Source organism: Maribacter luteocoastalis, assembly GCF_048890225.1.
GTDB classification, from domain to species: domain Bacteria; phylum Bacteroidota; class Bacteroidia; order Flavobacteriales; family Flavobacteriaceae; genus Maribacter; species Maribacter luteocoastalis.
In genome coordinates this window covers 115,343-173,013 of sequence record NZ_JBMFZG010000010.1, presented here as the reverse complement: position 1 = coordinate 173,013, position 57,671 = coordinate 115,343, and the positions used below count along the sequence as shown (strand labels likewise).

Annotated in this window: 46 protein-coding genes (1 of these 46 cut by a window edge); 25 read left to right on the top strand and 21 right to left on the bottom strand. The window is 34.5% G+C overall.

Annotated features, from left to right (window positions below; genetic code table 11):
• From ACOCEA_RS16640 to ACOCEA_RS16590, 11 genes are all read left to right on the top strand, one after another.
• A protein-coding gene (locus ACOCEA_RS16640; protein ID WP_420757402.1) for an NAD-dependent epimerase crosses the window boundary here: on the top strand, positions 1-672 show its 3' portion. Its footprint begins 342 nt before the window's first position; the window shows 672 of its 1,014 coding nt (coding positions 343-1,014); its start codon lies off the left edge, out of view; the stop codon is at positions 670-672.
• Between the two features lie 107 nt (positions 673-779).
• On the top strand, positions 780-1,775 hold the full coding sequence (locus ACOCEA_RS16635) for an SDR family oxidoreductase (protein WP_420757401.1): 996 nt from the start codon (positions 780-782) through the stop codon (positions 1,773-1,775).
• A 6-nt stretch (positions 1,776-1,781) separates the two neighbouring features.
• The gene (locus ACOCEA_RS16630) at positions 1,782-3,122 is read left to right on the top strand and encodes a UDP-glucose dehydrogenase family protein (RefSeq protein ID WP_420757400.1); all 1,341 of its coding nucleotides are present in this window, start codon (positions 1,782-1,784) and stop codon (positions 3,120-3,122) included.
• Between the two features lie 18 nt (positions 3,123-3,140).
• Positions 3,141-4,421: a nucleotide sugar dehydrogenase gene (locus tag ACOCEA_RS16625; RefSeq protein WP_420757399.1), complete on the top strand. Its 1,281-nt coding sequence runs from the start codon at positions 3,141-3,143 to the stop codon at positions 4,419-4,421.
• Positions 4,422-4,462: 41 nt separating this feature from the next.
• On the top strand, positions 4,463-5,779 hold the full coding sequence (murJ, locus tag ACOCEA_RS16620) for a murein biosynthesis integral membrane protein MurJ (protein WP_420757398.1): 1,317 nt from the start codon (positions 4,463-4,465) through the stop codon (positions 5,777-5,779).
• 14 nt (positions 5,780-5,793) lie between these two features.
• Positions 5,794-6,903, top strand: a complete 1,110-nt coding sequence (locus tag ACOCEA_RS16615; protein WP_420757397.1) for a glycosyltransferase family 4 protein — start codon at positions 5,794-5,796, stop codon at positions 6,901-6,903.
• A gap of 7 nt (positions 6,904-6,910) precedes the next feature.
• On the top strand, positions 6,911-8,002 hold the full coding sequence (locus ACOCEA_RS16610; RefSeq protein WP_420757396.1) for an O-antigen ligase family protein: 1,092 nt from the start codon (positions 6,911-6,913) through the stop codon (positions 8,000-8,002).
• Positions 7,999-8,970, top strand: coding sequence for an ATP-grasp fold amidoligase family protein (locus ACOCEA_RS16605; RefSeq protein ID WP_420757395.1), 972 nt, complete (start codon positions 7,999-8,001; stop codon positions 8,968-8,970). Before ACOCEA_RS16610 ends, ACOCEA_RS16605 begins: the two co-directional genes overlap by 4 nt.
• Before the next feature lie 13 nt (positions 8,971-8,983).
• Complete coding sequence (locus ACOCEA_RS16600; RefSeq protein WP_420757394.1) at positions 8,984-9,541, top strand: acyltransferase; 558 nt, start codon at positions 8,984-8,986, stop codon at positions 9,539-9,541.
• A gap of 9 nt (positions 9,542-9,550) precedes the next feature.
• Positions 9,551-10,624, top strand: a complete 1,074-nt coding sequence (locus ACOCEA_RS16595; RefSeq protein WP_420757393.1) for a glycosyltransferase — start codon at positions 9,551-9,553, stop codon at positions 10,622-10,624.
• Positions 10,621-11,682, top strand: a complete 1,062-nt coding sequence (locus ACOCEA_RS16590) for a glycosyltransferase family 4 protein (protein ID WP_420757392.1) — start codon at positions 10,621-10,623, stop codon at positions 11,680-11,682. The genes ACOCEA_RS16595 and ACOCEA_RS16590 overlap by 4 nt, the downstream gene beginning before the upstream one ends.
• Here the strand turns inward: ACOCEA_RS16590 and ACOCEA_RS16585 are convergent.
• Complete coding sequence (locus tag ACOCEA_RS16585) at positions 11,675-12,592, bottom strand: hypothetical protein (protein ID WP_420757391.1); 918 nt, start codon at positions 12,590-12,592, stop codon at positions 11,675-11,677. The two genes, ACOCEA_RS16590 and ACOCEA_RS16585, sit on opposite strands and share 8 nt — an antisense overlap.
• A 12-nt stretch (positions 12,593-12,604) precedes the next feature.
• Positions 12,605-14,056: an MBOAT family O-acyltransferase gene (locus ACOCEA_RS16580; RefSeq protein WP_420757390.1), complete on the bottom strand. Its 1,452-nt coding sequence runs from the start codon at positions 14,054-14,056 to the stop codon at positions 12,605-12,607.
• A gap of 127 nt (positions 14,057-14,183) precedes the next feature.
• Here ACOCEA_RS16580 and ACOCEA_RS16575 point away from each other — a divergent pair, with 127 nt between their 5' ends.
• The 6 genes from ACOCEA_RS16575 (at position 14,184) to ACOCEA_RS16550 (ending at position 20,993) form a co-directional block, all read left to right on the top strand.
• The gene (locus ACOCEA_RS16575; RefSeq protein ID WP_420757389.1) at positions 14,184-15,341 is read left to right on the top strand and encodes a glycosyltransferase family 4 protein; all 1,158 of its coding nucleotides are present in this window, start codon (positions 14,184-14,186) and stop codon (positions 15,339-15,341) included.
• Positions 15,342-15,471: 130 nt separating this feature from the next.
• The gene (locus tag ACOCEA_RS16570; protein WP_420757388.1) at positions 15,472-16,608 is read left to right on the top strand and encodes a glycosyltransferase family 4 protein; all 1,137 of its coding nucleotides are present in this window, start codon (positions 15,472-15,474) and stop codon (positions 16,606-16,608) included.
• Between the two features lie 8 nt (positions 16,609-16,616).
• Entirely contained in the window at positions 16,617-17,228 is a 612-nt protein-coding gene (locus ACOCEA_RS16565) for a sugar transferase (RefSeq protein ID WP_420757387.1), read from the top strand.
• 6 nt (positions 17,229-17,234) lie between these two features.
• A complete protein-coding gene (locus ACOCEA_RS16560; RefSeq protein ID WP_420757386.1) occupies positions 17,235-18,248 on the top strand; it encodes a peptidoglycan bridge formation glycyltransferase FemA/FemB family protein in 1,014 nt (337 codons plus the stop codon).
• A 10-nt stretch (positions 18,249-18,258) separates the two neighbouring features.
• Entirely contained in the window at positions 18,259-19,977 is a 1,719-nt protein-coding gene (locus tag ACOCEA_RS16555; RefSeq protein WP_420757385.1) for a N,N-dimethylformamidase beta subunit family domain-containing protein, read from the top strand.
• 44 nt (positions 19,978-20,021) lie between these two features.
• Positions 20,022-20,993 carry a glycosyltransferase family 2 protein gene (locus tag ACOCEA_RS16550; RefSeq protein WP_420757384.1) on the top strand — a complete coding sequence of 324 codons (972 nt, stop codon included), beginning with the start codon at positions 20,022-20,024 and terminating at the stop codon, positions 20,991-20,993.
• A gap of 73 nt (positions 20,994-21,066) precedes the next feature.
• Here ACOCEA_RS16550 and ACOCEA_RS16545 read toward each other — a convergent pair whose 3' ends face one another.
• The 7 genes from ACOCEA_RS16545 to ACOCEA_RS16515 form a co-directional block, all read right to left on the bottom strand.
• On the bottom strand, positions 21,067-22,155 hold the full coding sequence (locus tag ACOCEA_RS16545; RefSeq protein ID WP_420757383.1) for a glycosyltransferase: 1,089 nt from the start codon (positions 22,153-22,155) through the stop codon (positions 21,067-21,069).
• On the bottom strand, positions 22,145-23,404 hold the full coding sequence (locus tag ACOCEA_RS16540) for an O-antigen ligase family protein (RefSeq protein ID WP_420757382.1): 1,260 nt from the start codon (positions 23,402-23,404) through the stop codon (positions 22,145-22,147). Before ACOCEA_RS16540 ends, ACOCEA_RS16545 begins: the two co-directional genes overlap by 11 nt.
• 166 nt (positions 23,405-23,570) lie before the next feature.
• Positions 23,571-25,079, bottom strand: coding sequence for a right-handed parallel beta-helix repeat-containing protein (locus ACOCEA_RS16535; protein ID WP_420757381.1), 1,509 nt, complete (start codon positions 25,077-25,079; stop codon positions 23,571-23,573).
• Positions 25,080-25,336: 257 nt separating this feature from the next.
• Entirely contained in the window at positions 25,337-26,395 is a 1,059-nt protein-coding gene (locus tag ACOCEA_RS16530) for an NAD-dependent epimerase/dehydratase family protein (RefSeq protein WP_420757380.1), read from the bottom strand.
• 276 nt (positions 26,396-26,671) lie between these two features.
• Positions 26,672-27,817 (bottom strand): polysaccharide pyruvyl transferase family protein, encoded by a 1,146-nt coding sequence (locus ACOCEA_RS16525; protein ID WP_420757379.1) that lies wholly within the window; start codon positions 27,815-27,817, stop codon positions 26,672-26,674.
• Positions 27,818-27,839: 22 nt separating this feature from the next.
• The gene (locus tag ACOCEA_RS16520) at positions 27,840-28,871 is read right to left on the bottom strand and encodes a nitroreductase family protein (RefSeq protein WP_420757378.1); all 1,032 of its coding nucleotides are present in this window, start codon (positions 28,869-28,871) and stop codon (positions 27,840-27,842) included.
• A 97-nt stretch (positions 28,872-28,968) separates the two neighbouring features.
• Positions 28,969-30,501 (bottom strand): oligosaccharide flippase family protein, encoded by a 1,533-nt coding sequence (locus ACOCEA_RS16515; RefSeq protein ID WP_420757377.1) that lies wholly within the window; start codon positions 30,499-30,501, stop codon positions 28,969-28,971.
• A 393-nt stretch (positions 30,502-30,894) separates the two neighbouring features.
• Between ACOCEA_RS16515 and ACOCEA_RS16510 the strand changes: the two genes are divergently transcribed.
• The 6 genes from ACOCEA_RS16510 to ACOCEA_RS16485 all read left to right on the top strand — a co-directional run bounded on the left by ACOCEA_RS16510 (position 30,895) and on the right by ACOCEA_RS16485 (position 40,324).
• Positions 30,895-32,061: a glycosyltransferase gene (locus tag ACOCEA_RS16510; RefSeq protein WP_420757376.1), complete on the top strand. Its 1,167-nt coding sequence runs from the start codon at positions 30,895-30,897 to the stop codon at positions 32,059-32,061.
• A gap of 77 nt (positions 32,062-32,138) precedes the next feature.
• Positions 32,139-33,347, top strand: coding sequence for a glycosyltransferase (locus tag ACOCEA_RS16505; protein WP_420757375.1), 1,209 nt, complete (start codon positions 32,139-32,141; stop codon positions 33,345-33,347).
• 16 nt (positions 33,348-33,363) lie between these two features.
• Positions 33,364-34,116: a glycosyltransferase family 2 protein gene (locus tag ACOCEA_RS16500; protein ID WP_420757374.1), complete on the top strand. Its 753-nt coding sequence runs from the start codon at positions 33,364-33,366 to the stop codon at positions 34,114-34,116.
• 251 nt (positions 34,117-34,367) lie between these two features.
• Positions 34,368-35,744, top strand: coding sequence for a sugar transferase (locus ACOCEA_RS16495; RefSeq protein ID WP_420757373.1), 1,377 nt, complete (start codon positions 34,368-34,370; stop codon positions 35,742-35,744).
• Positions 35,745-35,864: 120 nt separating this feature from the next.
• On the top strand, positions 35,865-39,641 hold the full coding sequence (locus ACOCEA_RS16490) for a PQQ-dependent sugar dehydrogenase (RefSeq protein WP_420757372.1): 3,777 nt from the start codon (positions 35,865-35,867) through the stop codon (positions 39,639-39,641).
• The gene (locus ACOCEA_RS16485; protein ID WP_420757371.1) at positions 39,638-40,324 is read left to right on the top strand and encodes a fibronectin type III domain-containing protein; all 687 of its coding nucleotides are present in this window, start codon (positions 39,638-39,640) and stop codon (positions 40,322-40,324) included. The genes ACOCEA_RS16490 and ACOCEA_RS16485 overlap by 4 nt, the downstream gene beginning before the upstream one ends.
• Before the next feature lie 149 nt (positions 40,325-40,473).
• Here the strand turns inward: ACOCEA_RS16485 and ACOCEA_RS16480 are convergent, their stop codons facing one another.
• The 9 genes from ACOCEA_RS16480 to ACOCEA_RS16440 all read right to left on the bottom strand — a co-directional run bounded on the left by ACOCEA_RS16480 (position 40,474) and on the right by ACOCEA_RS16440 (position 51,376).
• Positions 40,474-41,655, bottom strand: coding sequence for an OmpA family protein (locus ACOCEA_RS16480; RefSeq protein WP_420757370.1), 1,182 nt, complete (start codon positions 41,653-41,655; stop codon positions 40,474-40,476).
• 125 nt (positions 41,656-41,780) lie between these two features.
• Entirely contained in the window at positions 41,781-42,227 is a 447-nt protein-coding gene (locus tag ACOCEA_RS16475) for a hypothetical protein (RefSeq protein ID WP_420757369.1), read from the bottom strand.
• The gene (gene bshA / locus ACOCEA_RS16470; protein WP_420757368.1) at positions 42,220-43,359 is read right to left on the bottom strand and encodes an N-acetyl-alpha-D-glucosaminyl L-malate synthase BshA; all 1,140 of its coding nucleotides are present in this window, start codon (positions 43,357-43,359) and stop codon (positions 42,220-42,222) included. Before bshA ends, ACOCEA_RS16475 begins: the two co-directional genes overlap by 8 nt.
• Positions 43,360-43,376: 17 nt before the next feature.
• A complete protein-coding gene (locus ACOCEA_RS16465; protein WP_420757367.1) occupies positions 43,377-46,277 on the bottom strand; it encodes a serine hydrolase domain-containing protein in 2,901 nt (966 codons plus the stop codon).
• A gap of 95 nt (positions 46,278-46,372) precedes the next feature.
• Positions 46,373-46,855, bottom strand: coding sequence for an ABC transporter ATPase (locus tag ACOCEA_RS16460; protein WP_420757366.1), 483 nt, complete (start codon positions 46,853-46,855; stop codon positions 46,373-46,375).
• Positions 46,856-46,906: 51 nt separating this feature from the next.
• On the bottom strand, positions 46,907-47,698 hold the full coding sequence (locus ACOCEA_RS16455) for a (Fe-S)-binding protein (RefSeq protein ID WP_420757365.1): 792 nt from the start codon (positions 47,696-47,698) through the stop codon (positions 46,907-46,909).
• A 10-nt stretch (positions 47,699-47,708) separates the two neighbouring features.
• Complete coding sequence (locus ACOCEA_RS16450; protein WP_420757364.1) at positions 47,709-49,037, bottom strand: 4Fe-4S dicluster domain-containing protein; 1,329 nt, start codon at positions 49,035-49,037, stop codon at positions 47,709-47,711.
• 3 nt (positions 49,038-49,040) lie between these two features.
• On the bottom strand, positions 49,041-50,003 hold the full coding sequence (locus ACOCEA_RS16445) for an MlaD family protein (protein WP_420757363.1): 963 nt from the start codon (positions 50,001-50,003) through the stop codon (positions 49,041-49,043).
• Positions 50,004-50,059: 56 nt separating this feature from the next.
• Positions 50,060-51,376 (bottom strand): N-acetylmuramoyl-L-alanine amidase family protein, encoded by a 1,317-nt coding sequence (locus tag ACOCEA_RS16440; protein WP_420757362.1) that lies wholly within the window; start codon positions 51,374-51,376, stop codon positions 50,060-50,062.
• An 80-nt stretch (positions 51,377-51,456) separates the two neighbouring features.
• Here ACOCEA_RS16440 and ACOCEA_RS16435 point away from each other — a divergent pair, with 80 nt between their 5' ends.
• Positions 51,457-54,246: a putative LPS assembly protein LptD gene (locus tag ACOCEA_RS16435; RefSeq protein WP_420757361.1), complete on the top strand. Its 2,790-nt coding sequence runs from the start codon at positions 51,457-51,459 to the stop codon at positions 54,244-54,246.
• Between the two features lie 13 nt (positions 54,247-54,259).
• Positions 54,260-54,640, top strand: coding sequence for a RidA family protein (locus tag ACOCEA_RS16430; RefSeq protein WP_420757360.1), 381 nt, complete (start codon positions 54,260-54,262; stop codon positions 54,638-54,640).
• 8 nt (positions 54,641-54,648) lie between these two features.
• On the opposite strand, the gene ACOCEA_RS16425 is transcribed toward ACOCEA_RS16430, so the two are convergent.
• The 3 genes from ACOCEA_RS16425 to pfkA all read right to left on the bottom strand — a co-directional run bounded on the left by ACOCEA_RS16425 (position 54,649) and on the right by pfkA (position 57,599).
• Positions 54,649-55,500, bottom strand: a complete 852-nt coding sequence (locus tag ACOCEA_RS16425; protein ID WP_420757359.1) for an N-acetylglucosamine kinase — start codon at positions 55,498-55,500, stop codon at positions 54,649-54,651.
• An 86-nt stretch (positions 55,501-55,586) separates the two neighbouring features.
• Positions 55,587-56,588: a type I glyceraldehyde-3-phosphate dehydrogenase gene (gene gap, locus ACOCEA_RS16420; RefSeq protein WP_420757358.1), complete on the bottom strand. Its 1,002-nt coding sequence runs from the start codon at positions 56,586-56,588 to the stop codon at positions 55,587-55,589.
• A gap of 24 nt (positions 56,589-56,612) precedes the next feature.
• Positions 56,613-57,599, bottom strand: a complete 987-nt coding sequence (gene pfkA / locus ACOCEA_RS16415; protein ID WP_420757357.1) for a 6-phosphofructokinase — start codon at positions 57,597-57,599, stop codon at positions 56,613-56,615.
• Positions 57,600-57,671: the final 72 nt, after the last annotated feature.

Sequence of the window (57,671 nt, the reverse complement as noted above, 5' to 3'; positions counted from 1 at the left end):
TATGTGGATAGTAATATTGTGGGGTTTTTAAATATCTTGGAATGTTGCCGACATAATCACATCCAACATCTGGTTTACGCAAGCAGTTCTAGTGTTTATGGTGCCAATACCAAAATGCCCTTTGCCACTGACCAACGTACAGATCATCCCATTAGTTTATACGCCGCCACCAAAAAGAGTAATGAACTTATGGCCTATACCTATAGCCATTTATATGGTTTGCGTACAACGGGCTTACGCTTTTTTACGGTATATGGCCCATGGGGCCGTCCAGATATGGCCATATATCTGTTCACAAAGGCCATTGCTGAAGGTAAACCAATCAAGGTATTCAATAACGGTGAAATGGAACGGGATTTTACCTACATAGACGATATTGTGGAAGGCATTACTAGGGTGATGCTGACTGACACACCTACAAAACATACCTATAAGCTGTATAATATTGGAAATGGCAAAGCGGTGAAACTCCAGGATTTCATTTCCCAGATAGAAGTGGCCCTTAACAAAAAGGCCATTAAAAAATTACTCCCCATGCAACCTGGGGATGTAAAAAAAACTTGGGCAGATACCACTGCCTTACAAAAAGACTATCATTATAAACCTAATACCAGTATAGAACAAGGGATTACCGCATTTGTACAATGGTACAAAAACTATCATAACCAATAGGCAACTATACTAAATTGGTCATTTAACTGTTATTTAAAAAGTTCATCTAAATTCGTAAAGGAAATTACCTACAAAACGCCATCTTTGCAGCAAATTTTAGCCTAACCATGAATATAAAACATTTAGCATTAGCACCATCATTTCATATCCTAGTAACAGGGGGAGCCGGTTTTATAGGCTCCAATCTTTGTGAGGCCCTGCTGCAAAATGGCAATAAGGTAACCTGTTTGGATAATTTTGCCACAGGTAAAAAGGAAAACATCGCCCAGCTGCATGCAGACCAAAATTTCACCCTAATTGAAGGGGATATCCGCGATTTGGAAACTTGCAACAAAGCCTGTACCGGTGTAGATTATGTATTGCACCAAGCGGCCTTGGGCTCTGTACCACGCTCTATCAATGATCCTATTACCAGTAATGCCGTAAATGTCTCCGGATTTTTGAACATGTTGGTTGCGGCTAGGGATAGTGGTGTTAAACGATTGGTGTATGCCGCTAGCTCATCTACCTACGGGGATTCCAAAAGCCTGCCCAAGGTAGAGGATGTGATTGGCAAACCCTTGTCACCCTACGCCATTACCAAATATGTGAACGAGCTGTATGCAGATATCTTTAATAGTACCTATGGATTGGAAACCATTGGGTTACGCTATTTTAATGTATTTGGTAGAAAACAAGACCCTAATGGCGCCTATGCTGCGGTAATCCCAAAATTTGTCCTAAAATTAATGGCGCATGAGAGCCCCGTTATTAATGGGGATGGTAGTTATTCCAGGGATTTCACCTATATTGATAATGTTGTGGAAATGAACATTCGTGCGATTTTGGGTGATTCCGATGCTGCAAATACGGTCTATAACGTAGCCTATGGTGAACGTACCAATTTAAATGAATTGGTAGGCTTATTAAAAACCTATTTAGGAGCTTTTGACCCTGAAATAAAAAATATACCCATTAGCTATGGCCCTAATAGACAAGGGGATGTTCCCCACTCCTTGGCAGATATTAGCAAGGCAAAACACTTGTTAGGTTATGCCCCTCAATTTAATATAGAGCAAGGATTAAAACAGGCAGTACAATGGTACTGGGAAAATTTAAAATAAACAAACATGAGATTAACGGTTATAGGTACGGGCTATGTGGGCTTGGTTACTGGAACGTGTTTTGCGGAAATGGGCAACAAGGTTACCTGTGTAGATATTGACGAACAAAAAATAAGCAACCTTAACAACGGCATCATCCCCATTTATGAACCGGGTTTGGAAGCCATGGTACAAGGTAATGTAGCCAATGGCACACTTAGGTTTGACACCGAGTTGGCCCACAGTATTGGAAATTGCGATATGGCATTTATCGCGGTAGGCACCCCTATGGGTGAAGATGGATCCGCAGACCTTAAGTATGTGTTGCAGGTGGCCCAAAGTATTGGGGAACACATGCAACGACCTTTAATAGTTGTTGATAAATCTACGGTTCCCGTGGGTACCGCAGATAAGGTAAAGGCCGTGATCAACCAAGAGTTGGACAAAAGAAAGGTGCATATGGACTTTCATGTGGTCTCCAACCCGGAATTTTTAAAGGAAGGGGACGCTATAAGTGATTTTATGAAGCCAGATCGTGTAGTGGTCGGAACGGATAACAAGGAAACCGCTGAAAAAATGCGACAGCTATACGCCCCCTTCTTTAGGAGCAGTATGGACCGTTTGATCACCATGGATGTGCGTTCGGCAGAAATGACCAAATATGTGGCCAATGCCATGTTGGCCACCAAGATCTCATTTATGAACGAGGTGGCCAATATTTGTGAGCTGGTAGGTGCCGATGTAAACAAGGTACGCATAGGTATCGGTTCCGACAGTCGTATTGGGTACAGCTTTATCTATCCCGGAAGTGGCTATGGCGGCTCGTGTTTTCCTAAAGATGTAAAGGCCCTAAAAAAAGCGGCCGAGCAAAATGGGTATGAGGCCAAACTTATTGGTGCCGTGGAGGCTGTAAATGATGCCCAGAAATTAGTGATCGCTGAAAAGGTAATAGCAAAATATGGACATGACCTCTCTGGAAAGACCTTTGCCGTTTGGGGCTTGGCCTTTAAACCAGGTACAGATGATATGCGGGAGGCCCCAGCCATCTACATCATTAAAAAATTAGTGTCCTTGGGCGCCAAAGTAATTGCCTATGACCCTAAGGCCATTCCGGAGGCACAACATTTTTACTTAAAAGATGTACCTAATTTGGTGTTTGCCGATTCAAAATATGAGGCTTTGACAGAAGCCGATGCCTTATTGCTCTTAACAGAATGGAAAGAGTTTAGAGCGCCAGATTTTATGGAAATACAATCCAAACTGAAAGAAGCCGTAATTTTTGACGGTAGAAACCAGTATAACGATGAACGTATGTTGGCCTTGGGCTTTGAATACCATCAGATTGGTAAAAGTTTAAAGAATAGTTAATTGGAAAATACTCAAAATATGAAAGATATAAAAATAGCGATAATAGGTTTGGGCTATGTAGGATTGCCCTTGGCACGTTTGTTTGCCACCAAATACCCGGTCATAGGCTTTGACATTAACCAAAAACGTGTCAACGAATTGAAATCTGGTACCGATAGTACTTTGGAAGTAGCCGATGAGGTTTTACAAAATGTATTAACGGATTCCCCTAAAATGGAAACAGGACTCTATTGTTCCTTTGACTTAGAGGATATAGCAGATTGCAATTATTTTGTGGTAACGGTGCCCACCCCAGTGGATAGTACCAACCGACCCATTTTAACCCCGTTATACAAATCTAGTGAAACCGTTGGTAAGGTGCTAAAAAAAGGAGATATCGTTATTTATGAATCTACGGTTTATCCTGGGGTAACCGAAGAGGAGTGTGTTCCCGTGCTAGAACGTATAAGTGGTTTAAGGTTCAATGAGGATTTTTACGTAGGCTACTCCCCAGAACGTATTAATCCTGGTGACAAAGAACATACGGTAGAAAAGATATTAAAGGTCACTTCGGGATCAACACCTGAAATAGGTAAGCAAGTAGATGCCCTTTACGCCTCGGTCATAACCGCAGGGACGCATTTAGCGCCTACGATTAAAGTTGCCGAAGCGGCCAAGGTTATTGAAAATTCGCAACGGGATATCAATATTGCCTTTGTAAACGAGTTGGCCAAAATTTTTAATTTAATGGATATTGACACCCATAGTGTATTGGAAGCAGCGGGTACCAAATGGAACTTTTTACCCTTTAAACCAGGCCTGGTAGGTGGACATTGTATTGGTGTAGATCCATATTATTTGGCACAGCGCGCACAGGAATTTGGCTACCACCCAGAAATCATTTTGGCCGGTAGGCGTTTGAACGACGGAATGGGAAAATATGTGGCCAGTGAGGTCATAAAGCTCATGGTACAAAAAGACATTAAGGTGAAGGGAGCCCATATTTTGGTGTTAGGGATTACCTTTAAAGAAAATTGCCCCGATGTACGTAATACCAAGGCTGTAGATGTGATTAAAAACCTGCAGGAGTACAATACCCAAGTCACCATCTATGACCCCTGGGCCTCCCCGGCAGAAGTTGCCCACGAATATAATATGCTGACCACCAAAACCTTGCCCGACCAAAAATTTGATGCCATAATCTTAACGGTAGCACATAAAGAGTTCTTAGGGTTAAATTTAAGGGCTATGTTAAAGGATACTGGGGTATTATATGATGTAAAAGGGATTTTAACAGAAAAGTTAGAAGGTAGACTTTAAATTATTCTTTAAAATTAAGCTTATATCATCCTAATTTGATTTTGGAAAAACTAAAAAATAGGCTAACACTCTTACGAAATAACCATCTTTTAAAAAATATGGTTACCGTTGGAGTGATTACTTTTTTGGTTAAACTAATTGCCTTTTTAAAAGAATCGATAATTGCTTCAAATTATGGTCTCTCATTTTATTTGGATACTTATTTGATTGCGATTCTAGTTCCGTCGTTTATACAAAATGTTTTTATTGGCGCTCTAAAAAATCTATTTATTCCTAATTATATAAGAGAATTAAAGTCTACCAAGGATTTAGGAAGTATACAAAGCTTTACACTTTTATTAATTACTGCATTAGCGTTTGTTTTGGGCCTTTGTTCATTCTTTTTCGTGTATTACATTGCCGAAATTTACCCAGGACATGACCCGGTATTTTACAACTTAATCAAAACTCAACTTTATATTATATTACCCTGCATATTTATTTGGGGTTATTCCAGTATGTTAAGTGGTTTATTGGATGTTCAGAAAAAATTCTTTGCTTCATCTTTCTCAAGCTTTTTCCTGCCTATCACAACTATTCTATTTATTCTTTTTTTTAAGGATAAATTAGGAGAAATGACTTTGGCTTATAGTATGACAATTGGAAGTATTATCTCATTGTTTTATCTAATTTTTGTATGTTACAAGCATAAATTGATACATATAACATATCCAAGTATTAATGAGAATACTAGATTAATGCTGAAACAATATCCTCCAAAGTTAGCGGCAGGTTTGTTAATAGGAGTAAATCCTTTTGTAGACCAATTTTTTGCGGCTAAACTAGCAGTGGGATCAATAGCTGCTTTAAACTACGGCACAAAAATACCTGCCTTCTTAATTAGTATTTTATTGGTGGCATTAGGCAATGTATTATTACCCCATTTTTCAAGCTTAATTGTAACGGACATAAAAAAAGCAAGAAGCCAATTGTATAAAATAATTAAAATCACTTTTTTGTTTAGCGCTTTAGCATCTGTTGTTGGCATAGCGTTTTCTCAAGAAATTGTAAAGGTATTGTTTGAACGCAATGCATTTACCACTGATCATACCTTGATTACCTATAAAATACAGCAGATAGCCATAATATATGTTCCCTTTTATTTAATGTCTATTATAATTATAAAATACTTGACCGCATTGAATAAAAATGTATTTATGGCATGGGTATCATTTGCTAATCTTATTTTTAATGTTCTTTTGAATTTTATCTTTATAAAATATTATGATGTATATGGAGTTGTGTTAAGTACCACTATTTTAAAAATATTATCCTTTTGCATATTCATAGCGTATATAAAAAAAACAGAAAAAACGTAAACAAATATTTTAAAGTGGATAGCGAGAAAAAAAATATTGCTTTTTTAATTAATGGCTTACAAGCTGGAGGAGCTGAACGGGTTGTAGTTACGTTAGCTAATTTTTTCGTTAACACCTATAATGTAAATATAATTAAAAAGAATAGTGGTAGATCCTTTTATGAAATTCATCCGGATATTAAAGTTCACACTTTAACCAATACTATTCAAAATAGCACCAATTTAATCTCTGCAATTTATGGTAATTTTAAATTAATTATTGGGATTAAACGTATTTGTAAACTACAAAATATAGATATTCTAATCGGGTTCACAACTACTTCAAGTGTACTTGCCATTTTAGTAGCAAAAAGCCTTAACATACCTAGTATTATTAGTGAACGTAATAATCCCATCGTGGTACCACCCAATTTATTTTGGCAATTTTTAAGAAATAGGACTTACAAAACTGCAGATTTTTTGGTAGTACAAACCAATGCTAATAAATCTTTTTTTTCACAATATATTGATAACGAAAAAATAAGAGTAATTTTAAATCCTATTTCAGAAGATATTATATCGCATAAAAATAGGCCAACTAGTAACAAAGAAAAAATAATACTAAATGTTGGTAGGTTAAATAATAATAAAGCCCAAGACGTTCTTATTAAGGCATTTGCTAATATTCCTAACAATGATTGGAAACTTATTTTGGTAGGAGATGGTCCTAAGATAGAGGAATACAAAAAATTAGCTTTTGAGTTAGGGGTCTCATCTAATGTTATTTTTACTGGAAATATTGCTAATGTACAAGATTACTATAGTAGAGCCTCTATATTTGCATTTACTTCGCAATCTGAAGGTTTACCCAATGCATTAATGGAAGCTATGTATTATGGTTTACCTTGTATCTCTACTAATTGTCCAAACGGACCTTCTGACTTAATAACAACTAATGAAAACGGCATCCTAATACCGGTTGGAAATCATTATGAACTATCAGAACAATTAAAACTACTTATAAACAAACCGAAATTGAGATCAAAACTTGGCAAAAACGCATTAAAAACTTCCAAAGCCTTTGAATTGGAACAGATTACCAATCAATGGAATAATTTGATATTAAGTTCTTTAAAAGAAAATTAATACTATTTTGAAAATCTTAAAATATATCATTTTAGGTCTTTTTATCCTGAATTTACCTGGGGTTGTCTTGGTTGGGATAGGTTCAACATTAGGAAGTGTTTTGAGTTATTTATCTTTTTTTCTATTAATATTTTATTATTTAAATACTGGACAAGGCAAACCCAATGCATGGTTATTTTACATAGGTATCCTATATTTTGGAATCTCTGGTTTCCAAGTCTACACTGGAGATTTTAGAGGTGTTTTAATACTCTTGGTAAAATATTTAATTATGGTAATATGCGCCAATGAGTTTTATAAAAAAGTTACGGTAAAGGAAATGTTATATTGCTTAATGGTCGGCGCAATATCAATTGTTTTTCAAGCGGTTTTCTTATCAAATTTATATGGCAGATATAGTGGTTTTTACTTAAATCCAAATGCAGCTGGTCAAATATGTTTATTTGGTTTAGCGCTCACCTATGCCATTAATGATAAAAAATCACGCCAAATTTTGCAAGTTCTATTTACAATAGCGGGATTGGTAACATTCTCAAGAACTTTTATAATACTATGGTTACTTATAAATGTAATATCCATAAAAATAAATATTAAGAACGCAAAAACTTTAGTAATAGGGTTTTTAATGTTTCTTGGTATATTAACATATGGTGAACTTTTTAATTTAAAAGGGCTTCGTTTTAAACAATTTCAAGCCTTTTTAAATTCTGATGCCAACGTGTCACAAGTTGGTGGTGAATCTAGATCTGAGACTTGGTCTAGGTTTTATGAGCATATATATGAATTTCCCTTTTTTGGCGGTGGGTTTGGAAAATTTCAAGGTGGTGGTGTAGAACTAATTGGCCCACACAACACCTATCTGTTGATTATAGGGGAAGCCGGAATTTTCCCTTTATTGCTTACCTTAATTTTCTTTGGTTTATTACTCTATGAGGCCTACAAAGTTTTTCCTACCAAACCATATTTGTTAATGATAGTTTTAATTAGTGTGATTTACTTGTTTACCAGTCACACGCTTTTTACCTCTTACATTAAGTTATCTATTATAATATTTGCTTATCAGCACATAAAAGCTGAACGTAAACATTCGTTATTATGAACACTGAAAAAATTCTAAAAAAAGTATATCATTCTGTTAGACCTGTAAAATATATCTTCAGAAAAATAAACAGATTTAAATGGTGGTGTTTTGAAAATTTTTTATCGGACAAAGCATTTGCTCAAAAAAAATTTAAGACAGGAATGGGTTATAAACTAAATTTAGAAAGTCCAACTTCTTTAAACGAAAAAATAAATTGGCTTATGTTGCATGACCGTACGCCATTACATACAATTTGCGCAGATAAATATGCTGTACGAGCTCATGTGACAAAAAAAATTGGTGATGAATATTTAGTGCCCTTGCTATTCCATACGGACGACCCATCTAGGTTAACACCAGAAAACCTTCCTGAAATACCATTTATTATTAAAACCAACCATAATAGTGCAGGATTAGAAATAGTTTATGATAAACAAAAAACAAATTGGTCTAAAGTAAGAGATAAATTTACTCAATTATTAAAGCAAAATTACTTTACCGCAAGTAGACAATGGCAATATAAAAACATTCCTCCAAGAATTGTGGTTGAAAAGCTTTTAAGTGATAACCATGGAAATTTACCCGAAGATTATAAGTTTCATTGTTTTAACGGTAAAGTAAGAATGATATCTGTTGATAAAGACCGAAATACCAATATCCATAGTCGTACTTGGCATGATATTAATTGGATTCGACAACCTTTTTCTTGGTCTAACAAAAGAAAAAATAATGCTGGTTATACTGATCCTTTAGACCATGATTTACCAAAACCAAAATCATTAGAAAAAATGATTACTTTATCGGAAAAATTGGCTGAAGATTTCGATTATGTTAGGGTAGATTGGTATAATATTGAAGGCAAAATATATTTTGGTGAAATTACTTTTCATCATTCTGGCGGAAGATGTCCAATTCTCCCCAAAGAATGGGATATTAATTTAGGGCAAGAATTGAAATTCATAAAATCTTCGCAAAGTAAGATATAGATAATTTATAATCATGAATAGAATTTTATACCTCATTAAATTACTAAAGGACCAGTTTTTAAAAATTACAATGGCCGGTGAAAAATATGCTAGACATGTTGGTGTTGAAGTTGGTGAGAACTGTCGAATTTTAACGACCACATTTGGGTCTGAGCCTTGGTTAATTAAAATTGGAAATAAAGTTACAATAACCTCAGGGGTAAGGATTGTAACTCATGATGGTAGTACTTGGTTGTTTGAAGATGAAAAAGGGAGAAGAGAACTATTTAGACGCGTAGAAATTGGAAATAATGTTTTTATAGGCTTTAACTCTATAATATTACCTGGAGTAAAAATTGAAGATAATGTTGTAATTGCTGCAGGCAGTGTAGTTACTAAATCGGTTCCTAAAGGAAGCATAATAGGTGGTAACCCCGCAAGAATCATAGGCAGTTATGAATCATATAAGAATAAAGTACTTTCTACATATATATCCAGAGAGGAAATGGATTTTTCAGAACCATATAGAGATAGAGTTTTAAAAGCACTAACAAAGGATTTTAAACCATTTATGGTGAAAAATGACAGCTAATAAACATAAATGACCCCAATAACCATTAGTTTCATATTACCATCTCTAAGAGCCGGCGGTGCTGAAAGAGTGGTTTCTACATTGGCACAAAAACTAGATGCCGAAAAATTTAGCGTTAGTATTATTGTTTTAGGGTTTGAAAAGGATGCCAAATACAAAATTAACAATGTTAACATCATTTATCTAGACAAACATAGATTAGTTGACAGCATTGGTATCTTGTTTAAAACTATTTATAAACTAAAACCTAATATAGTAATGTCATCTATTGGTCATGTCAACCAAGTGATGGCTTTGTTTTCGTTTTTTTTTCCAAAAATAAGTTTTGTTGCTAGAGAGGCAAGTGTAATTTCTCAAATTAGTCGTTTTTCTAATTCTAAATTCAAAATACCAAGATTTATAACAGCTATTTTATATAGAAGGTTTAATCAAGTGATTTGTCAGTCAGAGGATATGTTACAAGACTTAAGATTTATATATAAAATAAAGGAGGAACGTATAACAATTGTAAACAACCCTGTTAATTTAAATTATAAATTAAAACAAAAAATACTTAATTCATCAAATATTCCAAAATTCATTACCATTGGTCGACTTAGCCAAGAAAAAGGCCAGGAAAGAATAATAAATGCCTTATCCAAATTAGAAGTAGATTTTGAGTTAACTGTAATTGGTACGGGTCATTTACGAAGTTCTTTAAAACAACTAAGTTCTACATTGGGGTTAACTAATAAAATTAGATTTATTGATTTTAGTGATGAAATTAATAACATGTTAACAGAAAGTGATGTATATCTTCAAGGTTCTTTCGTAGAAGGTTTTCCTAACGCTTTATTGGAAGCCTGCACAAGTGGTATACCTGTATTGGCTTTTAATGCACCTGGTGGCACTAAAGAAATTATTGAACAAGGTATTAATGGTTATATCGTAAATGATGAAACCGAATTTATAGAAAAATTAAACTTAATTAATTCAACAAAATGGAATTCTGAAATTATTCGAAATACGGTGGTTAAAAAATTTCATCCAGATAGTATTGTTGAGCGCTATGAGCAAATTTTTGAAAAAATAACTCAACATTGAAAAGTAAAAATCATATACATTTAATTACCGGTCTTTCTGGAGGGGGAGCGGAACATTTGGTATTAGAATTAGCAAAACAGGCTGCGGAGCATAGCGTTTCTGTTTTAGTAATTTCTGTATCTAGTTTAAATGAAATAGAACATAAATTTAATAGTCACCATATAGACTATCTCTTTTTAGATATCAATGGTTTTAACTCTTTATTTAAAGGATTATCAAAACTTAAAATAGCACTACAAAAAAATAGCGATAAGTCCGTCGTTCATTGTCATATGTTTCATGCGCTATTAGTCGCTTTGTTATATAAGTTAATCAACCTTAAAAAATGTAACATAGTATTTACATTACATAATAATATGGTTGGTAGTTTTTTTAGAAGATACATTTTATTTATTTCTAAGCCATTTAGAAAAATTGATATAATTTTTTCCAAAAACTCCAAAAAATGGTATTTAAAAAACAACGCTATCATTCCAAATGGCATTGATTTTAAAAAATTTGAATATAATCTAAGTGAACCAAGGAAAATTAATAGTAAAATCGATTTTATATTCTTAGGTAGTTTAACAGAACAGAAAAACCCATTAATACTACCAAAACTTGCAGATCAACTAAGGAAAGAAAAAATTAATAATTTTATAATTCATGTTGTTGGTGAAGGACCTTTAAGAAATGAATTAGAACAACAAATTACTAATTTAAAATTGCAGAAATTTATTATTCTTCATGGTTTTAAAAACAATATCCCCGAATTATTAAGAACATATAATTGTCAAATAATGCCATCTTTATGGGAAGGTATGCCAATTTCTTTATTAGAATCTGGTGCAGCTGGTTTACCAATAATAACCACACCTGTGGGTAGTATTCCTGATTTTCTCAATAACAAAAATGCTTATTTGAGCTCACCAGAAAACTTTACCAACGCTATGAAAATGGTTATCTATGATTATAATACTGCCCTTAAAAAAGCAAGTGTCTTTAAAGATTTTGTAATTAAAAATTATAGCATTGAAAACATTTATAAGAAACACCAGATGATTTATGACGCTATTTAAAATACTTTACCAGTAAACTGTCTTCAAGTTTATTTTCATTAAAAGAATTAAACGCTTTTGAAAATTTATTGGATCCTTTGTAATTTAAGTGCCCGAAATCACCAAATTCATCATCATTAATTGGAAAATTATTAAAATCCATAAATTTCACATTACTAAAAAGAGAGTCTTTAACTCTTAAAAATTGAGATTCATTAGTTGCATATGAAAAATATTTATGTTGAGGGCTTCTTACCAAAATAACCTCAACGCCTTTATCCTTGCAATATTCAATGCATTTCATCAAGTATTTCAAACTATATACAGACATTTTAAAGTTGTCGGTTTTTACTGTATCATTTACCTTCCTAGCCATAATTAAAGAATCTATCTTATTCCTTTCCAATCTTCTGTAACCACCAATCTCATCAGAAAAGTTAAAATCCAACATTCCAATTCTAATTAGATTACGCCTAAAAGATTTAGATAAAGCGGCCACAAATCCTCCTTGATTATTGTTCCTAAGAATCTTCAAATCCTCTATATCTAGAAATGGTAAATATGTAGGTAATCTTTTCATCATATAACGACCTTCCCAAATCCAACTGTTCATTACAATATCTATTTGGTTATTAGAAAATTCTATAAACACAGTATCTATATGATTGTTTTGTTCTAAAAGATATTTCAACTTTGAATACGTATAAAAATAAGACTCGCCAGATTGAGATACATTTTTCATTCTTGTGATAATGGAATCATTAAAAGCACATTCTGAATGCGAATGCCCCATTAATAACTGATTTTGCTCATGGTTAATCTTTAATTGAGCCTTATGATTTATAAACTTTAAAGAAGCAATAAAAACAAATAAAACAAGAATAGACGTAATACAAATAAAGACTATTGCTTTTTTTAAAAATTTATTCATTTTAATTTAGATTTAGAATTGAAAATAGATAAATGTTTGATCCGATCCTAAGTATAATGTAATTACAAAAACTAAGAAGAAATAAAAACCACGACGATAGTATTTGCCCCAAGTAAAACCGATTTTCTCAATAGCATATTTATTGTCTCTACCAAACCATTCAATTATAATGAAAATTAAAATCAACACTATTACTTGTAATGCATAAAACCTTGATAGGTCAAAAGTAGGCACTTGAAATAGTGTATTATCAAAAATACCTTTTATATATGTAATTGCTTGTTTAACGCTTGCCGATCTAAAGAAAATCCACGCAAATACGGTTAGTGAAAAAGTGAGAGTAATTTGCATTGTCTCTCTGATGTTTGGTGCTAATTTACCTTGGGCAACCACATCTAAATTTTTTCTATTATTATTAGAGAGCATAATTGGCAGAAAATATAATGCATTTAATCCACCCCAAACTATAAATGTCCAATTTGCTCCATGCCAAAAACCACTTACTAGAAAAATAATAAATGTATTTCTTATTTTCATCCAGGTACCTCCTCTACTACCTCCTAGAGGAATATATAGGTAATCTCTAAACCACGTTGACAATGAAATATGCCACCTACGCCAAAATTCAGCGATATCCCTAGAAAAATAAGGAAATGCAAAGTTTTGTTTTAAATCAAACCCAAAAAGCCTAGAAGTACCTATTGCAATATCAGAATAACCAGAAAAATCACCATAAATTTGAAATGTAAAAAATATTGCCCCTAATAATAATGAGCTACCACTCATGTGTTCATGATTTCCAAATACTTCATTTGCAAAAACTGCACAATTATCAGCTATTACGATTTTTTTGAACAAGCCCCATAATATCTGCCGCATGCCATCAACAGCATGCTGGTAATTAAATATTCGTTTTTTATAAAATTGTGGTAAAAGATTACTAGCTCTTTCTATAGGACCTGCAACTAATTGAGGAAAAAAACTAACAAATGCTGCAAACGCAATTAAATCCTTAGTAGGCTCTAATTTTCTTTTATATACATCAATAGTGTAACTTAAAGTTTGAAAAGTGTAAAAACTAATACCTACTGGTAAAATTATTTGAAGGGAAGTCTCGTGTAAGGTGATGCCCAATCCCGCAAAAGCAGCTATTAGATTTTCCATGAAAAAATTATAGTACTTAAATACTCCTAGAAAACCTAGATTCACTAATAAACTTGTCCATAATAAAAATTTTTTTTTCTTTTCCTTGATATCATTAGTTAATAGCACCCCAATTAAAAAGTCAAGAACTGTACTAAAAATTATCAAAGCTAAAAACCTATAATCCCACCAACCATAGAAAACATAACTTGCTATTACAATTAGAAGGTTTTGTAACTTTAAGTTTTTTTGAAACAAAAACCAGTAAGTAGGAAAAACTAATAATAAAAAAACAACAAATTCAATTGAATTGAATAACATAATTTGGTTTAGTTTGCGTTTAATATTTCAAATGTATTTTATTAACAGCTTTTAATACATATTTTTCGACAGAATATTATCATAATTGGTTGAATACAAACTATTATGAAGAAAATTGATTGTTTACATGTCCCAAAAACATAAACTTATCCGAATAACCACTGTACCAGGTTCATTAGGAGGTCTTTTGAAAGGGCAACTTCACTTTATGAAACAACATTATAAAGTAATAGGTGTATCCTCTTTTAATAAAGGACAACTTGATCAGGTGGCAAAAATTGAAGCGGTGCCCGTGGTTGCCATAGAAATGACCCGGAAAATAACACCTTTGAAAGATTTAAAAAGTGTTTGGCAGTTATATACCTTATTCAAAAAAGAAAAACCCTTTATAGTTCATACGCATACACCAAAAGCTGGCACTTTGGGCATGTTTGCAGCTTATTTGGCAAAAGTTCCCAACAGACTGCATACCATTGCGGGATTGCCGCTATTGGAAGCGGTTGGGCCAAAAAGAAAATTGCTAGATTATGTGGAGAAGCTTACGTATGCTTGTGCCACAAAAATTTATCCTAACTCATTTGGTTTAAAAGATATTATACTAAAAAATGGCTATACCAATGAGGCTAAATTAAAAGTGATAGGCAACGGTAGTTCCAACGGGATAGATACCGAACATTTCAACTGTATCAATTTTACAAAAGTTGAAATACAAAATTTAAAAGATTCCTTAGGTATTAAAGCGGATGACTTTGTTTTTCTATTTGTAGGCAGACTGGTGAAAGATAAGGGTATTAATGAGTTGATTAGTGCCTTTGTTGAATTGAATGCATCCCAAAGCAATACAAAACTAATATTGGTGGGGGCATATGAACGTAATTTGGATCCTTTAGCCCCTGAAATTGAAAGACAAATTGAAGAGCATACTTGCATTCTTCCCCTAGGTACTATGTCTGATGTTCGTCCTTATTTTTGCTTAGCGGATACACTCGTATTTCCAAGTTATAGGGAGGGTTTTCCAAACGTTGTTATGGAAGCAGGTGCTATGGGCATACCAAGTATTGTAACAGACATTAATGGTTGTAATGAAATTGTTTCCAATACTATAAACGGCCTTATTATACCCGTAAAAAGTCAGCAGCATATATTAGAAGCTATGTTGAAAATGATGCAGGATGTTGGTAATGGTGCTTATGACCCAAACATAATTAGAAACAAAATAGTAAGTACTTATGACCGCCCAACCATCTGGAATGAAATTTTAAAAGAGTACAAATCCCTTGAGTAATACGGTTTGGTTTTTGTTTCGTAAACACATTTTAACTTCAATTAGCTAAACTTAATCCAAATTTTTAGTATTTACTTTTAACACGTTGTACCTTTCCCCCTGATTAGTTTAAAACTAATAGCATACGACAATGACCAATAAACCATTGAAAATTGTTTTTCTTCTTAGCAGAATAGAAACCACAGGGGTTACCACACATACTTTGGATTTAGCAAAAGGACTAACCGATCTAGGCCATGAGTTAATGTTGATCACAGGGGGGATAAGTAGGGAGAAAAATGAACGTGTGGAATTGTTTTATGGGCAATTTAAAGAGATGGGGGTTACTATAAAAGAATTTAAAACCCCAAGTGGAAACCTTTTAAAAAAAGGAGTACAAACCGTTGGTTCTATTCTTAATATGCTTAAATGGATTAAAGGGTACAACCCACAGGTAATACATGCACAGTCTCCTTATATGACCTTTGTGCCTTGGTTATTAGGTAAGAAATTCACGACCACCATACACCAAATGGGACTTAGGCCCAATCTTAAATTTAAGACGCCAACACATGTCATTGCCATTAGCGAGGAATCTAAAAAGGATAGTATTTTAAACTATGGCATAACAGAAGACCAAGTTAGTATTATACACCATGGAGTATCTGACCGGTATGCACAACCCATCACGGAAGACGAAAAGAAAAGCTTAAAAAAACAGTTAGGGATACAGGACAACAAACGTATTATTGGTGCTGTGGGCAGTTTATCCTTAAGAAAGGGAACCGATATTATGGTTAAGGCCCTAGAAGGACTAGATGATGGGATAAAACAGCAAATACACTTTATTTTTTTAGGTGGGGAACTCAACTCAAAAGAATTTGGGTGGTTACATGCTATGATTTCTGAAGCGAACATTGGCAAGTTTACCCAGCAAGTGGCCTTTAGGGACCCAAAACCTTTTTACGATATTTTCGATATTTTTGTGTTACCCTCACGTATGGAATCTTTTCCGTTGGTAACCTTGGAAGCCATGATGAGCGGTTGTTGCCCTATTCGAAGCAATACCGAAGGTGCCCATGAACAAATAACCGACGGTGTAAATGGTTTATTGTTTACAACAGAAGCACATAAGGAACTTACTTTATGCCTAACCAAATTAGTGAGCGATACGAGCTTACGTGACAAATTGGCGAAAAATGCAAAGAAAAAGGCTTTGGAGGAGTTCACTATTCCAGAGATGACCAAACAGACCTTAAAAATTTATGATAAAATTAAAATTCATTAAGCAACGTTATGTACCCGAAAGTAATTAAGAACCTACTGGATTTTGTTGTGGCATTGGGTATGTTTATCCTCTTTCTTCCGTTGTTTCTATTACTTACGGTACTTTTGGCAATAGCTAACAATGGTAAGCCCTTCTTTTACCAGTTACGTCCTGGAAAAAATGAAAAAATTTTCAAGATTGTAAAGTTCAAGACCATGAACGATAAAAAAGACAAACAGGGTCATCTTTTACCAGATGTGGATCGTATAACCAAAGTTGGAAAATTTATTAGGGAAAACTCATTGGATGAACTACCCCAACTACTGAACGTACTAAAAGGGGATATGTCTTTTGTGGGCCCTCGTCCCCTACTCGTCTCCTATTTGGAACATTATAATGAGGAGGAGGCTAAAAGACATTTGGTTAAACCTGGTATTACCGGATGGGCACAAGTGAATGGTAGAAATGCCATTAGCTGGGAAGAAAAGTTTACCTATGATATTTGGTATGTAAATCACATAAGTTTTATGACCGATTTAAAAGTTCTCCTTAAAACCGTGCAAAAAGTATTTAAAAAAGAAGGTATATCCGCAAGTGAGACCGTAACCATGGAACTGTTTACAGGAACAAAAAAAAAGTAAAAGACAATGGTGTCAATCATAGAAACAAAAGACAAATGGATGGAAATAGTGGAGGACATGGACAACCATGATTTTTACCACACTTATGACTACCACACCATATCAAAAAAAGAGGGCGAACAGCCTATTCTCTTCCTATATACCGAAAACGAATATAAAATTGCCATACCATTTTTAAAAAGGGCCATTGCAGGCACCCCCTATCATGATTTGACATCGGTATATGGTTATGCCGGACCTATTACAAAAAACATTAACCAAACCTTTAACAACCAAAAATTTATCACAAATTTTAAGAATTGGTTGGAGGAAGAAGGTATCATTAGTGTTTTTTCAAGGCTACACCCCTATTTTGACTATCAAAACACCTTATTATCAGGTATTGGAGAGCAACCTGTTTTAGGTAAAGTGGTTAATATTGACCTTACACAAAACCTAGAGGAACAAAGAAGAGAGTATGGTAAAAGCACCAAAAACAGAACTAATAAATGTAGACGATTATGTACGGTAAAACTAGCAGAGACCGATGAGGAAATAAATACCTTTATTGATATCTACTATGAAAACATGGACCGTTTAGAAGCCAATAAGGACTATTACTTTTCAAGGCAATATTTCTTTGATTTTTTAAAATGCACCGATTTTAAGACTGATATTTTATTAGTGAACCACGTAGAGGATACTACTACTGTTGCCGCTTCTATGTTCGTTAAGACCGGTAATATGGTACAATTTCATTTATCAGGCAGCAAAACCGATTACCTTTCCATTGCCCCTGCCAACCTATTTTTAGATGAGATGAGGATACGGGCCACTGAGGAAGGATATACCTATTTTAATTTAGGTGGGGGCTTAGGCAGCAAAGAAGATTCCTTATTTAATTTTAAAGCTTCTTTTTCTAAAAACCACAAGGAATTTGCCGTATGGAAATATATAGCAAACCAAACTGTTTATGATGACCTTTCCCATAAAACAGCTAAAACCAATACTGATTTTTTCCCTTTATATAGGGCTAATTAATACTACGATCTTGGCACAGAACCACATTCAATTAGAAAATAATAAGGAAGGCACAAAAAACTGGGAACTAACCCAACCTGCTTTAGTTAGGGAAATTGAAGGGTATGCCTCTAAAACTAGCATTAACCAAGGTGAAGAAATACAATTTTATGTAAATACTGCAGCCAATCTGTTTGAACTGGAAATTTATAGAATGGGCTGGTATAAGGGTAAAGGTGCCCGTTTGGTAAAAGGTCCAGTTCAACGTAAGGGAACACAACAGGGTATTCCCTTACCAGATAAAGAAACGGGTATAGTTGAGTGCAATTGGGAACCTAGTTATACTTTGCAAACCGATAGTAATTGGACTACAGGCGTATATCTTGTTAAGCTAAAAGAACTTTTATCCCAGAAGGAGAGTTATATCATATTTGTGGTACGGGAAGATAACCTACAAACAGCGATCTTATTTCAGCTTCCTGTAACCACCTACCAAGCTTATAATTTTTGGGGAGGGAAATCTTTATATGACTGGGGAAGTGGCTCTATAAAAGATTGGGGTAAAATTGGGGGTAAACATGCGGATAAGGTATCCTTTAACAGGCCCTATGCTGGTAGTCACAATCCAAAGGCAGCACACGGGGTAGGCGCAGGTGATTTTTTAACCAATGTTGCCCCGGTAACTACCAATGGCTACCCTATTAGTAGTGCTGGTTGGGATTATAATATGATACGATGGTTAGAGAAAAATGGATACAACGTAGGGTATATCACCAATGTAGATACCCATAGGAACCCTACTTTACTCAGTAAAACCAGTATATTTCTTTCTCATGGCCATGATGAATACTGGTCCAAAAGCATGCGGAAAAATGTAGAACAACTACGGGATAACGGCATTAATATTGCCTTCTTTGCCTCTAATGCCGTTTATTGGCAAATTAGGTTTGAGCCAAGTATTATTGATAAGCAGTTAGATCGTACCATTGTTTGTTATAAAGAACCTGAAAGAGACCCAGTACAGGGCGTGGATACTTCTACAAATTTTAGGGAGGCACCAGTGAACCATCCTGAAGCATCGTTATTGGGCGTACAATATGTAAATGACCCCGTTACCGGGGATATTACCGTGAGTAATGAAAAACATTGGGTCTTTAAAAATACAGGCCTTAAAAATGGGGATAAATTAAAAGGGCTTTTGGGATATGAGAGTGATGCCTTACACCCTAGCTCACCTAAAAACATAGAAGTTCTGGCAACATCAAATAGTATTAATCTATATAAAAATAACTACCGTTATATTGCCCAACAAAATTTAGCGCTTATTCAAAGAAAGGCAATAACTGTTATTAGTTCTAAATTAAAATTAAGTGAGGGTACTAGTACAACATTGTTCAAGGTACTTGCAGTTGTTTTTATTTTAGCATTGGCAATACTAGAATTTTTTATCTTAAAAAAGCTTCCGGTATTAGGTAAAGCGTTATTAGCCTTGACTTTTATAATCCCAATTTTATTCTTTTTGTGGAGGGCTAAGTCCTTCAACGCAAAATATGCGAAGGATTTTGACTCCCACATGACCATTTATAACCATGAAAAAAAATCAAAAGTTTTTGCAACTGGCTCTATGCAATGGGCTTGGGGATTGGATGATTATAATGTGCCTAAATTGAGAAAATCGGTCAAAGATGAGAAAGCCTCTATCATCACGGAGAACATTTTAGAGGAATTTGGAGCAAAACAAAGCAATTGACACATTTAATTAACGTTCTTTTTTTATTATAACCGAAGCTATAAATGACCACGCCAATTACTACAGAAAATCCGTTAGTATCCGTTATTGTACCTGTTTACAATGTAGAAGCCTATCTTCACCGATGTGTTCAAAGTATTCTTGAACAATCCTATACCCATCTAGAGATTATATTGGTAAATGATGGTTCTGCAGATAATAGTGGTGAAATTTGTGATCAACTGGCACAGACAGATAACCGGATCAAAGTAATTCACCAAGAGAACAATGGTGTAAGTGCAGCTAGAAACAATGCGTTGGACATTGCCAATGGTGAATATATTTCTTTTGTAGATAGCGATGATTGGATACATACAAGGTATATAGAGCTCTTGGCCAAAGTACTTACCGAAATGGATGCAGATATCGCTGAGTGTGATAAAATATATACCCATACCTATATTGAGCAACAAGAAGTTGATGAATTTTCACCTGTCCTTCTTGATAAAACTAGTGCTATTGCCAGAAGTTTAAAATACGGTATTTGGGGTGTCCCATATCGCATGTTTAGAAAAACCGCTGTTGGTGATGTACGATTTAATAAAGTAACCATTGCAGAAGATGCATTCTTTACTTTTGAAATCTTAGCTAAAGTAAAATCGATGGGCGTTTTGTACGATAAACTCTACTATTATTACCATAATTCGGAAAGTGCAACTAAAAACTCCCTTAGCGATAAAAAAATAAAAGAATATGTGTCAGGATCCGAACGCATTAAGAGTATTGTTACCCGTGAGAACAACCCCTTTCTAGATAAACTTGCAGCTAGAAACCTAGCCTTGGTATGTATCCGGAAAATTAAGGAAATATCAAATACCAGAGGTATTGATCAAGATTATAAACAGCGAATTTGGTTGAAAAATATTTTGTTGGACAATATGTGGGGTGATCCAAAAAGAATTCAATTTTTAATGGTTAAATACTTGCCTTTACCATGGTTCTCCCAACTAACTAATTTGATACGTAGATTAAAATAAAAGAGAGCCAAGTCTACGAATTTCATTTTTATAATAAATGAACCCCTGACCTACAATAGAAATAAGATGACCTTTATTTTAAAATACTATCCCATTTATGAATCACACTTTTCATACTAAATTTATCCATATAATCTAAATTTTTATTAGCAAAGGCAATTCTCCTTTCTCGATTATCCAGTAAATCTATTATTTTATCAGCCATAATATCCACCGCTAGAGGTGGCACCAAATGTCCATTTTCTCCCTCCATAATTATTTCGTTGGGTCCCGATATAATATCAAAACTTACCAGAGGTAGTTTATTCGCCATTCCTTCAATCAGGGTCATTGGAAATCCTTCAGAGCGAGAGGTCATAACCATTAACACACAATCTGGATAAACCGCATAAATATCTGAAGCATAGCCTTCTAAAAATAGTTTATCCCCTAATCCATTTTCCTCAATTTTATTTTTAATCTTCTCTTCATCCTCACCTTTACCATAAATATGCCATGTGAAATCAGGATGTTTTTGAAAAACAATTCTGGCTACATCAGCCAGTAGCTCAAAATTCTTTAAATATGTAAGTCTACCTACACTTACAATACGTTTTGAATCTGGATTATATTGATGTTGTACATTTTCCAATCTACTATCTATAGGATTATAAATTTGGACTATACGACGAGCTGCCGTATAATGTCTATAATTAGCTTCATCGTGTTTGGTAAGGGGTACAACGACATCGGCAAACCTTGCCGTAAATTTTTTACCCGTTAAGATAAAATCGTGAGCTGTGTTCTCAAAAAAACTGGAATGGTCCCAGTAAACAAGTCTCGTCCTATTACATCTTGTAGCCAATACCCCCAAGGGGCCCATGATAGAACTACAGGCAACCAAAACCGTAATTTTATTCTCTTTAAGGATGTTTCGCAAAGTTCTCGTTGCTTTGAAAATTCCCTTTTTCATGGATACATCCCCATCCACTAAATGGTGATAGTGCAACTCATTATGCCACAAATATCCCATATCAATGGGATGTTTCTTAAATCCAATAACATGTATTTCATAATTATTGGTAGCATGTAAATTACTTGTCATCAAAGACGTAACACGCGCAATACCACCATTGTTTGACACCGTTACCAAGGCAAATGCAATCTTTATCTTATTGGACATAGTTATCTACAATATATTGGTTGTTATTATAAACGAGTGATTTTTCATACTTATTCTGTATTGCTACAATTAGAAAAAAATAAGTCATTGAAAAAGAAAATTTATAAAACACATAGACATTGTTAAATAATAAAAAGGCTAAAAAAAATAAGAAGTTTAGCCTTGCTAATTCATTTCCCGGATTATAAAACAAATTTTTAATACTTTTTAAAGTAGGAAAACCAAAAATGAACATTAGAAAAAAACCGCCAATAAATCCTTGTTCTGCAAGAATTTCAACAAATGAATTATGAGAAAATTGTCTTGTTGAACTATAATGTGAAAACTGACCTAAACCAATACCAAAAATTGGGGCATCAAGGAACATATCTATACCTTCCTTTATTAGGTTTCCCCTTTCTACCGTACTGCCCTCAGTTGTACTCATCCTATTAATAAACTCAGAATTTTCCAAAATAGTAATAAAACGAATTGCCGCAAATACGATAACGGAAATTAGCACTAGAAATCTTCCAATTTTCATTAAAGGATTCTTATTCCTGTTTCGATTAATAAAAATCCAAAATACTACATTCGAAAATATCAGCAAGAATAAACCTGATCTCGACTGGGTTACAAACGTGAACAAAATAAATACCACAGGAAGTGTTACCAATAGAAAGAACATAAATTTATTTCTATAATTTAAATAAAGATAGAACAGTGAAATGTTGGCAAAAAAAGAATAGTACGAATATGCGTTTGCATTATGTAGAAAAATACCTCTATCCAACCTTGGTCCGGTCTCTGGACTGATCATAACTTCAGCTCCTTGAAAACCAGCAGCGGTAACGTAAAAAGTACCGTTTAAAAATTCTATTGCTATGAGTAAAACAATGGCCAAAATATAACCCCAATGGTAAAAATTCTCATGGTCTTGACGTTTATTTAAAGCTAGGGCACAGTAAGAAGCAAACAAGGTTCCGGTTAAACCGCTTAAATCCCTGATCATACCTTTTAAATCTACATAATAAAATACGGTCACCAATGAATAAAGCCAATACACCGCAAAAACCTTAATTAGAAAATTACCTTGGTCCCATGTAAATCTATCTCTAACAATAGTGATTAAAAACATTGTGGGGAGTAATACATAAGTACCTACGGATTGTATCCCAAAAAATGGACCTCCAACCATTAAGAAAAGTAAATTTACCAGTATAAGTAAACCAATTCCAATTGAGTAATTCTTCTTTGTATTTGTATACACTAGACTAATGGTATGCTTTGTGCAAATATGTAAATTTCTACTGAGGGTAAAAAATACCTAGCAACAAGATAGTTGAATTTAATAACGAAGTAACACCTTGTTTATTTTATAAGGCCCTCTTTTTTATAAAAGGAAAAACCGTTGAAAATTATCTCCTTTAAATTAATTAAAAGCCTGTGTTATTATAAATATTATCTTCAAATATGGCATTCACGGTGAGATTTTCACTTTGAGGATAGGCCCAGTGCATATAACCGGGTATATTTTCGAAAATACAATTTTTAAAGAGATTATCTCTATTTGGCCTATCTACTTGAAATAAGAAGGGACTATTGTTAAATGTACAGTTATTGAAAATATTGTTGTAGGCCTCTGTGTTACCTAACGACCAGTGATAAAAACCAACACCAAACTTATTATTAGAAAAAGTGCACTCTACAAATTCATTATCATGACCGGCATTGGTCAAACCATTTTCAAACCAATCACAAAAAGTGACACCACCTTCCCCACCATTCACTGTTACCCTATAAAAGGTATTATGGTGTGCGCCGTTGGCAATCCTAATCTCCCCTTCTTTAAATCCCCCATCTATATAGCAGTTTTCTATAAGATTATCGTACACATTATTAAAACTTAACTCAATCATGGTATTGTTTACATAACAATTTCTAAGAATGTTATCTGAAGCGCCGTCTTTAAGACAAATTCCATGACCTTCATGCTGTAATTGACCTACCCGTTCTACATAGATATTTTCCAATAGGCCAAAGTCTGAGTTATATAGTAGATAGTAATAATCACAAGAATTTATATCATTGTCTGAATATATCTTACTATTGTAGTTTTTGGAATAATTAGACTCCGTGAGCATAATGCCCCGCATTCCGTCATTTATTGAGATACAATTACGCACCTCGACATAGTTTGAGTTATAAATTGAAATTCCCTCGCCTGTTTGGTTTAAACCAATAGTACCCCCTAAAGCTGCAGAATCTGTGTTTGCCAAGTTAAAATCTCCAGAATCACTTAACACAATGTTTGTTAGTTTTAGGTTGTCACAATAATATGCCAATAGATTATGTTGATATCTACTAATTTGAAAATTTGATATTTGAATATGCTGTTTTCCAGTTAACTTTAGTCCAACCCCATAACCAATATCATCTATTCTATCACCTACTAATGTTGGCATTTCCAATGGATCAAAAGCATCTCCATTTTCTTTATACTCTTCATAAGAGATGGAAGCACCATCAACGCTAACTATATCTTCTGGACTATTTTTGTAGCCAATAAACTGAATGGGTTCCTGTACTGTACCTTCTTGCCCAACCAAAAGGGACAAGGATCCGTAATTACCAGCCTTCACATAAATAATATCACCTGCTTTAGCCATCTGGAATGCATATGAAATTTCCCAAGCCGTATCTGCTGTCTTACCATCATTATTTTCATTTCCATCAACGGTTACATAAAATATGTTTTCACCATAATAAGAAGCCTCTGGTCCATCAATTAAATCTTCTTGGGATTCTAGGTCTTTTTCTGTAGTCTGGTGATTATCCAAAATATCAAAAAGCTCTGAATCTGATGAGCAAGAATTTATAAATACTAGTAAAACAAAAAAGGTAGTCCTTAAAATAAGGGTATGATTTGCAAATGGAATTTTCATCAAAAAGTGTTCTATGTAAATTTAACAAGCTGTGTATAACTACAAATAAACAGTCCTTACTTTTCGATGAACTACATCACTTTTAACCATTAATTAGTTTATGGATATAAACTGGGGCAACTTAAGACAGGTTCCCTTGGGTTTATGTTATATTCTAGATTTTAAGAATCACTGGACGGCTTTCAATTTTTAAATAACAAAAAAAAGCTGCAATGTAAAAAACATTGCAGCTTTTAGAATTTTTAATGAACCAAATTTTATTTGGATGCTACCAGGGAAGAATTTTTAACCTGTTCATTTATCCAAGTAAAGGTCTTTTTCATCCCTTCTAAAAGGGGCATATTGACCTCCCATCCCATTTTCTCCTTATACAAGGTATTATCAGAGTTTCTACCTCTAACTCCTACCGGACATTTAAAACCGTATTTATCAACAAATGCTTGTCCTTCTATGTTATTAATTTTAATGTCCTTACCTGAGATATCAATGGCCATTTGTGCAAGTTCATTTATGGTAACCATTTCTTCAGATCCAATATTTACCGGTCCATAAAAACTTTCCTGTCTCATAAACCTTAAAACCGCTTCCACACAATCATCTATATATAAAAATGATCTTGTCTGTAGGCCATCTCCCCAAACTTCAATTTTAGCCTCACTTTCTGCGGCTTTTCTACACATCGCGGCAGGAGCTTTTTCCTTACCTCCTGTCCATGTTCCCATGGGGCCAAAAATATTATGGAATCTTGCCACCCGCACATCTAGACCGTAATTTCTGTTGAAAGCAAGAAAAAGTCTTTCACTAAAAAGTTTTTCCCACCCATATTCAGAATCTGGGTTGGCAGGATATGCCGATGATTCTTCACAATTTGGATTATCCGGATCTAACTGATTGTGCTCTGGGTACATGCAAGCAGAAGAACTGTAAAAAACACGTTTCACATTGTTAATTGATGCTTCATGGGCCGTATTTAAATTAATCAATGCAGAGTTGTGCATTACATTGGCATCATTATCACCAGTGAAAATATAACCCGCACCGCCCATATCTGCAGCAAGTTGATACACTTCATCAAAAGAATTATCCTTATCCTCTTTCGAGTTTTGAAAAGGTGAAAGCATAATTTTCTCAACCAGACGTGGGTCTCTAAGATCACCTGCAACATACTCATTACAAATATCCTCATGATCCCAAAATTCGTGCTGACCTTTAATATCAACTATTCTAACCCAAAAACCTTCCTTTAAAAGTCTTTTTCCTAAATGTCCTCCAATAAATCCGCCCCCGCCTAAAACTAGTGCTGTTTTTTTACTCATTATTATGATTTTAAGTGTTTACCTTTTTATCTGCTGCTAAATTACTTAGATTCTAATTGTTTACATATTTACTAGAACTGAGTACAACTAGTTTTCTGCACTTATTAACGAAAAAGCCGATTATTTATTACAACAATAGAAGTTTAGAGTTAAAATAGTTAGTGAGGTTTTGTAAATATAAATAGGTCCGTTACTATCTTATCTAAAAAAAATGAAATAATTTTCCATTTTTTTTTAGAAAATTAATCAGTTGATTCAATTTATAATGTTCCTCTGTTATAGATTTTGTTTTAAAAATGCGATACTTTCATTTTTAGCCTTTTCTAACTCCTTATTTACCATTTCATAATTTACAGGTTCTTGAATAAGCCTATTAGTAATCTCTTCTATGCCTAAAACCAATCTTTGTTGTAATCCCAACTGATTTAATATTGAACTAAAGCGGGATAGACCTCTTTTATTATTTCCTATAGCAATAAAATTTTTATTAAAAATGATAGAAAACAAAGTACCGTGAAATGAATCTGTTATGATAAAATCGGCATGTTTAAACCCGTTAATCCATTCTTCTACCGATGGGAACACAAACTCTGATAGGTTTTTATTGTTCAGGTTATTCATGTCCTTCCGAGGCATTATTGAAAAAACATTTTTTTTCAAACTATTCGTAACCTTATCTACAATTTGTTGATTTGCAACTGATTTGTCTAAAATATAGGTGAAGATTTTACCTTTTGGCTCATCAACATCTGCATCGTCAATAAGGTCTTCATAAACATTTTGAGACAACAATAGTGTTGGATCTATAGATTTTATCGCATTAACGCCCAGTTTTTGTTCACAAAGAGTAACTGCAGAATCTTCTCTAACAGAAATTGCATCAAATTTTTGGGCCAATGAAGAACATAGCAACGTTTCCTCTTTAGAAAACAACCATTGATCTACTCCAAAAGATGCAGCATAAGAAATTCGTTTTACACTTTCTTTATTTTTTAAAAAATCATAAAAATAATTACTTATTAAGGGTGTATAACTAGGTCTCCAAACTTGATCACTCCCAACAACATAGGCATCAAAATTATAAATATCCAAAGCACGCACCCGTATTTTAGAAGATACCAATGCTGTTTTTTTTATATTCTTTTCTACAAATTTAGCGGTATGGATGCCAATTATTTTTTTTTGTTTGTTAGTTGTAAAATCTGGCATTTTTATAGGTGTACCCTTTAGTGCTTTAAACAATGTCTGTTTCCAAAGCGAAAGTAATTTTCTTAAATAAGGGAAATCGTGAACGTCATTATGTATCAATAGCGCCTCATGACCCATAGCCTCTATTGTCTTTTGCAAGGCAAAAGCTTGTAACAGCCCACCGTAATTATTATGTAATGGCAATGTTAAAATTCCTATTTTTCTTTTTTTCATAATTTATATCCTTTAGGATTATCTAAACTATTTTAAGTAGTTCTTTCACGTCCCTCCTGAGTGATGTGCATGTTTTAAAATTAGGACTAGGAATCCCTATGGGTACTAAACAAATCACTTTTTCCGAACTCTTTAAATCTAGCATATGCTTTATTTTTTTGTCAGCATCCATCTGCTTGCCCCAATTGGCAGGACATGCCCCAATTTTAAAATAATGTAGTGCATACAGCAAATTGAGCAAAAAAATTCCCCCGTCTATATAAAATTGATTCCTTTCCCCTATGGTATAGAAATAACTTCGATCTGTTACTACTACTAGTAACTGATGTATATTTTTAGTAAACCCTGTCATTCCGCCTTGTAATTTTAAGACATCGTCTACAAGGGATTTATTGTCTACATAATAGACTTTTGTGGCCTGTCTATTACATACCGATGGAGCGTTAGAGGCTAATTTAACCACCTTTTCAATAGTTTTGATTTCAACAAGTGCACCGCTAAAATTTCTTACACTGGACCTAGAATGGGAAAACTGATAAAAATCCTTGTTAGCGTTTGAAAAATAGTCATGATATTCATTATTTAAGGTGCTATTAATATTTACTATGATATGACTTTTGAAATAATCAAAGTCCTCCATAGGATAATAGTCACTAATATCTATTGAATTATTTTTATGAAGTTCATAGTAATCACACATGGCAATATATGCCGCTTGTATTTGTGAGTTATCTTTCTTCTCATTAATTATTTCTTTTTTTAGGAGATTTCTTAAAATTATAATATTTTTTCGACCAAACTTATATCTTAAATCTTGATGAAGAAGACCTTTTTCAATGGTATGATATTTTAAAATGATATGTGATTCAATTTTCTCGTAATCATTTAATCTAAAAACATTGGAATGAAGATAATATAGTTTAAAATCAAAAATATAATTGCCAACTAAATCAATAAACTTAAAAATATAAGTCTTTTTTAATATTCTATATAAATCACCAACCTTGGTGAAATTTTGTGATCCAACTATTTTTCTTACTAAATCTTTTACCATTTTATAATGTAAATTCAATTAAAAAGACAACATATTAATGAAATACAAACAAGTCTATTTATCCATTGTCTTTCATTTAAATGCTTAATATCTAATTTTATTGCATTTTTTCTTTAATTCTCTTTACAGCAGAATATATAGGTTTGACGAATAAATCCCTTTCATAGGAATTCATGCTGATATACCAGAATAATGGTAAGTAAATAGCAGAATACCCAATTATGCCCAAAACCAAGTCGGTCCAAGAATTCATTCTATTCTGATCTATCAACCAATAAGCGATACTTGTTAATATGGTCGGAACAATTGACATCCCTAGTAATTGCTTCCAGAAGGTTATGATATCAATAAACTGTTTTTTATGATAATAAACATTCATAATTAAAACATTCCCTATTATTAAAGCTACTGAAATACCAAATGCCGCTCCTATTCCTCCATAATATTTAGTTAGTGGAATTTGGGCACAAAGACTTAAGATTGCCATCCCAAAATAAAGCCAAGACCTGAATTCCATCTGATTTCTTGCCTGTAAGATCGTAATCCCTAAATTCTGGACTAATGGGATTGTAAGAGCTACAAAAAACAACAAGGTAATTAGATATGTATCTTCATAACCATTACCTGCCCACAATATGATAAACTGCCTTCCAAATAAAATAAAACCTGATAATATAAAAGCTAAAATGATGAATTGTATCCTACCTGTTCTGATAAATAAATCTGATATTTCAACTTTAGACTTATTTGATGCCACCATACCTGTAACTTTAGGTAGGAATACCCCAGAAATAGCCGTTGAGAAGCTCATGTACATGCCTTGTAATTGTATGGCTATGGCAAAAACAGCCACAGCCGCTGTACCTACATAAATACCTAGTACAAACTGTCCGGTACTCCAATATACCTTATTCATAATGATGTTCAAGAATATATAAAAAGAATAAGTGCTAACTTCTTTTAAAAGACCAACATTCATATTGGTAAAAGTGATTCTAATTTTTAATTTCTTTTTGCAGTACCAAAAATTAATGATTAAAGTGAGTATGTTTAATACGGTTGCAAGAATAACCATACCAATAGCTTTATATCCCATTTCAAGCAATAAAATCATAATTACAGTATTCAGTACAATACGAAATAAGACCACAATTTTTTGAAAAACAAAATCTTCGTAAGCTGTAATTATTGAACCAAAAATACTTAGTGGAAATGTGAAAGCTATATTAAACACCATTAACAACATCATGATTTTCGCTTTTTCCAACTCGTTATCACTCATAGTATTACCAAATAAATGATCCACATTGTAGTATAAACTTAATCCAATAACAAATGAAATTATACCAATGGCAGAATACAGTAAAACAAATAATCCAAACATGGAATATTGTTCTTGAACCTTACCCTCTGCCTTAAGCTTAGCTGTATATCTTATAATAGCATTTCCAAATCCAAAATCCATAATGGTGAGGTATGCAATTACAGATGCCACTAATGCATAAAGTCCATATTCACTTTTCCCCATCATACGTAACATATAAGGGGTATAAAATAATCCTACAAGGTTACTTGCGCCCAATACAACATAGGATAAAACTGCTCCAGCTTTTAATTGATTAGTAGCCATAAACATTCAATTTTAAAATACTGCAAACTGAGTTTCAGCATGTTTTATTTAAGCTGAAAAGATTTGCAAAATTACAGAGATTCCAGCGAATATAGATGTATATATTTGGCTTAACAACTAATAAAATATACAGGTTAACGAACAAGCCTATCTAAAATCAAATAGATAATTTATTTAAACTGATCAATTCTTAAGTTTATACTACATCTATGCTTAATACGTTCTATTACTAGTTTTAATAAGTTTTGCAACAATAAAATCCTATAGTACTATTTTTACCATTGTTACAAAAAAGAGAATTTCATTTCAGATGAAGTGACTTTTTTGTAACACAAGTTTTTATTTTATTACTGTTATTAGCGATATTTCGATTTAAGTTTTACAAAAAAGAGAATGAAACCAACTATACATTTTTACAATAATATTGCATCACATTACACCAAACCACTTATCAAAAAAATATTACAAAGCGATTTGTTTGAACTTAAATATTTTGTTGGAAATAACACATCGCAAGGAATAAAAAATATCAATTTTGAAGAAGAAGGACTTTTACCCTATAAAAACAAGATAAATCTTATCAAAAATACATGGGTTAAACAAAAATACCTTATTTGGCAAAAAGGATTGTTGTACAATTGTTTGTTTGGTAAAAAAATAGATTTACTTATAGTTCTAGGGGAATTTAATATTCTTTCCAATTGGTTTGCAGCCATAATTTGTAGGTTCCGAGGCATACCTGTAGCTTTTAGGGGCCATGGCCTGTACGGTAATGAAGGTGCCTTAAAGCTTTTCCTAAGAAAATCCTTTTATCGCTTGGCTAACAGACACTTAATTTACGAACGTAGGTCTAAAAATCTTATGATATCCCAAGGTTTTAAAGCAGATAGCATTCATGTGATGTTCAATTCTTTGGATTATGATCAACATAAAAAACAAAGGACACAATTTGGAAGTTACACGAAAAGTGAAGTATTCGATTTTTTTGAACATCCAGAACTACAAACGCTTATTTTTATTGGTAGATTAACCAAAATTAAAAAACTGGGAATGCTACTGGAAGCTGTAAAAAAAATTAATGAAAGTGCTTCCAATAATGTAAATCTATTAATTATTGGTGATGGTGTTGAAAGGGAAAACCTCGAGAACTATGCTGAAAATAACATTGATAAAGGTCATTATCATTTTTATGGAAGCTGTTATAGCGAAGAAATCATTGGTAAACTAATTTCCAAGTCCGATTTATGTATCTCCCCTGGAAATGTTGGACTTACAGCCATTCATAGTTTAAGTTTGGGAACCCCAGTATGCACTCACAGTAATTTTAATAATCAAATGCCAGAAGTAGAATCAATAACCAATGGTGAAACCGGTATTTTCTTTGAAGAGAACAATATAGATGACCTATTTGAAAAAATTAGTACGTGGTTATTGCAAAATCCTTCAAAAAGCGAAAAAACAATACAGCATTGTTATAAAATAATAGATGATTATTATAACCCACATTTCCAAGAGAAGGTATTTTACAGCATTGCAGTTGGATCTACACCAATTATTTAAGCTCAAGATAAACCATAATAATTTTTACAAAAACATAAGTATACTAAATCACTAACCAATAGTCTGTTATGAGATAAATGAAAAAAGTACTACAAATAAATACGGTCGCAGGTTTTGGGTCAACCGGTAGAATTGCAGATAATATTGGTGAGCAAGCAAAACAGCAAAATTGGGAAAGTTTTTTGGCCTATGGAAGAAAGGAGGGGAAGAGTACCTCTCAACTATTTAAAATTGAAAATAAGCTAGGGAACTTTTATCATTTGGTAATGACCCGTCTCACAGACAAGCATGGTCTTGGTTCTACCAATGCTACAAAAAAATTTATAAAATACATTCAGGACTTAAATCCAGATATTATCCATTTGCACAATATCCATGGATATTATTTAAATTATAAACTACTCTTTGATTTTTTAAACAACTTAGACACCCCTTTAGTTTGGACATTACATGATTGTTGGTCCTTTACAGGACATTGTAGTTATTTTGATTTTGTTGAATGCGGTAAATGGAAAGAAGAATGTAATCAATGTCCGCAACTACATAGTTACCCCAAAAGTTATGTGGATAATTCCCTCTCTAATTATCAACTTAAAAAAAAGTTATTTTCAGAACATCCAAATTTAACTATAGTCCCTGTTTCAAATTGGCTTGGTGATTTAGTGTCGGAGTCCTTTTTAGGTAAGCATCGAAAAAAAATAATTCACAATGGAGTAGATACGGATAGCTTTAAACCAAAAAAAATTAATGTAAGTGTTCAGAAAAAATATAACCTTAATAATAAATTTATAATCCTAGGGGTTGCTAGTATATGGGAGAAGAGAAAAGGACTTGATGACTTCATAACATTAAGTAAAATGATAAGTGAGCATGAGGTGATAGTTTTGGTGGGGTTGAACAGTACTCAATTAAAAGAATTACCCAATAATATCATTGGTATTTCAAGAACAGATTCTATAAATGAACTAGCAGAACTATATAGTACTGCAGGAGTTTTTTTCAACCCAACATATGAGGATAATTTTCCGACTACCAATTTAGAGTCCCTTTCTTGCGGTACTCCCGTAATTACCTATAATACCGGTGGTAGCCCAGAGGCCATAAGCTCTGATTCTGGATTTACAGTAGCAAAAGGCGATCTATCACATATGCTGGAATGTGTAAGCACTATACAAAAATTAGGCAAAGCATACTTCTCTGATAACTGTAGAAAAAGGGTAATTCATAACTTTGAAATGAAAAACCAATTTTTAAAATATATTGACCTTTATAATTCTTTGATCTAAATAAACACCAAACCAAATGAAAGTAAGTTTAATTACAGGCACTTACAATAGTGCAGAATTTATAAATGACTGTGTTACTAGTATTAATAATCAAGATTATCTAGATATAGAACATGTTATCATTGACGGGGCATCTAAAGACGAAACGGTTGATATTATAAAAAACACACCAAATCGTGTCACAAAATTAATTTCTGAACCAGATGAAGGTATTTATGATGCTATGAACAAAGGAATTAAGAATACCTCTGGCGATATTGTTGGAATCTTAAACTCAGATGATTTTTATGATTCCAACGATGTAATTTCTAAAGTTGTAGATACTTTTAAAAGGGAAAATGTAGACTGTGTATTTGGTAATCTTTATTATGTATTACAACAAGATACTTCGGTTATTAAAAGAAAATGGGTAACAGGAGGGTATAATGCAAAAAAGGGATTTAAAAATGGTTGGCATCCTGCGCATCCAAGTTTTTTTGTAAAAAAAGAACTTTATGATAACTTTGGTTTATTTGATACATCTTTTAAAATTGCAGCAGATTTTGAACTAATGTTGCGTTTTATAGAAAAACATAAAGCTAAAACAGCATATATAAATGAGCCTTTTGTAAGAATGCGTTTAGGTGGCGAGAGCAATAGAAGCTTATCCAACATAGTTCAAGGAAATAAGGAGTGTATAAGGGCTTTTAAAAAAAATGGTATTCCAGTTTCCAAATTATATCCACTTATAAGACTAGCACCCAAATTAAAGCAGTTCATAAACCATTAGCTTGTTATATCGATGAAATATGCTCTTTTTCAATACTATAAACCGGTAGTTAAGCGATTTCAAAATGATAAGAGGCTATAGAACATTAGATTACTGCTTTATATCGAATGTTCTATTAGGGAAAATTGAACAAAGTTTATATTTGTCAAGTAATGTGATTATTTTTAATCCTAATAATAGGTTAAGTATAATGACCATTAATTAGAGTATATATAATAACTCGTGAAATGTATCTTGAACAAACCTTTAAAATGTCAAAAAGCTTTAAACTAAACATACCAGAAAAAAAACTAATTCTAGTATTAGGGGACTTTTTGATTGTTTCCTTGATGCTTTATTTTTTTTCATACCAAGTTATAGATATTGATGAAACGACAATTTATTATAGAAATATAATTTTTGGTATAGGCATATTTTATTTTTTCTCGTTAGCATATGTTCTGAATTTCTATTATTTGGCGGCAGAATCCAAGTATACCATTAACATATTGACCAAGGGTCTTGTTGTAACTTCCTTTTTTGTTATTCTACATGTTATAACGGGAATATTTTTATTCAATGTTGGGTATTGGAGACTAAACCTGGTCATTTTTGTAACACTAACGCCAACCTTCATATTGATATGGCGAAGAATTTTCCTCTTATTGTTCAAATTTATTAGCGTACCCAAAAAAGTACTCTATATTCACAATAATAAATTACTTGAAAACAAGGATTTTTACGTCAACGTTATCAATGGAAACCAAATAAATACGTTTTACCAAGTAGTTTCAACTATTAATCTGGATGAGTTTAGATCAGAAGATAAAGATAAGTTCATAAACATATGTAATGATGTAGAAGGCTGGGTTTTAGATATCGACACAAATAATAAATTACCAGAATTTGTAGAGAAGTTAATGTTACAATCTATAGTTGAAGGTAAAGAGATCGTAACGTTCACATCTTTTTATGAAAATATTTACGAAGCTTTACCAATTATTTCCCATAATGCCAATGAAAGTTGTACAGAAATTTTGCAGGTCCAACATACAAGAGTACGCTATTTAAGTAGACTGTTTAGCTTTTTTGTAAATCTTTGCCTAATGCTTTTTGTAGGAGTATTGTTTATAAGTGTTACACCATTTGTTTATATATTAAACCTATTCTTTAATAAAGGCCCTCTTTTTTATATACAAAAACGGATAGGCCAATTTGGCAAAGAATACAACATCTATAAATTTAGGTCTATGGTAACCGACGCAGAAAGCTCCGGAGCCAAAATGGCAACTAAAAATGACGCAAGGGTTACTGCGTTTGGTAAAATACTAAGAATGTTCAGAATAGACGAACTACCACAAATAATATCAGTTATAAATGGTGATATGCTTTTTATCGGTCCTAGACCAGAGCGTAAGATTTTTGTAGATGAGTTAAACAAAAGATTGCCATATTATAATATTAGACATTTAATAAAACCTGGTATTACGGGATGGGCACAAGTGAAGTATAAATATGGGGAAAATCTCCAGGACTCCATAAAAAAATTAGAATTTGATTTATATTATATAAAAAACAGATCGATCATACTAGATCTTAGAATCATATTTAAAACTATTACCACTGTGCTCTTCTCAAGAGGTGTTTAAGTGTATGCATAATTATAAAGTTCTAAAATATGTTAACTTAAAACTCTTTACAAGTTAACCCCAAATCATAATTAGCTAGCCGCTAACTTTTGTATATTTGCCGACCCACAAAATTCTTTGATGGAAATATTTACTATACAAAAGAAATTTTTCGCTTTAAGCCTACTATTATTGGTCTCAAGTACATTCGTAGCCCAAGTATCATACGAAGAAGCTTTTCCAAACGTTACGTTTAATTTTCCTACAGAGATCCAAAATGCCAATGATGGCAGTAATAGACTATTTGTAGTTGAACAACCTGGTACTATAAAAGTATTTACCAATACTCCATCAATATCCAATTCCATTGTTACGGATTTTTTAGATATAAGTTCCAAAGTAGCCTATAGTTCCGGTCAAGAAATTGGCTTATTAGGTATGGCATTTCATCCAAATTTTTCAAGTAATGGGTACGTGTTTCTCTATTATACGGACAAGCCAGGAAATTATAGAATTAATGTATCTAGATACCAGATAAGCTCCAGTAATCCAAATGTGTTAGATCCAAATTCTGAAAAAATCATTTTTCAATTTGAAAAAAATCAAGCGAATTCCAACCATAATGGTGGAAAAATTGCTTTTGGTCCGGATGGGTACTTATATGCTTCCTTAGGTGATGGTGGCGGTGGTGGTGATCCCCAGGGAAACGGTCAAAATCTAAATACGGTATTTGGCAGTATCCTTAGAATTGATGTAGATATTGATGGTAGTAACCCCATTGAAAACAACCCAGATCTTCCTAATGGCAATTATGAAATACCCTCGGATAATCCTCGAGTTGGCCAATCTGGCCTAGACGAATTATATGCCTGGGGGATAAGAAATACCTGGAAATTTTCTTTTGACAATACTGGAAAACTTTGGGGAGCTGATGTAGGCCAAAATGCTTATGAGGAAATAAACCTTATTACAAAGGGAGGTAATTATGGTTGGAATAGGTTTGAAGCAACTTCCCAACCAAGTTACGGTACCGGTACATCTTTAGCCACAACACCAGATATAAAACCTATATTTTTTTATGACCATAGTGCTTCAGACGTATCTATTACTGGTGGATATGTTTATAACGGGTCACTTACCAGCGCCCTGTTACAAAATAGATATATTTATGGCGATTATGTATCTGGTAGGGTGTGGTCATTAAGTTACGACCCATCGAACGGTACTACTAACAATGAATTATTGTTTAAGACCAATGGCCAATTTATATCTTCTTTTGGTGAGGACGAAGCAGGGGAACTCTATTTTTCCGATTACGGAGCCAGTGCTAAATTATATAAACTAACAGAAACATCGACTGGACCAGTAACCTCACCAGTAGACGGAATTGGTGAATGGAAATCTATAGCTAGCGGCACAAATGGTATCGTAGAAACGGTTGTTAAATCGCAAAATGACCTTTGCTATGTGGGCGGTACTTTTTCGATGGCCGGTGACTTAGCTGTTAACAATATAGCGGTAATTAACACAAATGGTATATGGGAAACTTTTACACCAAATGGAAGCAATGGAACAATTAATTCAATTGCTGTAGCTCCAGATGGAAAAGTATATGTAGCCGGTGACTTTTCAAACATAGGAGGTGTCAATGCCAACAATATTGCCTTCTGGAATGGCAATTCTTGGAATACATTAGGTCCCGGAACCAACGGACTTGTCTCCAAAATAAAATTTAACGCTAATGGAGCTCTATATGTTGGTGGCGTGTTTACCAATGCAGGTGGATTAAGTGTAAACAATATAGCTAAGTGGGAAAATACTTCATGGAGTCCATTAACTGATAGTTCAACCGGTATTTCTGGAACAAATAATGAAATTCGTTCCATTGCTTTTGATGAAAACAACATTATGTATGTTGGCGGTAATTTTGATACGGCTGGCGGTATCCCAGCTTCTAGGATAGCTAGTTGGAACGGTTCTAATTGGGATGCGTTAGGTGCTGGCACAAGTGGATTTGTACAGGCTATAGAATCTATTGGAAATTATGTGTATGCCGGAGGTAATTTTTCTATTGCTGGCAACCAAACCGTGAATAGAATAGCTCGGTACAATAAAAGTAACCAAACTTGGGAAGCTTTAGGAAATGGATTAAGTGGTAATGTAAATTCTATTAAATCCAATGGATCCTTTATTTATGCTGGCGGAAGCTTCGAAACTGCTAGTGATGATGGAAATACAAATAAAATAGTGAATAATGTAGCAAGATGGAGTGCTGGTTTAGGTTGGCAGGCTTTGGGACCCAATACAAACGTTGGAGTAAATACAATAGTAAATACTTTGGAATTTACCAAAAATGATACTGAACTTATTGTAGGAGGTAATTTTAGTACGGCCGGCAACTTAAATACAAACAATGTTGCTATATGGGCCGAAGCCTTTTGTTCTGAAACTAGTATAATACCTGAATATCAGATAAACGGAGTATGGCAAAGTGGAAGTAATAACTTAACTGTTCAGGAAGGGGACAATCTAACACTTAGCATATTACCAAATACCGTTTCTTTTACGATTACCCTACCAGATGGAAGTATTATAAATGGTGACCATCCTTTGGGAAATACAACAGTTTCACAATCTGGGACCTATATCTTAGAAACATCCCAAGGATGTTTGGAAAATCTAGAATTAACTGTTTCATCTAAAGTTAGCGAAGATGATGATAATGACGGGGTTGCCAATGCTGACGATGACTGCCCAAACACTCCAGTTGGTGAAGCCGTAAACTCAAATGGTTGTTCCAATTCCCAATTGGATGAAGATAGTGACGGGGTTTCCAATACTGATGATGACTGTCCAAACACTCCAGTTGGTGAAGCCGTAAACTCAAATGGCTGTTCCAATTCCCAATTGGACGATGATAATGACGGTGTTTCCAATGCCGATGATCTATGCAATAATACACCAGTAGGAGAAACAGTAGATAGTTTTGGTTGTGGTGCCTCGCAAAGCGATTTGGATAATGATGGAGTGTCAAATAGTGATGACTTATGTAATGATACGCCCGTGGGAGAATCTGTTAATGAAGATGGATGTTCATTATCCCAATTAGATGATGATGGTGACGGTGTTCCAAATAATTTGGATGAATGCCCCAAAACACCTGCAAACTCGAATGTTGATGCAAAAGGATGTACTTTAAGTTCATTCCCAATTGATCAATTCACTATTAGCACTATAAGCGTTACCTGTAATAATTTAGACAATGGTAGCATAGATATAATTTCTAAGTCATCAGAAACCTTTACCGTAACTATTATTGGCGAAAATTTCAATAAGAATCTTGATTTTACCGATCGGATAACCATTTCGGATCTTTCAACTGGAGAATATGAAATTTGTTTTACCAATGTAAATAATCTCGAATATGAATTTTGTACAAAGGCTAATATAAGAAGCCCAGAGCCATTGGAAGTAGAGTCTATTTTAAACGGAATAGAAAATAGTGTAACTCTAAAAATGAAAGGTAGCTCAATTTATAATGTAGTTATCAATGATGTAGTATTGCAAACGGAAAAAAATGAAATTACCATACTATTGGATAAGGATGTGAATTTTATAAAAGTAAGTTCAGACGTAAGTTGCTTAGATGCTTATGAAGAAGTTGTTTTGTTAGAAAATACAATGGTACTATATCCTAATCCTGTAAAGGATTTTCTCAATATTGATATAAGTAATTTGGAAACTAATAGATTACTGATATCGTTGTACTCAGGTGCTGGTAAATTAATCTTGTCTAAAATATATACTGGACAAAATAAAATAATCACATTACCAGTAGAGACATTAGTACCCGGGACTTATTTTTTAAGAATAGAACATAATGCTAGTTCTAAATCGTATAAAATAGTTAAACTATGAAAAAAGTAATAGTAATAACTATTCTAAGTGTATTGCTCTCAGCTTGTGGTGCAGATTTGGATTTGTTAGATGATATACTTTTGGAAAAGCAAGTTGAGCTTGTTTTTCCTGAAAATATTTCTGAATGTACAGAAGGAACCGTTATTTCGGAAACAAAAAGTGAAGTAGTATTTAAATGGACTAGTTTAACCGAAAATACCGCTACTTACAGCGTAATCTTAACTAACCTAAAAACAAATACTACAACTATAATTGAAGCTACTAACACAGAGTTACTTATCACCCTAGAAAGAGGAATGCCTTACAGTTGGTTTGTTAGTTTTGCTTCCTATGATTACCCAATAAGTGAAATATGGTCATTTTATAATGCTGGACCAGGATTGGAGTCATATCTACCGTTTCCTGCAACCGCAGTATCTCCCGTTTCAGGTGCATCAATATCATCAATAAGTACAAGTGTTAATCTTATTTGGTTAGGTGAGGATTTAGACGATGATATAAAAGGGTATGACCTCTATTTTGGAATAGAGGCAAATCCACCTTTGCTAGTAGAAGACATTGAAGCGACCAGATATAATGAAATTCCCGTAACCGCAGGACAACAATATTACTGGAAAATAGTTACCAAGGACAGTGTAGGAAATGAATCTGAATCTACAATCTTTACATTTATCGTAGGTTAAACTAATTCGCAAACTACTAAGCGCATATGGTCTATTGTTATCCCTTAAACCTAATTTAGATTTCTAGAGTAACCCTCTACGGATTTTTGAAATACATAAAAGTCCCCTATAGGTAAACCTATAGAGGACTTTATATTTTTTCACTTTAACTAATACGCTATGACTATGAATTCTGAACGTCTATTCACTTTATGCTTATCTTCAGGACAGTATACACCATCCTCACATTCGTTGAGTAATTGCCTTTCACCAAAAGCCTCTATGGCCAATTGAGAATCTGGAACACCTTTAGAAATTAAGTAATCCCGAGTACTTTCAACCCTTCGTTGAGACAACCAATCATTATATTTTGATGCACCTCGTGAATCTGTATGTGAAGTAATTTTTAATTTTATGCTTGAATTCTTTTTTAACAATTCTGATAATTTATCCAATGTTGTTTTAGAACCCCCAGTTAAATAGGAAGAGTTAAAATTAAAGTACACATAGCCCATGGCATTTATTTCGTCCTCAATAGCCTTTTTCCTGCTCAATTCAGCATCCAATTTAGCTTTCTCCATAGCTGCTAAATTAGCGGCCTCCTTTTCTTTTTTCAATCGCTCTGCCAATAATACCTCTTCTTTTAATCGATTTACCTCGGCAATAGAATCGTTTTGTCGCTGCTTCTCCTTTTCTATAGCAGCCAACAATGCTAATTTTTCTTCTCCTCGTTTTGAAAGACCTTTTTCAATTCCAAATTGGTAAACTACACCTGCAGCATGTTGCAAATGGTTTGTTGAGCCATTTCCTTTTGTCATTGACCATTTACCAGATGAATTAAAGTCTAAGCCCCAAGTATCAGAAAACCATGTCCTAAAACCAACTATGGCATTATAAGTACCCCGGCCTATATTATTTGCATCTGTATAACCAGCTCCAATACCAACATAAGGATCAAACCAACCTGTCTCCCCAACTATTTTGTTTAGATCATACGTTAATCTCGCATCCAATCCCAGATAATTACTCTCAACTGAATTTACAATACCATCGATTTTTTTACCCACCTTATATTTGTTGTAACTTCCGATCACTTCAATCCCTAACCCGTTTTTAAAATATCTCCCAATAGATAATCTAGACGGATAAGGCAACATGTTCCATTCATCTGAAACGTTAAACAATCCATCAAAAACGTTACCTGAATCATCTACGGCATTATAACCGAGACCAATAATCCAAGAACTTTGTACTATACTTTCTTTTGAAGTAATTTGTAATTCCTCCTGTGCAAATCCCCTACTTACTAGAATCAGGAATAACAATGCGGATAGAAAAAAAGTCTTATTCATTATATTTAATTTGGGTTTCAATTGCAAATTTAATGTAACCGATACTAAGGAGCAAAAAACCTCCCTGTAGTGTAAGAATATTCGTTAGATAGATTATTGATAGTATTTACCCGACAAAAGTGTAGTTATTCTAGTATGATTTTTCGTTTACTAATGGGTAATTTGAATATTTTAAACGGTTGTACAATGGCCGTAATTCTTTGCTCATTTTTTTCTCGTAATACGGAAATTACCATAGTATCCTTTGTGATTTTCAAAAGGGATAGCGTACAATTTTCATGATTTCCTTTGCCTGCATTATAAACAAAGAGCATGTGCTTTTTAAAGTCGATAATAGGTAACGGAAAACCAGGTTTACGAGTCCTATTTATTTTTCCATATAAATCTTCCAAGGATTTTTGATCTTTTATAAAAAAAGTTTCTTCAACTTCCGATCCGCCATAATTATCTTCTAGAATCAGCTCCATTTGATAGGCCTCTAAACTTTGATTGGCAGCAGTGTTGTTTTGGCTTTTACAAGAACCGAAACTACATACTATAAGTACAGAAATTAAATTGAAGATACTACGCATTTTTAAAGCGTTCCTTAAGTGCCTTTTCATAAACCTCCTCATACAATGGTAGTACTTTTAAAATATCAAACTTCCTTGCTTCCTTAAAAGCATTTTGTTTGAATTTTTCCAATATAAGATCATCCTTTAAAATAGAAACGGCGTTGGCAGCCATTTCCCCTATTTCCCCAATACCACTTAAATACCCTGTAACACCATCAACATTAACCTCGGGTATACCGCCAGTATTGCTAGAAATGACAGGTACTTTGTTTATCATGGCCTCTAATGCGGCGAGACCAAAACTTTCGGTCTCCGATGGTAATAAAAACAAGTCGGAAAAGCATAAAATCTTATCTATCTCATTGCTATTGCCTAGAAATATGACATTAGCGGAAATCCCCAATTCTTCACATATGCGTTCTGCCTTCTCTTTTTCAGGTCCCTCCCCTACCATAATTAATTTGGCTGGAATTTCCTTTAAGATCTTATCAAAAACCATAATGACATCCGGTATACGCTTAACCTTTCTAAAGTTACTGATGTGTGTAACAATACGTTCCCCTTCCTTTGCCATATTAGCTCGTTGACAATCAGTAAACGAAACACCGTACTTACGTTCATCAATAAAATTTGGTATTACCTCAATCTTATCCTTGATCTCAAAAATTTCAAGTGTTTGTTGTTTTAAACTTTCGGAAACTGAGGTGACTATATCTGACTGATTGATGCTAAAACTAACCGCCGGCTTATAAAATGGATGCTTTCCTACAAGTGTAATATCCGTTCCGTGGAGGGTAGTGACCATTGGCACAAAAATACCTTCCTCCTCTAACATTTTCTTGGCCATATACCCGGCATAAGCATGTGGTATGGCATAATGTACATGTAACAAATCAATATCGTAGAGCTTAATTGTATCAACAAGCTTACTTGAGAGCGCTAATTCATAAGGTTGATAATGAAACAGTGGATATTCTGGCACATGCACTTCATGAAAGAATATATTGTTATTTAAAAGTTCTAATCTTACGGGTTGCCTATAGGTGACAAAATGTACTTCATGACCTCTATTTGCCAATGCAATACCTAATTCTGTGGCTACTACACCACTACCGCCGAAGGTGGGATAACAAACTATAGCTATTTTCATTCCAACAAAAATACCCTTTAATTTAGTATAGAATCATAAATTGCTTGTTGAATCCTAGTTCTTAACCCAGATTTAACTAAAAGTGTGTTTGATGCCGTTGGGTAGGTTCTATTAGACAAAAACACATATACAATTTCTTCATCAGGGTCTGCCCAGGTGTAGGTTCCGGTAAAACCACTATGTCCAAAACTTTTACGGGAAACACACCCACATGTAGGGCCGCTTTTTTCCAATTGGGGCTTATCAAACCCGACTCCCCTTCTCACATGCTTGTCACAAAAATAACAGGTGTTGAATTTTTTTACCGTCCTAGATTCAAAAAATTCTGTTCCACCATAGTACCCATTTTGTAAATACATTTGCATTATTTTAGCAACATCATTGGCATTGCTGAACAATCCTGCATGACCACCTACGCCCCCTTGCATTGCTGCGCCCATATCATGCACATAACCATGAACGGTTTGATATCGGTAATATTGGTCCTCCTCTGAAGGTATTATGCTGTTTTTAGAAAATTTCTCCAATGGATTGTAGCTCGTAAAATTAGCCCCAATTTTTTTGTACAAAAAATCATCCGCAAGTATATCCAATCTTTGGTTATAAGTATCCTCTATGTACTTTTTCATAACAAAATAAGGTACATCACTATATCTATATCTATTGGATTTTAAATCTTGCCTTCCGATTCTATTATAAATTGAATCGTTATAGGCATCTGTCAAATACAAATTGTCCGCAACTTTCACTGAAAAACCTGGTGATGGGACGTTCCTATAAAACTCTCTTGAGGGTTTTCTGTTTTTATCCAACGTTTGCACATAAAAAGGAATCCATGCAGGCAACCTACCATAGTGTGACAAGGCCTTTAAAACAGTTACACTTTTTATCTCTGTATCTGAGTAACCTGGTACCAGTTCTTCAAAAGTATCGTTTAGTGCAATTTTGCCTTCCTCTTCCATTTTCATTACCATAGGTAATGTGGCCAATATTTTGGTCACCGACGCTAAATCATACATATCATCATCGGTAACTTCATTATCTGAATCATATGTTGGTTTACCAAAACTTTTGCTATAAACTACTTTACCTTTTCTGGCCACCAATACCTGTGCTCCTGGAAACATTAAACTGTCTAATCCGTTTTGTACCAAAAGATCAATTTGGGCCAAACCACTGGAACTTAGACCTACCCTTTCAGGCAAACTGTACCCTAAGCGTTTTAGGGGTTTTAAAAGTATTCCTGTTCCGCTAGGAAATTCCGAATGTGCTGTAACAGGTAGTTTACCTAGAGCCGGTAAAGCCCCAAATAACATTTCAGCAGTTTTTTGCTGGGCAATGTCACTATTTTGATAGGCAACAACAACGGCATCTATATTCTGAAAAGTAGCGATAGATGCTAGTGCATAGGTTTTTGCAAAGGTACAAAGCACTAGGTTTGAAGTGCGTAAATTAGCAATCTCCTGTAACCAAGAAAGCTCTTGTTTGGAAAACTCAAAAGCTTTCCATGGACTTTCATTGCTTGTATGATGACCTATTATGACCAAGTTATACTCAGAAAGCCTATTTTTTATGGTCTCAATATCATCCCCATTGACCTGTGTTACCGCTGCATATTTATTTAGTGTTTTAATAAATGCGTCATTTGATGAGTCCCCAAACTTTACGTAGGCTATTTTTTTGTTCTGTAAATTTTTAATACCCAATAAGTCGAACCTATTCTTAACTATAGTAATGGCATTTTCAATCGCCTCTTCATAAACCAGGTCATCTTCCGTAGCGTTTAAATCATCAATAAGATTCTCGAGCGCTATAGGATTATAATCATGCAGGCCTACTTTATATTTTGCCATTAATATTTTCTTTACAGAAAATGACAGCCTGTTCTCACTAATTCTCCCCTTAGTATATGCCTCTACTAATTTTTGTTTTGCTTTAAGAATATCCTTTGGCATTAACAACATATCATTACCTGCAATAAATGCCTTTAGTTCTACTTCTCCCTCGACACCAAAACTAGTTACTCCTTTCATATTTAAGGCGTCCGTAAAAATCAAACCTTTGAACCCTAGTTCTTCCTTAAGGACACCCGAAATTATTTGTTCTGATAATGATGATGGCAATCCCTTTTGTAACTCTAATGAAGGAACCTCCAAATGAGCAACCATTACACTGCTTAAACCTTCATTAATCAATTTTCTGAACGGATACATTTCTAAGCTATCCAAACGTTCTCGTGAAAAAGGAATAATCGGAAGATCATGATGGGAATCTACAGCGGTATCACCATGTCCCGGAAAATGTTTACCACTAGAAAGAACACCGGCACTTTCCATTCCTTTCATAAATGCCAGACCTTTTTCAGCTACCACTTCTCTATTTTCACCAAATGAACGATTTCCAATTATAGGATTTTTAGGATTGGTATTAATATCAATATCCGGTGCGAAATTTATATGAACCCCTAATCTTTTGGCATGCAACCCAATTCGATGACCTACTTTTTCAATAACCGAATTGTCAGAAATTGCCCCCAAGGTCATATTCCATGGAAAGGCATAGGTAGAATCCAAACGCATAGACAAGCCCCATTCTGCATCCATTCCTACCAATAAAGGTATTTTAGAAACTTCTTGATACGCATTGGTTAAATTAGCCTGTCTTACTGGACCTCCTTTGGAAAATATAACACCACCAATATGATGTTCCCTTATAAGGTCTTTTATTCCCTCTGTATTTTGATTGGAGGAAATACTCACCATAAAAAGCTGGCCAATTTTTTCTTCCAAAGTCATATTATCATATAACTCATTTACCCATTTTGACTGGGAAAGGGTATCAGTGGCCACAAGTGGATTTTGACCAAGCACCTTGTTAAGGCCTATTAATGTAATTAAAATAAGTAGATATGGCCGCATGGATTTAAACTGTAAGGAGATAACACAAAACCCTGAAAATTATTGCATTTCATCGATAAAACCTAATAAAAATAGGGATTAACACAATATTAGGATTAAAAAAAACGCGAGTGCCAACTCTCTGAGGCAGGAACTTCCCAATGTTCTTCATACTCCCCTTTTGTCGCTACCAAATTATTAAAAACAATGGTATTCTTAGAAATAGCCTTTTGCTTAGCCATCGTTTTAAAGTCGATTAGGTTCTTATAGGCGATATACTCGCCTTGCTTATATGAAACATTCATTTTGTCCAACAAGCCAACATTGTATTTCTTCTCCAATTCCTGAATAAAATGCACCGATGAATCTATAGAACACCCCGTGGCAGATTGTGCGCTTTGGTCCAAGCCAATGATTAAAAAGCGATTGTACCTGATTTCATAACCTGATTTTAAATCTTGGCCATGGGCGGTCCAATTTTGGATGAATGTGTCCATCTCTGACTTTATCTCTACGATTTCCTCCTCTGTGAATGATCTGCTTGCCTGATATATCCAAATCCTGGAAGAATCAGGTAATCCCTTAAAATCTACTAACATAACTATGAATTATTGCTTTAGTTCAAAAGTGTATAAAACCATCGCACTTTTCTATAAATCCTCTGCAGTGGCAATAAGTTCTGCAATATCCATGACTGCTATAGCATCTTCTTTTTCCTTATTTTTCACTCCATCTGTCATCATCGTATTACAAAAGGGACATCCTGCAGCTATTATTTCTGGTTTAGTCTCTAATGCCTGTTCTGTGCGCTCAATATTGATATCCTTATCCCCTTTTTCCGGTTCCTTGAACATTTGCGCTCCTCCTGCACCACAACACAGCCCCTTTTGCTTGCATTTTTTCATTTCTACAAGCTCAGCATCCAATTTGCGGATTAAATCCCTAGGAGCTTCATATATGCCGTTGGCGCGACCTAAGTAACAAGGGTCATGAAAAGTGATACGCTTACCTTTAAAGGTTCCCCCTTCCATTGTAATACGCCCTTCATTTAATAATTCCTTTAAAAATTGGGTATGGTGTACAACCTCATATGAACCGCCCAATCCTGGATATTCATTTTTTAAGGTATTAAAGCAATGCGGACAAGCGGTAACCACCTTTTTCACGGAATAGGCATTCATTACCTCTATATTTGTAACTGCCTGCATTTGAAAAAGAAATTCGTTACCAGCTCTCTTTGCTGGATCGCCCGTACAACTTTCTTCTGTACCTAACACGGCAAAAGACACCTTTGCCTTATTTAATATCTTAACAAATGCCTTGGTTATCTTTTTGGCCCTATCATCAAAACTACCGGCACATCCAACCCAAAACAATACTTCTGGTTGTTCGCCAGCAGCGAACATTTCTGCCATGGTTGGTACTTTTAATTCACTCGACATATTGCTTCTATTATGATTCTTGGCTCCAATTCAACCTATCCATTTGATTAAATGGCCAAGGAGCACCGTTATTTTCTATATTGGCCATCATATTATTTAAATCTGATGGTGCTGCGGACTGTTCCATTACTAAATATTGTCTCATATCCATTATGATGGACAAAGGATCAATACTTACTGGACAAGCCTCTACGCAAGCGTTGCATGATGTACAGGCCCATAATTCTTCCCTAGTAATGTAATTATCCAATAATTGTTTACCGTCTTCCTTAAAAGTACCCTTATTGCTGTCTATATTCTTACCTACTTCCTCTAACCTATCACGGGTATCCATCATAATTTTTCGAGGAGATAACTTTTTGCCTGTTTGGTTGGCCGGGCACTCACTGGTACACCTACCACATTCAGTACAGGTATAGGAATTAAGCAACTGAACCCAATTTAAATCTCGTACATCAGAAGCGCCAAATTTACCTGGTTCAGAGATATCCTCCTCTGCAGGAGCAGCGAATGGATCTACGGAAGGGTCCATCATTAATTTAACCTCATTGGTTACAGCTTCTAAATTTTTAAATTGGCCCTTTGGGGTTACTTTCCCATAGTATGTGTTTGGGAAAGCCAATAAAATATGAAGGTGTTTTGAATAATAAAGATAGTTCAGGAAAAATAATATACCTGATATATGCAACCACCAAGCGGTTCGTTCAAGAATAATTAAATTAGACTCGGACATTCCTTCAAAAAAAGCACCTAAATACGCACTAACAGGAAAAGAACCCGCCTGTACATAATGCTCCGAACCTAATTGTTGCAGCTGAAAATCGGCAGCGTTCATGGTTAGGAACAACATCATCAACACCAACTCAATATAGAGAATTAGATTACCATCCTTTTTTGGCCATCCTTGCATTTCTGGTTTAATAAATCGCTGTAATCTTATTAAATTTCTTCGAATCCAAAATATGATAACGGCAATAACCACCAGTAGGGCCAAAATTTCAAAGGAACCAATAAGCACATCATACAATTTGCCTGCTCCAGCGAAAATTCTGTGAGATCCTAGGATACCGTCAACAATAATTTCCAGAACTTCAATATTTATAATAATAAATCCAACATAAACGATAATATGTAAGATTCCTGGGACTGGCCTTACCACCATTTTTGTTTGACCCAAGGCAATTTTAACCATGTTTCGCCAACGTACTGGTTTTTCATCGCTTACATCAACATCCTTCCCCAGAAGTATATTACGGCGTAACCTTCCTACATTTTTTATAAAAAACCCTATTCCACAAATAAGTAATAAAACAAATAGGATATTAGGTAAGTACTGCATAAATTATTGTATTTTCTCTGCTGGATCTTCTTCTGGAACCATATACTCTTTCTGTTTTTTTCCAAAAACAGATACATTTACATAGCGTTTCGGGTTTAATCTAAAGTCCTGTAATAAGAGATCTAGTTCTCTTGATGCACTATTAAGATTACCATATAGTTCCTCATCGTTCATTAACTTGCCCAATGTACCATCACCATTTTCAATTTTGGAAATAACCTTATCCAAATTGGCCATGGTAGATTCTAAACTGGAAATGGTACTTCCAAGTCCCGCATTGTTCAAAGAATCGGAAAGCTTAGCAAAATTATCGGTAAGGGTTTCAAAGTTGGTTAATGAACTATCTAATTTACCCTTATTATTATTTAATAATTGATTTAAAACTATTGCACTACCATTAAGGCTTGTCATTAGTTCACTTAAACCATTGATTGCCGTTTGCAAATCTTTCTTTGTTTTAGTATCCAAGACATTGTTCACATTAATAAGTACAGAATCCGCATCGGTAACAGCAGATTCAAACTTTTTAAAAAGAGGTGTTAACTTTTGTTGCGCTAATTCTGTTAAACCTGGTTTGGTCTCAGTAGCCAAGGTATCACCTGTTTGTATGTTTCTTGAATTATCAAAAAGAGGGGTAATCTGTAACCCTTTACCCCCAATAATACCAGTATCATAAAGTTGTACAGTACTGTTCTTAGAAAATTTAAAATCATTGCTGACGGTAAAAGTAACGATAAGGTTACCTTGTGCATCCTTAAATTTAATATCGTTCACTTTACCTACCCCAAAGCCATTAATAGAAACCTGTGTTCCCACTTGTAAGCCACCAACGTTGGGGTAAACCGCATATAGTGTTTTGCTATTATCAAAAAGAGGTGTGGATTTTAAATAACTAAATCCTAAAAGGAACAAAAGTATTCCACCTATGACAATTATACCTGTTTTTAGTTCTCTGGATAGTCTCAATAAGATAGTTTTAAGATTCCTAACAAAATTAGAAATTATTATTACACTAAATGCCTTTATTGTGAAACCTCTTTCAATGCTTCTGGAAGTGAAATTCTTGTCCCTTCCTTGTATGCTACAATATATGCGGTTGGATACCCAGAACTAGCAGCATTGGAATGAAGCATTTTAGCTTCTCTATAAGAACGTGTTTCACCGTACATATACCTATAAAGATTCTTAAAAGGTTCTTTGGAAATCATACCCAATCCCTTAAAATTTTCAGGTGCCAATGGTAATTCCTTAGCACTTGCCATTAGTTGTACCTTGAACACAATTTTTGAATTTTCCATTGGCAACCCAGTTTTATCAACGGGTTTTATAACTTCTTCAATGACCTTTGGTTTGGACTCATCAGCGTTAACCCCGGTATCCTTTTCAGCAGACGCTATTACTTTATTAACAGCATCAGTCACTTCCTCTTTTGGTTTTTTAACTTCGTTATCGTTAAGTGTAATAACGGTCGGTTGCCCAATCTCCATTTTCTCTTCGGAAATATCTTTTTTCTCCTCGGCAACTGAACTTTCTATTGGTGTTGTGGTAGCCTGGGAAATAGTAGTATATTCCGTCTTATATTTTAGGATTGCCTGTCCTATTGCAGAACCCATTTCCGATTGGCCTTTTTTAGAGTTTAGATAAGACCCTTCGTCCTTGTTGGTCAAAAACCCTGTTTCTACCAATACACTAGGCATAAAAGTTTGATGCAGTACGATAAAACCCGCCTGTTTCACCTTTCTATCGTTCCTTTTTAACTTCCCAGAAAAATTATCCTGAATGTTTTTTGCAAGAGCAATACTCTGATCCAAGAATTCTTCCTGCATAATAGTAAGTCCTATAACAGACTCTGGTGAGTTAATATCATAATCCGCATATCTGGTCTCATAATTATCCTCCAAATAAATAACCGAGTTTTCCTTTTTTGCAATTTCAAAGTTTTGTTTGTTGGCATGCAAACCTAAAACGAATGTGCCGGCACCATGGGCATCGGAAGTGTGCGAATCGCAATGTACGGAAACAAACAAATCCGCGTTGGCCTTATTTGCAATTTCTCCCCTTACAAAAAGGTCTATAAAAGTATCGTCCTTACGCGTGTATACCACCTTAATATCCTTATTTGCCGATAATATTTCACCAACTTTAAGTACAATATTCAGTGCAATATTTTTTTCCAGATACCCATTTCCTAAATTTCCGGGATCATGCCCTCCATGGCCTGCATCCAAAACCACTACAAACGGATCAATAGGTTTCGCCAACCCACTTGGCGTATTATAAGACGATAAGGGTAATGATAGTACTAAAATTAAGATGACTATAAATGTCTTTATTCTCATATTCATATGGGTTTTAAAGCCCTGGTAATGGTTAAAATAATGGTAATTCCCTGTAACGGGAATAAAAAATATATGTAAGTTTGACATCTGAAACAAATGGCTTTCTAAACCGCCAAACCTTTACAAAAATAGGATATATAGCCTTGCAATCAAATAAACAGTACTTACTTTTCATATTCCTGCTTTATTTTGGCTGCTTATCCCTGTTAGCCCAAGAAGATAAGGTAACCCCATTGATTATCAAGGCTGAAAAAGACACGCTAACGGCCCCACTTTATCCAGAACCTGTTGTCGTTGATAGTGTTATGAGGGATTCCTTGGCCAAAGATAGCCTAAACCAAAAGCCGCCTTTACTACTAGATCAAATCACATATAAGGCAAAAGATTATGTAAAATTAAGCCAAAAAGAAAACAAGATATATCTCTATAACGAAGCGGAAATCTATTATCAAGATACTGAACTAAAGGCTGGCATTATTATCATGGACTACCTAAAAAATGAGGTCTATGCAGGTAGATTAAAAGATTCCTTAGGCAACTTTACCCAGCTGCCCTATTTTAAGCAAGGTTCAAATATCGTTATTCCCGATTCCATTAGGTTTAATTTTGATACGCAAAAGGCCCTTATTTGGAATTCAAGAACCGAACAACAAGCTGCTGCCGGACAGTTAGGTAGCGACGCCATGAAGGTGTATGCTGATATCACTAAAAAAGAAAATGATTCGGTTTATTTTTTAAGCGAAGCAAAAATAACAACATCCAAGGACACGGTTAATCCAGACTACTATATAAGGGTAAGGAAAGCTAAATTTGTTCCTAAAAAGAAAGTAATTGCCGGTTTTAGCAACTTATACATCGCAGATGTTCCTACGCCAATTGCCATGCCATTTGCATATTTTCCACTCTCAGTAGGACGTGCTGCAGGTATATTAATGCCCTCATTTGGTAATGACCCTAATACTGGATATTTTCTACAGGACATGGGTTATTATGTTCCCCTAGGGGATTATGCCGATGTTACCTTTACCGGTGACTTTTATACAAACGGTAGTTATGGAGTTAGGGCAACATCGGTGTATACTAAACGCTATAAATACCGTGGCAACTTTAACTTTAGATATGAAAACCAGGTACGAAGCCAGAAGGGTTTTAGTGATTATAGCCTGACAAAAAACTATAATATTCAACTATCACATTCCCAAGACACAAAAGCTAGTCCAAATTCGCGCTTTTCAGCATCGGTTAACTTAGGGAGTAGTGAATATTATCGAAATTCCTTACAACAAAGAAATTTACCCAACACACAAAATAACACCTTATCATCCTCTATATCCTATTCCAAAACATTTCCAGAGTATCCTTCTGTAAATATGAGTTTAACGGCAACACATTCCCAACTTACATCTGCTGCCGCCACCTCTTCAAATGCTAATAATATCACTATGACCTTACCCACGTTTCAAGCGAGTATGGAACGTATTTTTCCTTTTGCCAAAAGGGATGGCATAAAAAAAGGGGCCATACAGAATATTAACTTCCAATATGATGTAAACGCCCAAAACCGCTTATCCACTAATGATGATGACTTTTTAACGGGAAGGATGTTTGACAATGCTGTTGTTGGGGCAAGACACCGCATACCCATAAGCACCAATTTTAAGGTGGCTAAATTTTTTAGTGTTAGCATGGGCGGGAGCTATGAGGATGTTTGGGCCTTGGAAACCTTTGCCAAACGATTTGATAATGATTCAGGAACTGTGGTTACAGATAGTATAAATGGTTTTGACCGTTATAACCAATACAACTTAAGTGCAAGTATAGGTACAACACTATACGGTACTTTTGATTTTGGTGAAGACAAAAAAATTCAGGCAATAAGACACGTAATGAGACCATCATTAAGTTATGGCTATGCCCCTTCTTTTGAACAGTTTTATGATGAATATATTGATGGTGACGGTGATGTAGTACAATATAGTAGGTTTCAAGGTACACTGAACGGCGCCCCTAGATTAGGACGTTCCAATAGTTTAAGTTTTTCATTGGCAAATACACTGGAAGCAAAAGTCAGGGATAAGGATTCTACCAAATTGGAACCTAAAAAAGTACCTATATTAAGTAATTTTAATATTTCTACCTCTTATAATATGGAATCGGATTCTTTAAGACTAAGTCCGTTAAACGTTAACGGTGGCACCAATCTTTTAAATAATAAAATGTCCGTTAACTTTTCAGCTGGTCTTGACCCTTATGCCATAGATAACAATGGTCGAAGAATAGAAACTTGGAATATAGATAACGGTGGTAGCTTATTCAGGTTGACCAGGGCAAATGCCAATGTCTCTTATTCCATTAGTAGTGATATGTTTGGCAAAAAGAAAGATGATACAAAGGAAGATGAGGAAGATGATCCATTTGACTATGTAGCCCAAAGCGGTGGTAGAACCGATGATCTTTTTGGAAGGGCGGACAGTTTCTCTGACAACCCAATACGCTCTAAGGACAAAGATGAAGATATAGAAAATCCGGTCTATGGGACCCAAATTCCTTGGAATTTCAGATTGGCCTATTCCGCTACGTATTCCAATCCTGCAAGGCAAAATGAGTTTAGTAGCCATTCACTAATGTTTTCTGGAGATATAGAACTTTCCCCGCGCTGGAGCGTTGGTGGCTCATCTGGTTACGATTTTAAAAATAAAGGCTTTACGCTTACCCAATTACGTTTTCAAAGGGACCTAAAAAGTTTTTCAATGCGATTTAACTGGACACCCTTTGGGCAATACAAAAGATGGTATTTCTTTATCGGTATAGACGCATCAATCTTAAGTGACCTAAAATGGGAAAACCGTAGTCAACCTATTAGGAACTAAACACCTAAACCTTATGAAAAAAATAATTAATACCGAAAACGCCCCTGCACCCATTGGGCCATACAACCAAGCCATTCTAAGCGGAAATACATTATATATTTCTGGTCAGATTCCATTAAACCCTAAAACAGGGGAACTAATAAGTGGTGACATAAAAAAGGAAACTGAGCAATCAATGAAAAACCTAGAAGCTATACTAACAGAAGCTGATATGACATTCGAAAATGTGGTAAAATCCTCTATATTTTTGAGCGACATGAATCAATTCTCTCAAGTTAACGAGATTTATGGTGCCTATTTTAATGCAGAAACCGCTCCTGCTAGAGAAACGGTTGAAGTTGCTAATTTACCAAAATTCGTAAATGTTGAAATTTCTATGATTGCCGTAAAATAGATTGGGATTTACATATTCTCCCTATGAAATTCTACCAAGCCTTCAATAGGACGTTGACGAATAACACCAACTATCAAATCATTTCGTTTTAACACAGAAGTGAGCTCATCCCTTAAATAATGGGCAATACTACCAACAAAATTAATTGGAACTTTTGTAGCCAGTTCAAATTGCATAACATAGTTATTAATAAACTGCTGAAAACCTTTATCAATAACACCTTTTGAATATGGATGCTCTTTATTTTCTATTAAAAACCGTGCGAAGGTCGCTAAATAAGTATTAGGATTAGGCTGTTTATAAAGGTTTTCCTTTATGGTATCTGCCTCTAAATCGTATTGCTGGGCAAACTTAAGACCTAAATCACCAGGCATTTTATGAAAGTAATAATCACGGATCAATTTTCTGCCAAAGTAATTACCACTACCATCATCCATGGGTATATACCCTAAGGAAGTAACTTTTTGGAACAGTTGGTTACCATCGTAATAACTACAATTAGAACCCGTTCCTAGAATACAAACAATACCTTGATGGCCAATTTTAGTCGTCGCAAAAATAGCGGCATAGGTATCTTCTTTTACATCTGTTTTGGAATTGGGAAAAAATTCCTTAAAAATATCCTTTAAAAACTTTTTCATTCTATCGGTACCACAACCCGCACCATAGAAATAAAGGTTTGTTACCTTCTCCCTGTTTTTAGAGAGCTCAAAGTTATTTGCCAACCTATCCTCTATAACATCTTTGGTCAACACCTCTGGGCTCAAACCTAATGTTTGGGTTAAAAAAAGCTCGTTCCCCTTATCATCCAAAGCAATCCAATCTGACTTGGTTGCCCCACTGTCCACTATTAAAATCATATTAATATCCCTTTAAAAAATAATCCTGAAAATAAGGAAAATTTACCTTATAATCAGGATTATTAAATTATTAAACAAAATGTTCGTTATAGCGTATTAACGTGTTGCATTAAGTCTACCATCTTGTTAGAAAAACCTGCTTCGTTATCATACCAGCAAATTAATTTAAAGAATTTAGAATTTAATTCAATTCCAGCATCTGCATCAAAAACACTAGTTTTAGCCTCACCAACAAAATCTTGTGAAACTACAGCTTCTTCGGTATAACCTAATACACCTTTTAACTCTCCTTCTGAGGCAGCTTTAAAAGCTTTCTTGATTTCCTCGTAAGAAGTTTCCTTTTCTAAACGTACTGTAAGATCCACCACAGAAACATCCGCTGTTGGAACCCTAAAAGCCATACCTGTAAGTTTTCCTTTAAGAGCTGGAATTACTTTAGTAACTGCTACGGCAGCACCAGTTGAGGCAGGAATTATGTTCAACATGGCACTTCTACCACCCCTCCAATCTTTTCTAGATGGGCCATCAACTGTCATCTGAGTAGCAGTTGTAGCGTGTACTGTAGTCATCAATGCCTCTTCAATACCAAAAGCATCATTCAATACTTTTGCCATTGGGGCCAAACAGTTGGTTGTACATGATGCATTTGAAACAATTGTATCAGTAGCTTTTACCTCTTTATGGTTTACGCCCATTACAAACATAGGTGCATCTTTGGATGGCGCTGAGATAACCACCTTAGAAGCACCCCCATCAATGTGATATTGTGCAGTTTCCAATGTTGTAAAAATACCTGTACACTCTGCAACCGTAGTTGCACCAACTTCATCCCACTTACAATTTTTAGGATCTCTTTCTGCAGTAATCCTAACTGTTTTACCATTTACAATTAAGTTACCATCTTTTACATCAATAGTACCATCAAAAGCACCATGAACAGAATCATATTTCAATAAATAGGCCAAGTGTTCAACATCCAACAAATCATTGATTGCAACTACATCTATATCACCACGTTTTACTGTTGTTCTAAACACCAGTCTTCCTATTCTACCGAATCCGTTAATTCCTATTTTTAAATTTGACATTTTCTCTGTTTTTATCGATTAAAATTATGTTGTCATTATTTCTGAAACCCTAATTAGTTCCTTGTCTATTTTTGTATGCCCTTTAATTGCCTTATTTATAGGTGTTAAGGTCAATTTATTATCCTGTATACCAACCATTAGGTTTGTTTTACCATCCAATAAAGCCTCAACGGCCTTCACCCCCATTCTACTGGCCAAAACCCTGTCATAACATGATGGCGCACCACCACGTTGCATGTGCCCCAATACGGATACCCTTACATCATAAATTGGTAAATGCTCCTCAACGTATTCCTTTAGCTCAAATACGTTCTTACCGGATTTATCGCCTTCGGCAACAATTACAATACTCGAGGATTTTCCAGACTCCTTGCTCCTTTTCAAAGATTCTAAAAGTCGATCCAAGCCTAAATTTTCCTCAGGAATTAAAATTTCCTCCGCTCCTGCTCCAACACCTGCATTCAATGCTATGTGACCTACGTCCCTTCCCATAACTTCCACGAAGAAAAGTCGGTTGTGGGAACTTGCCGTATCCCTTATTTTATCAATACAATCTACAACCGTATTCAAGGCCGTATCGAAACCTAAAGTAAAAGTTGTACCAAAAATATCATTGTCTATAGTACCTGGTATGCCAATTACAGGAAAATTAAATTCTTGGTTAAAAATCATTGCCCCAGTAAAACTACCATCTCCCCCTATCACAACAAAAGCATCAATACCCGCTTTTAACAATTGGTCATGTGCAACTTTTCTACCCTCTGGGGTTTTAAAATCCATACATCTGGCAGACTTGAGAATAGTCCCCCCTTTATTGATAATATTATTAACACTTCGTGCATCCATAGGTTTAAAATCACCCTCTATCATACCTTGGTATCCTCTATAAATACCAACGCAATCTAATTTCAAGTATGCACAGGTCCTAACTACTGATCTTATGGCGGCATTCATCCCTGGTGAATCACCACCAGATGTAAGTACCCCTATTTTTTTAATTTGTGAAGACATCGAAAAATTTAAGCCAACGAAATTAGTAAAAGTTATTGCAATAACGAAATACTAAACCGTAGCATTTGACAC

Coding starts and splice junctions, on each gene's coding strand:
- ACOCEA_RS16630 (WP_420757400.1), top strand. CDS start 1,782: ATGAGATTAACGGTTATAGGTACGGGCTATGTGGGCTTGGTTACTGGA.
- ACOCEA_RS16520 (WP_420757378.1), bottom strand. CDS start 28,871: ATGGTAAAAGATTTAGTAAGAAAAATAGTTGGATCACAAAATTTCACC.
- ACOCEA_RS16490 (WP_420757372.1), top strand. CDS start 35,865: ATGGAAATATTTACTATACAAAAGAAATTTTTCGCTTTAAGCCTACTA.
- ACOCEA_RS16510 (WP_420757376.1), top strand. CDS start 30,895: ATGAAACCAACTATACATTTTTACAATAATATTGCATCACATTACACC.
- ACOCEA_RS16530 (WP_420757380.1), bottom strand. CDS start 26,395: ATGAGTAAAAAAACAGCACTAGTTTTAGGCGGGGGCGGATTTATTGGA.
- ACOCEA_RS16545 (WP_420757383.1), bottom strand. CDS start 22,155: ATGTCCAATAAGATAAAGATTGCATTTGCCTTGGTAACGGTGTCAAAC.
- ACOCEA_RS16500 (WP_420757374.1), top strand. CDS start 33,364: ATGAAAGTAAGTTTAATTACAGGCACTTACAATAGTGCAGAATTTATA.
- ACOCEA_RS16505 (WP_420757375.1), top strand. CDS start 32,139: ATGAAAAAAGTACTACAAATAAATACGGTCGCAGGTTTTGGGTCAACC.
- ACOCEA_RS16625 (WP_420757399.1), top strand. CDS start 3,141: ATGAAAGATATAAAAATAGCGATAATAGGTTTGGGCTATGTAGGATTG.
- ACOCEA_RS16570 (WP_420757388.1), top strand. CDS start 15,472: ATGACCAATAAACCATTGAAAATTGTTTTTCTTCTTAGCAGAATAGAA.
- ACOCEA_RS16535 (WP_420757381.1), bottom strand. CDS start 25,079: ATGAAAATTCCATTTGCAAATCATACCCTTATTTTAAGGACTACCTTT.
- ACOCEA_RS16495 (WP_420757373.1), top strand. CDS start 34,368: ATGTCAAAAAGCTTTAAACTAAACATACCAGAAAAAAAACTAATTCTA.
- bshA (WP_420757368.1), bottom strand. CDS start 43,359: ATGAAAATAGCTATAGTTTGTTATCCCACCTTCGGCGGTAGTGGTGTA.
- ACOCEA_RS16605 (WP_420757395.1), top strand. CDS start 7,999: ATGAACACTGAAAAAATTCTAAAAAAAGTATATCATTCTGTTAGACCT.
- ACOCEA_RS16425 (WP_420757359.1), bottom strand. CDS start 55,500: ATGATTTTAATAGTGGACAGTGGGGCAACCAAGTCAGATTGGATTGCT.
- ACOCEA_RS16465 (WP_420757367.1), bottom strand. CDS start 46,277: ATGCGGCCATATCTACTTATTTTAATTACATTAATAGGCCTTAACAAG.
- ACOCEA_RS16480 (WP_420757370.1), bottom strand. CDS start 41,655: ATGAATAAGACTTTTTTTCTATCCGCATTGTTATTCCTGATTCTAGTA.
- ACOCEA_RS16580 (WP_420757390.1), bottom strand. CDS start 14,056: ATGTTATTCAATTCAATTGAATTTGTTGTTTTTTTATTATTAGTTTTT.
- ACOCEA_RS16575 (WP_420757389.1), top strand. CDS start 14,184: ATGTCCCAAAAACATAAACTTATCCGAATAACCACTGTACCAGGTTCA.
- ACOCEA_RS16550 (WP_420757384.1), top strand. CDS start 20,022: ATGACCACGCCAATTACTACAGAAAATCCGTTAGTATCCGTTATTGTA.
- ACOCEA_RS16515 (WP_420757377.1), bottom strand. CDS start 30,501: ATGGCTACTAATCAATTAAAAGCTGGAGCAGTTTTATCCTATGTTGTA.
- ACOCEA_RS16595 (WP_420757393.1), top strand. CDS start 9,551: ATGACCCCAATAACCATTAGTTTCATATTACCATCTCTAAGAGCCGGC.
- ACOCEA_RS16460 (WP_420757366.1), bottom strand. CDS start 46,855: ATGTTAGTAGATTTTAAGGGATTACCTGATTCTTCCAGGATTTGGATA.
- ACOCEA_RS16475 (WP_420757369.1), bottom strand. CDS start 42,227: ATGCGTAGTATCTTCAATTTAATTTCTGTACTTATAGTATGTAGTTTC.
- ACOCEA_RS16455 (WP_420757365.1), bottom strand. CDS start 47,698: ATGTCGAGTGAATTAAAAGTACCAACCATGGCAGAAATGTTCGCTGCT.
- ACOCEA_RS16440 (WP_420757362.1), bottom strand. CDS start 51,376: ATGAGAATAAAGACATTTATAGTCATCTTAATTTTAGTACTATCATTA.
- ACOCEA_RS16585 (WP_420757391.1), bottom strand. CDS start 12,592: ATGAATAAATTTTTAAAAAAAGCAATAGTCTTTATTTGTATTACGTCT.
- ACOCEA_RS16600 (WP_420757394.1), top strand. CDS start 8,984: ATGAATAGAATTTTATACCTCATTAAATTACTAAAGGACCAGTTTTTA.
- ACOCEA_RS16450 (WP_420757364.1), bottom strand. CDS start 49,037: ATGCAGTACTTACCTAATATCCTATTTGTTTTATTACTTATTTGTGGA.
- gap (WP_420757358.1), bottom strand. CDS start 56,588: ATGTCAAATTTAAAAATAGGAATTAACGGATTCGGTAGAATAGGAAGA.
- pfkA (WP_420757357.1), bottom strand. CDS start 57,599: ATGTCTTCACAAATTAAAAAAATAGGGGTACTTACATCTGGTGGTGAT.
- ACOCEA_RS16430 (WP_420757360.1), top strand. CDS start 54,260: ATGAAAAAAATAATTAATACCGAAAACGCCCCTGCACCCATTGGGCCA.
- ACOCEA_RS16525 (WP_420757379.1), bottom strand. CDS start 27,817: ATGAAAAAAAGAAAAATAGGAATTTTAACATTGCCATTACATAATAAT.
- ACOCEA_RS16565 (WP_420757387.1), top strand. CDS start 16,617: ATGTACCCGAAAGTAATTAAGAACCTACTGGATTTTGTTGTGGCATTG.
- ACOCEA_RS16560 (WP_420757386.1), top strand. CDS start 17,235: ATGGTGTCAATCATAGAAACAAAAGACAAATGGATGGAAATAGTGGAG.
- ACOCEA_RS16485 (WP_420757371.1), top strand. CDS start 39,638: ATGAAAAAAGTAATAGTAATAACTATTCTAAGTGTATTGCTCTCAGCT.
- ACOCEA_RS16635 (WP_420757401.1), top strand. CDS start 780: ATGAATATAAAACATTTAGCATTAGCACCATCATTTCATATCCTAGTA.